Genomic DNA, 56,062 nt, shown 5'->3' with positions numbered 1-56,062 from the left:
ATGATGCGCGTACGCGGCGGCTGGCGCACCGTTTGAGCGTGGATGCGGCGGCTGCGCCGTGACTTGCGATGGGGCTGGCGGCACGCCGGCCCCGCTGTGTCGAGTTCCCCGTCCCCTCGGGCGCGGTTTCCGAGATTTCGGTAAACTCCCGGGATCATGTGCGCCACCCAGGTTTCTCCGTCTCCTCTAGCAGCCATCGAGCCGCCCACGCTGCGCTGGCTCGGCCGCGAACCCTACCAAGTCAGTTTCGACGCAATGCGCGCGTTCACCGAAGCGCGCACCGCCGACACACCCGACGAAATCTGGCTCGTCGAACATCATCCCGTCTTCACGCTCGGCCAGGCCGGCGATCCGGCCCACCTGCTTGCGGCCGACAGCAGCATTCCGCTCGTCAAGGTCGACCGAGGCGGGCAGATCACCTATCACGGGCCCGGCCAGGTGGTCGCGTATCTGCTGCTCGACCTACGCCGGCGCAAGCTGATGGTGCGCGAGCTGGTCACGCGGATCGAGCAGGCCGTGATCGACACCCTGGCGGCGTATAATCTCGCCGGAGAACGCAAGGCGGGCGCCCCCGGCATCTACGTGGCGCCCGGGCCCGAGGCCGGGCCGCATGCGGGCGCCAAGATCGCGGCGCTTGGCCTGAAAATCCGCAACGGTTGCAGCTATCACGGCGTGAGTCTGAACGTGAACATGGACCTGCAGCCGTTTCTCGCGATCAATCCATGCGGCTACGCGGGGCTCGAAACAGTCGACATGGCGACGCTCGGCGCCGCCGCCGGCTGGGACGACGTGGCCCGTACCCTCGCAGCAAGTCTCACCGCAAACCTCGACGGCAATCCCGCGGCCGTCGCCCAACCGCAGGCCGGTGCGCTCACCGCCTGACTGGATCGAACGAATGACTGACGTAACCGCGAATTCCGCAGCAGCCACCCCCGCGCCCGAAGGCGTGCCGGCCCCCGCCGCCTACGACGCTACCGCGAAGCAGAAAGCGCAAGCCAAGACCGCGCGCATCCCGATCAAGGTCGTCCCGATCGAAAAGCTGAAGAAACCGGACTGGATCCGCGTGAAGGCGGCCACCGGCAATTCGCGCTTCTACGAGATCAAACAGATCCTGCGCGAGCACAATCTGCACACGGTGTGTGAAGAGGCGAGCTGCCCGAACATCGGCGAATGTTTCGGCAAGGGCACCGCGACCTTCATGATCATGGGCGACAAGTGCACACGCCGCTGCCCGTTCTGCGACGTGGGCCACGGCCGTCCCGATCCGCTCGACGCCGACGAACCGGCCAACCTCGCGCGCACCATCGCCGCGCTGAAGCTGAAGTACGTGGTGATCACCAGCGTCGACCGTGACGATCTGCGCGACGGCGGTGCGGCGCACTTCGTCGAATGTATTCGTCAGACGCGCGAGCTGTCGCCGGAAACGCGCATCGAGATTCTGACGCCGGACTTTCGCGGCCGGCTCGACCGCGCGCTCGGCATCCTGAACGCGGCGCCGCCCGACGTGATGAATCACAACCTCGAAACGGTGCCGCGTCTGTATAAGGAAGCGCGTCCGGGTTCGGACTACGCGCATTCGCTGAAGCTGTTGAAGGACTTTAAGGCGCTGCATCCGCACGTCGCGACCAAGTCCGGCCTGATGGTCGGCCTCGGCGAAACCGAAGAGGAAATCCTGCAGGTGATGCGCGATCTGCGCGATCACGACGTCGACATGCTGACGATCGGCCAGTATCTGCAGCCGTCGGAGCACCATCTGCCGGTGCGCGCTTACGTGCATCCGGACACCTTCAAGATGTACGAGGAAGAGGCGTACAAGATGGGCTTCACGCACGCCGCGGTGGGTGCGATGGTTCGTTCGAGCTATCACGCCGACGTGCAGGCGCATGGAGCCGGCGTCGTCTGACGCGCTGGCGTCTCGCCGCTGTTGCGTCGCTTCACGCCCGCAAAAGCGAAAAAGCCCGCCGATGTGCGGGCTTTTTTTTTGAACCGTTCATCTATCAGTAAGGAAACGACACGTGGCAACTGGGATCGATCGCGGCACCTCCGCACAATGGCCTTATCCGCGGCTGATCGCGCACCGCTGCGGCGGCACGCTCGCGCCGGAAAATACGCTGGCCGGTTTCGACGCCTGCGTGCGCTACGGCTATCGCATGGTCGAATTCGACGCGAAGCTGTCCGCCGACAACGCACTGTTCCTGCTGCACGACGACACGCTCGATCGCACGACCAACGGCCACGGGCCTGCTGCCATGCACACGTGGCAGCAACTTGCCGCTCTGGATGCCGGCGCGTGGCGCGGCGCCGAGTTCGCCGGCACGCGGCTGCCGAAGCTGGCCGACGCGGCCGGGCGTTGCGCGCGCGACGGCATCGCCGCGAACATCGAGATCAAGCCGTGTCCGGGCCGCGAAGTCATCACCGGCACGCTGGTCGCGCAAGGCGCGCTCGAGCTTTGGCAAGGGCGGACGCCGCCGCTCCTGTCGTCGTTTTCGTTCGACGCGCTCGCCGCCGCGCGCGCGGCCGCGCCGTCACTGCCGCGCGGCATGCTGTTCGAGCAGGTGCCGGCGGACTGGCTGAGCATCGTGCGTGAGCTCGACTGCGTATCGCTGCACGCAAGTCACCGTTATCTGAGCGAGCCGCTGGTCGCGCAGATCCGCGCGGCCGGGCTGCGCGTGCTCGCCTACACGGTGAACGATCCGGCGCGCGCGCGGGTGCTGGAAGAATGGGGCGTAGACATGATTTGCACCGACCGGATCGATCTGTTGAGCTGAAGTCGCGCTCGCGAGCTTCAAACCCCTGCGGGTTTTCCCGCAACCGCGCGCGCCCACGATTCCGGATTCCCCGACAGCACTCGTCCGGATTTCCGGAATCCCGGACGGCACGCGCCGCGCCTTGCCCAAAAACCCATAAAAATCAAGGCTCTCAGTCTGAATTCAAACTGGCATCGAGCTTGCAATTTAAAACGCGTGGCCGCCACGGCCCGACAAAAAAGCAAGGAGACAACGATGTCCGATTTCCCTTCCCGGTATTTCTGAATTCGTCGTCTTTGCAGCGGCCCGCTATCGTGCGCGCACGTGACGATGTTTCGTTTGCGTGTCGCGCGTCGCGGCAACTCATTCGCTCATATCCCTCGCAGGAACCATCGTGAAGAAACCTATCCATAAAGTGCTGTACGTCCAGGTGATCGTGGCGATCATCATCGGCATCGTACTCGGACATTTCTACCCGAATCTCGCCACCGACATGAAGCCTCTCGGCGACGGCTTCATCAAGCTGATCAAGATGGTGATCGGACCGATCATCTTCTGTACGGTCGTCACGGGCATCGCCGGCATGGAAGATATGAAGAAGGTCGGACGCGTCGGCGGCAAGGCGCTGTTGTACTTCGAAATCGTCTCGACGTTCGCTCTGGTGCTCGGCCTCGCCGCCACGCACCTGCTGCGACCCGGCGCCGGCTTCAACGTCGACCCGGCCTCGCTCGATAGCCGCGCGGTCGCGTCGTATGCCGCGAAGGCGCACGGGCAGTCGACCGTCGACTTTTTCATGCACCTGATTCCGGACACGCTGTCGTCTGCGTTCGCACAGGGTGAGATCCTGCAGATCCTGCTGATCGCGCTGCTGTTCGGCGCCGTGCTCGCGACGGCCGGTGAGAAGGGCAAGCCCGTCACGAACTTCATCGAAGGGCTCTCGCACATCCTGTTCGGCATGGTGCGCATCATCACCAAGCTCGCCCCGATCGGCGCATTCGGCGCGATGGCCTTCACCATTGGCAAGTACGGCATCGGCTCGCTGCTGCCGATGCTCAAGCTGATCGGCACGTTCTATCTGACCTCGATCGTGTTCGTGGTGGTCGTGCTCGGCGCGATCGCACGCATGGTGGGCTTCAACATCCTGCGTTTCGTCGCGTACATCAAGGAAGAGATGCTGATCGTGCTCGGCACGAGCTCGTCCGAAGCCGCGCTGCCGCAACTGATGCAGAAGCTCGAAAATCTCGGCTGCTCCCGCTCGGTGGTGGGCCTCGTGGTGCCGACCGGCTACTCGTTCAACCTCGACGGCACCAACATCTACATGACGATGGCGGTGCTGTTCATCGCCCAGGCGACCAACACCGACCTCTCGTGGGGCCAGCAGCTGACGCTGCTCGCGGTGACGATGCTGACCTCGAAGGGCGCGAGCGGCGTGACCGGCGCGGGCTTCATCACGCTCGCGGCGACGCTGGCCGTGGTGCCGACGATTCCGCTGTCGGGCATGGTGCTGATCCTCGGCATCGACCGCTTCATGAGCGAGTGCCGCGCGCTGACGAACATCGTCGGCAACGGCGTTGCGACGGTCGTCGTGTCGGCCTGGGAAAAAGAGCTCGATCACAGCAGGCTGAACAAGGTGCTGCGCGGCGATGTGGCGGTCAAAGAGCCGGCCGGCGTTTGAGCCGCGCCTCGCCAACCCTGTCGTGACCAGCGCGGACGCCTAAGCATGAAACCGGCGTCCGCGCATCCTTCCGAGGCGTCTGTCGTCGCTCCGGTGTTCCCGGAGCTTGCGACGCTTACCTCTGGCGGCGATCCCTTGCCGCCCTATGCCACAATGTCCGATGCCCATCGATCGGACTTTGCCAACGTGACCCGCCGCCTGCTGATTCTCTTCGCGCTCGCAGCCGGGCTCGCGGCGGCATGCTGGCTCACCTACAGCCTTGCGTGGAAAAGCGGTATCGACACGCTGCGGCGCAACGCCGCCGTGCGCGCCGAGCGCACCGCGAGTGCGCTCAGGAGCACGCTCGAGCGTTACGAATCGCTGCCTTACCTGCTCGCCGAGCATCCAATCGTGCAGGACGTGCTGATCGATCCGACTCCCGCCAACGTCAAGCGCGCGAACCTCTATCTCGAAGACCTGAACCGCCACGCGCGCGCGACGGTCACCTACATCATTTCGCTCGACGGCTACTGCGTCGCCGCCAGCAACTGGCGCGGCCCGGGCAGCTTCGTCGGCGCGGGCTATCAGTTCCGGCCGTATTTCGTCGATGCGATGAATGGCGGCGTCGGCCGCTTCTTCGGCATCGGCACGATTTCGCAGGCGCCCGGCTACTACATCTCGCAACCGGTGCGGCGCGACGGCAAGATCGTCGGTGTCGCGGTCGTCAAGCTCGATCTCGAATGGTTTCAGGGTGTCGACGTGTCCGAGCCGCTCGTGGTCACCGACGATCATGGCGTGATCTTCCTGTCGTCGGTGCCGGCATGGAAGTACCACACGATCCGGCCGCTGCCGGGCCGGATTGCCGATTCGATCTATCAGGCGCGCCAGTACGCGCAGCAGCCGCTCGAGCCGCTGCCGGTGACGGTCGAGCGCATGCTCGAAGGCAATGCGCAGATCCTGCGCATCGGCGGCGGGCGCCTGGCGCCGCGCTACCTCGCGTCGCGGCACGCGATGGGCGAGCCGGACTGGCATCTGATCACGATGTCGCCGGTCGATCCCGTCGATGCCGACGCGCTCAAGGCGACCATCGTCACCGGCTTCGGCTATGTGTCGCTGGTGCTGCTCGCGTTCTACTGGCGCATGCGGCGCGCGCGTGTGCGCGAAGTGATGCGCAGCCGCGCGCTGCTGCAGAAGGCGTATGCGGAGCTGAACCAGCGCGTCGCCGAGCGCACCGCGGATCTGTCCGAGGCGAACCAGCAGTTGCACAAGGAAGTCGCCGAGCGCACCCGCGCCGAGCAGGAGCTGCGCGCCGCCCACGACGAACTGATCCAGGCGAGCAAGCTCGCCGCGCTCGGCCAGATGGCGGCCGGCATCACGCACGAGCTGAACCAGCCGCTCGCGGCACTGCGCAGTTTCTCCGACAACACGCGCGTGCTGCTCGAACGCGGCGATCAGGCATCGGCGCGCGAGAATCTCGAAGCGATCGCGGCGCTTACCGAGCGCATGGGCAAGATCACCAACCAGCTGAAGCTGTTCGTCGGCCGCGCGCGGCCGCGCAGCGCGCGCGCGTCGATCGTGCGGGCGCTGCGCAACGTCGTCGCGCTGCTGCAGAAGCGTCTGCAGGGCGTCGAGCTCGAATTCGTGCTGATCGATGCCGAGGTCGACACCGACGTTGGGCCCGCCGCGGCGGCAGGCGGCGCGCGCGCACCGCTGAATCTCGCCGACGATCATCCGGAGCTGGTCGCGAACTGCGACGATCTGCGGCTCGAACAGGTGCTGATCAACCTGCTCGGCAACGCGCTCGACGCAACTGCCGGCATGAACCCGCCGCGTATCACGGTCGAGGTCGAGGCAAGCGCCGCGAACCTGTCGATCGCGGTCGGCGACAACGGTCCGGGCATTCCCGACGACGTGTTGCCCCACCTGTTCGAACCGTTCTTCACCACCAAGGAAATGGGCCAGGGGCTCGGCCTCGGCCTCGCGATTTCGTCGTCGATCGCGCGTGATTGCGGCGGCTCGCTGGTCGCGCGCAACGCGCCGCAAGGCGGTGCATCATTCGTATTGACGCTGCGTCGCGCGCGCGTGCAGACCAGTCCTTCGCACGATCCGCTGACGGCGGGCTCCTGAATTCACACTGACGCATCACCCGGAACACGCAATGAACGACGGCCTGCAAGTGCTGTATATCGAAGACGACGAACTGGTGCGGCGCGCGAGCGTGCAGAGCCTGCAGCTGGCCGGCTTCGACGTGGTCGGCCATGCATCGGTCGAGGCGGCGGCGAAGCTGATCAGCGCGGACTTTTCCGGTGTGATCGTCAGCGATATCCGGCTGCCCGGCGCGAGCGGCCTCGATCTGCTCGCGCAGTGCCACGAGCGCGCGCCCGACGTTCCGGTGATTCTGGTCACTGGCCATGGCGATATCTCGATGGCCGTGCAGGCAATGCGCGACGGCGCCTACGACTTCATCGAAAAGCCGTTCGCATCCGAGCGGCTGATCGAAACGGTGCGGCGCGCAATGGAGCGCCGCAAGCTCGTGCTCGAAAACCTGGCGCTGCGCCGTGAGTTGGCTGGGCAGAACGCGGTCGCGCCGCGCATCATCGGCCGCAGTCCGGCGATCGAGCAGGTGCGGCGGCTGATCGCCAACGTCGCGCCGACCGATGCGTCCGTGCTGATCAACGGCGATACCGGTGCAGGCAAGGAGCTGATTGCACGCAGCCTGCACGAGCTGTCGCCGCGGCGCGACAAGCCGTTCATCGCGGTGAACTGCGGCGCGCTGCCCGAGCCGATGTTCGAATCGGAGATGTTCGGCTACGAGCCGGGCGCGTTCACCGGCGCGGCCAAGCGGCGGATTGGCAAGCTCGAACATGCGTCGGGCGGCACGTTGTTTCTTGACGAGATCGAGAGCATGCCGCTCGCGCTGCAGGTCAAGCTGCTGCGTGTGCTGCAGGACGGCGTGCTCGAGCGGCTCGGCTCAAACCAGCCGATTCGCGTCGATTGCCGTGTGATCGCGGCCGCGAAAGGCGATATGGCCGAGCATGTCGCGGACGGCTCGTTCCGGCGCGATCTGCTATACCGGCTCAACGTGGTGACGATCGCGCTGCCGCCTTTGAGCGAGCGCCGCGAGGACATCGTGCCGCTGTTCGAGCATTTCCTGCTCGATGCGGCGGTCCGTTATCAGCGGCCGGCGCCGATGCTCACCGATCGCCAGCGAGCGAGCCTGATGCAGCGCGACTGGCCGGGCAATGTGCGCGAGCTGCGCAATGCCGCCGACCGCTTCGTACTCGGCATCGCCGACGAACCGGTGCTGTCGTTCGACGAAGACGACGGCGCCACGCATCCGCTAAAGGAGCGTGTCGAGCAGTTCGAGCGCGCGATGATCGCCGAGGCGTTGGAACAGGCGGGCGGCGTGGTCGCTGTCGCGGCAGACCGGCTGCAGCTCGGCAAGGCGACGCTCTACGAGAAGCTCAAGCGATATGGCCTTGCGGCCAAAGGAGAGGGGGAGCGGTGAGGAGGGCGCCGCCGGCGAGAGATTGCGCCGGCGCGTTGCGGATCTGCGTGACCTGGTTTAGGCCGCGCCAGCTTTTAGCGCTTTCGCGAGCAACTGGTCGAGTTCCGCGAACTGCGGCTCGCCGACATAGCGCTTCAGGATCTTGCCGTCTTTATCGACGACGAAGGTGGTCGGCGTGAGCTGCACGTTGCCGAACTGCTTGGCGGCCGAGCCGTCGTCCATGGCGACCTTGAACGGCAGCTGACGCGTTTGCGTGTAGTTGGTCACGTACATCGGCGCGTCGTAGTTCATCGCCACCGCGACGAATTCGAGGCCCTGTCCCTTGAAGCGGTTATAGGTCTCGACCATCTGCGGCATTTCCTTCATGCAGGTGTCGCAACTCGTTGCCCAGAAATTGACCAGATAAACCTTGCCTTTCAGGTCCGCGGTCGTGAGCTTCTGTCCCGAAAGCAGCGTGAAGGTCGCATCGGGCACGCGCTGCTGTCCAGCAAACGCGAAGTAACCGGCGACGGCGAGCGCAATGGCCACGGCCACCGCGATCAGATAGCGAAGCGGGTTCGTGCGCCGGGCGGCGGTCGGTGAATTGGAACTCATGGACGGAACCTCGTGGTCGCGCGTGGCGCGGAACAATGGGTCGGTGCAATGGCGCTCCGGCCGGTGCTGAAGAGCTTTTCTATTGTAGCTGCAATGCGGCGGCTGCGCCGAAATGGCGGGAGCGCGCGGCTCGGCCGCGACGGGCCGGCAGCCGATCAGCGGATAATGGCGTTTTATGCTCCGCAAGCCCGATCTCTTCCGCCCCATGCTCCAAACCGTTCTTCGCGTCTGCCGCTCAGTTGCCCGCGTTTCGTGCCGTGTTCCGTTGATCAGCCGAATTTCCGCCCGTCTTGCGGACGTCGTCCAGCCGGCGGGCCATTTCCTCCGCGCTTTCACGCGACCCGGTCACGCCCGTACCGTGCTCGGCGCGGTGACGGCCGCGTTGACCCTCGGCGTCGCGCTCAGCGCCTGCTCGCCGACCTTCGACTGGCGCACCGTGATGAACAACGATAAGGGCTACACGGTCGACTTCCCGGCCAAGCCGGGCAACGACCAGCGCGCGGTGCAGATCGACGGCACACCCATGCAGATGGCGATGCAGACTGCCGAAGCGGGCAATGCGGTCTTCGCGGTCGGCACCGTGATGCTGCCCGACGATAGCGACGCGACGCAGCGCGCGGCACTCGATTTCCTGCGCTCGGGACTGGCGCGCAACGTCGGCGCGACGCCCGATGCGCACGCGGTGCAGATCCCGCTGGCGGCGGGCGGCAAGATTCCCGGGCAGGAAATGACGGTGAGTGGCGCCGCGGGCGCCAAACACGAAACGCGCACCGTGTATGCGCGGCTCGTCGCGCGCGGCCGGCACGTGTACCAGGCGGCGATCATCGCCGATCAACCGCTGCCGCAAGACCAGGTGGACCAGTTTTTTTCGTCGTTCCAGCTATATTGAGCGCGGTATTTTTGGCCGAACGGACGCGCCTCAGAACGCCAAATGCAGTGAAAGTTCCTTCGCAGGTTTGCGAGCTAATTACCGGTTTACGTTGAGCTTTTTGAGTTACGCGCACAACCTGTGGATAACTCTGTTGAGAAGTCGCCCTCAAAGGCCGCAAAAGCCCATCAGACGGGCCTTTCGCCAAAATCAACGAGCGTAGGGCGTTTTAAAAACATCAATGAAATCAACGGCTTCGCGAGATGCCTGTCTGCACGCTTTCGAGTTGTATCAAAATCTAACAGGATCGTGGGCGTGTGAATAAGTCAAGTCTTGACAGTAGATTTTTCTACTCATAACGAGCCAAAAGCGCGGCGGTATTGGATTGCCTCGGCGACCTCCGCCGTGCTCGGCATCGCCGCCCCGGCTAGATCCGCGACGGTGCGCGCGACCTTCAACACCCGGTAATACGCGCGCGCCGACCAGCCAAAGCGCTCGCCGGCTTCGCGTAACAGTGCCTCGCCCGCCGCGTCCGGGCGGCACACATCGTCGACTTCGCGCCCGTCCAGCTCGCGGTTGGTCTTGCCTTGCCGGGCCAGTTGCCGTTCGCGCGCAGCGCTCACGCGGTGTGCGATCGCCGCGCTTGCTTCGCCGCTGGTGGCGGCGCGGGCCGCGAGTTCGGTGGCGGTCAGTGCTGGAATTTCGAGCTGGATGTCGATGCGGTCGAGCAGCGGTCCCGACAATTTACGCAGATAGCGCGCCGCAACTTCGGGCGTACAGCGGCAGCGCCCGCCCGGGTCGCCGCGCCAGCCGCACGGGCAAGGATTCATTGCGGCGATCAGTTGGCAGGCGGCGGGGAAGTCCGCTTGCCAGGCGGCGCGCGAGATCGTGATGCGGCCGGCTTCGAGCGGCTCGCGCAGCGTTTCGAGCACCACGCGATCGAATTCGGGAAGCTCGTCGAGAAACAGCACGCCCAGATGTGCGAGCGTGATCTCGCCAGGCTGCGGCGGGTTGCGTCCGCCGACCAGCGCCGCCGCGCTCGACGAATGGTGCGGCGCGCGAAACGGCCGCTGCCGCCACTGCGACGGCTTGAAGCCGATGCGGCTCGCCGACAGCAGCGCGGCGGAAGCGAGCGCTTCATCGTCGGTCATGGGCGGCAGCAGGCCGGGCAGGCGCGCCGCGAGCATCGACTTGCCGGCGCCGGGCGGCCCGATCAACAGCACGTGATGGCCGCCGGCCGCCGCGACTTCGAGTGCGCGCCGAGCGGCGCGCTGGCCGATCACATCAGCCATGTCCGGCGCTGGAGCGGCGGCGTGCTCGTGGAGCTCGGGTGCGGCGACCGGGCTAAGACGCGCGTCCGGCGCGCCTGCGAGGTGCGCGCATAGCGACGGCAGATCGGCGGCGCCGTACACGTCGACCCCCGGCACCAGCGCCGCTTCGGCCGCGCTGGCGGCCGGCAGGTAAAGCTGTGGGGTGTGGAACGGCTGCGCGGTTATTTGATCGAGGAAGGCAGGCAACGCGGAACGCGTTTCAGATGATGCGTCGGCTTCTGCGCCGGCGGCGTCTGCGCTCGCCAGAGCGCCGCGCGCGGTACCGCATGCCATCGCGAACGCGCCGCGCATCGGCCGCAGCGCGCCGGTCAGCGACAACTCGCCGGCAAACTCGCGGTGGAGTAGCGATTCGGCTGGAATTTGCCCACTCGCGGCGAGGATGCCGAGTGCGATAGGCAGATCGAAACGACCGGATTCTTTCGGCAGGTCGGCGGGCGCGAGATTGACGGTGATGCGGCGGACCGGGAAGTCGAAACCGCAGTTCTGCAGCGCCGCTCGAACGCGCTCACGGCTCTCGCGCACTTCCAGGTCGGGCAGGCCGACGATCGAAAAGGACGGCAGTCCATTGGCGAGGTGAACCTCGACGGTCACTTCGGGCGCACGGCCAGCGGCCGGCGCGCGGCTGCGCACCACGGCAAGCGACATATTCCCTCCCGTCGGACAGCGCGCTCACTTCGCGCGCAAATCCCCTAAAACGCTGATGACGTCACGGCCCGCTTGCCGGTGATGTGCGGCACTGCGCAGCGCGAAGGCTGCTAGCAGCGCTTACGGCGTCTGCGTGAGCGGCAGCTTCTGTTCGAGCTCGGCGACGCGGCGCTCGAGTTCTTCGAGGCGCGCGCGCGTACGCACGAGCACTTGGGTCTGCGTATCGAATTCCTCGCGCGTGACCAGATCGAGCTTCGAGAAGCCCTGCGACAGCATTGCCTTGACGTTGCGTTCGACATCCTTGGCCGGCGAATTCTTGAACAGATCGCTGACGCGAGCCTGGAAGTCGTTAAAAACGTCGTTCGGTTGTTTCATCGTGTTCCCCTTGGTGCACAAAAATTGTGCATGTTTCATTGCGCCCGTCCTTCGTTGCGGCGAATGGGCGATCCTGGTGCGCGCGGCTCCTTCGCTGCCGCCGCCGCGTGAGCGCGTTTGGTGCGCGCCTCGCGTTCAGAACGTTCGAACACTCTAGCAACGATCCCCTCGCCGCGCCACCGCCGGCCGCGCCGCTGGCCGTTCGGACAAGGCCGTCTGGGCGCGCTGCGCCACCCGCGCGACGCGCAGTCTGACACAACATGGCATAGGAGTTGCTGTTACTGCCGCGCGCGCACTGCCAGGGCACTTTTACCGCAAGCGCAGGAGACCGCGGTCACGGATACGCAACGGGCAGCAACGGTTCAGCAACAACTAGCGAGGATTTCATGAAACTCATTACCGCAATCATCAAGCCGTTCAAGCTGGATGAAGCGCGCGAAGCCCTGTCGGCGATCGGCGTATCGGGCATCACGGTGACCGAAGTCAAAGGCTTCGGGAGGCAGAAGGGCCACACCGAACTGTATCGGGGTGCTGAATACGTGGTCGATTTTCTGCCGAAGGTGAAGATCGAAGCAGCGGTATCGGACGACATCGTGGACCAGGCGATCGAGGCGCTCGAGCGCGCCGCGCGAACCGGCAAGATCGGCGACGGCAAGATCTTCGTCACGCCGATCGAGCAGGTGATTCGGATCCGCACCGGCGAGATCGGCGCGGACGCACTGTAAAAGACCAGAGCAAAGCGACACGGATCGCGACAAGAGGAAAACCAAGATGCGCAAACTCATGATGTCCCTGCTGATTGCCGGCTCGCTGCTCGCGGTAGGCGTCGGCACCGCCCTGGCGGACGACGCGTCCGCTCCCGCGGCCGCCTCCGCCCCCGATACGACCGCGAGCGCGCCGGCACCGGACGCCTCCGCAGCAGCCGCTGCCCCGACAGCCTCGGCTCCCGCCGCCGATGCGTCCGCCGCGCCGGCCGCAAGCGCGCCGGCCGCCGCCGACGCGTCGGCCGCCGCTGCCGCCGCGCCGGCAGCGCCGACCGCCCCGTTCTCGGTCGATTCATCGAAGATCAACTCCGGCGACACCGCGTGGATGCTGACCTCCACCGCGCTGGTGCTGTTCATGACGATTCCGGGTCTCGCGCTGTTCTACGGCGGCATGGTCCGCAAGAAGAACGTGCTCGCGACGCTGATGCAAAGCTTCGCGATCACCTGTCTGGTGACGATCGCCTGGACCGTGGTGGGCTACAGCCTCGCGTTCACGCCGGGCAACTCGTTCATCGGCGGCTTCTCGCGGGTGTTCATGACGGGCATGAACTACATCAAGGGCGATAAGGCCACGACGCTGACCGTCAGCCACCTCGCGCCGACGATCCCCGAGACGGTCTACTTCGTCTATCAGATGACCTTCGCGATCATCACGCCGGCGCTGATCACCGGTGCGTTCGCGGACCGCATGAAGTTCTCGGCGATGCTGGTGTTCATGACGCTGTGGTCGATCCTCGTCTACTCGCCGATCGCGCACATGGTGTGGGAACCGAGCGGCTGGCTGGCTACCGCGGGCATCCTCGACTTCGCGGGCGGCACGGTGGTGCACATCAACGCGGGTATCGCGGGGCTGGTCTGCTGTCTGGTGCTCGGCAAGCGCGTCGGCTACGGCAAGGAGGCAATGGCGCCGCACAACCTGACGCTGACGCTGATCGGTGGCGCGATGCTGTGGGTCGGCTGGTTCGGTTTCAACGCGGGTTCGGCGGTAGCGGCCGACGGCCGTGCCGGCTTCGCGATGTTCGCGACGCAGGTGGCGACCGCCGCGGCGGCGCTCGCATGGATGTTCGCCGAATGGGCGGCCAAGGGTAAGCCGTCGGTGCTCGGTATCGTGTCGGGCGCGGTCGCGGGTCTGGTGGCGGTGACGCCGGCGTCGGGCTTCGTCGGCACGGTCGGTGCGCTGGTGATCGGCATTGTGGCGGGTGTGGTCTGCTTCTGGTCGGCCACGTGGCTCAAGCACAAGCTCGGCTACGACGATTCGCTCGACGCGTTCGGCGTGCACTGCATCGGCGGGATCATCGGTGCCCTGCTGACCGGCGTGTTCGCGGTCAAGGATATCGGCGGCTTCGACGGCAACGTGATCCTGCAGGCGAAGGGCGTGCTGACGACCCTGATCTACAGCGGCGTGGTGAGCTTCGTGCTGCTGAAGATCATCGACATGGTGATCGGCATCCGCGTGACCGAAGAGCAGGAGCGCGAAGGCCTCGACGTGAGCCTGCACGGCGAGAAAGTCGAATAACGAAGAACCTGTTCCGCCGCGGGCCCGCGCTCCCGGGCTCCTCAGTCAGGAAAAAGTTAAGCGCAGCAAAGAGTTCGCCCGCCTTCATGGCGGGCTTTTTTCTTGCTGATCGGGTTGCGAACGGTAATTTTCCGCGCCTATCATCGAGATAGGGAGAATGCATTCGAGTCTGCTTGCGAATGGAGAAACCGTCCCCAAATGGACAAAGCATTTGCTCTACAATCTTTTTTCTCCAGTCTGCGAGTGATCAATGGTTCCGCACCTAGTTACGGCGTTAAACGGCCCGCTGCTCGACCTCGAGCGGAAGATCCTCGACGCCACGCCCGCTATCGAACGCTGGTTCCGGCTTGAATGGCAGGAGCACACGCCGCCGTTCTATTGTTCCGTCGATCTGCGTAACGCGGGCTTCAAGCTCGCGCCGGTCGACACCAACCTGTTTCCCGGCGCCTTCAACAATCTGCCGCAGGAAGTGCTGCCGCTCGCGGTGCAGGCCGCGATGGCGTCGATCGAAAAGATCTGCCCGGACGCGAAGAATCTGCTCGTGATTCCGGAGCGCCACACGCGCAACGCGTTCTACCTCGAAAACGTCGCCCGGCTCGCGTCGATCATGCGCCAGGCGGGCCTGAACGTACGCTTCGGCACGCTCGACGAAACCATCAACGGCCCGGTCACGATCGCGCTGTCCGACGGCCAGAAGCTCGTGCTCGAACCGCTCGAGCGCTCGCAGCGGCGCCTGGGGCTGAAGAACTTCGACCCGTGCTCGATTCTGCTGAACAACGACCTGTCCGGCGGCATTCCGCCCGTGCTCGAAAATCTGCACGAGCAGTACCTGCTGCCGCCGCTTCACGCGGGCTGGGCAGTACGCCGCAAGTCGACGCATTTCTCGTGTTATGACGACGTCGCGAAGAAGTTCGCGAAGATGGTCGAGATCGATCCGTGGATGATCAATCCATACTTCGCGCACGTCGAGGGCGTCGACTTCCAGCAGCGCACCGGCGAGGAAGCGCTGGCCGATGCGATCGACGGCGTGCTGAAGAAGATCGCGCGCAAGTATCGTGAGTACGGCATCTCCGAAAAACCGTATGTCGTGATCAAGTCGGATGCGGGCACTTACGGCATGGGCGTGATGACCGTGCACGACGCGTCGGAAGTCGCCGCGCTGACGAAGCGCGAGCGCACGCGCATGGCCGCGACCAAAGACGGCCTCGAAGTGCACGACGTGATCGTGCAGGAAGGCGTGTATACGTTCGAGCGCATCGGCGAGGAAGTCGCCGAGCCGGTCGTCTACATGATCGACCGCTATGTGGTGGGCGGCTTCTATCGCGTGCACGGCAGCCGCGAGCGCGACCAGAACCTGAACGCGCCGGGCATGCACTTCGTGCCGCTCGGCTTCGAGCACACGGCGCTGCCCGATGCGCACGCGAAGCCCGGCGCGGCGCCGCCGAACCGCTTCTATATGTATGGCGTCGTGGCGCGGCTCGGGTTGCTGGCCGCATCGGTCGAACTCGAAAAGACCGATCCCGAAGCGATCCAGGTCTAAACCACCTCGCGCGGCAGGATGGCGGCATGCGTGCCGCCATCGCCGTCTTCAAAGACTATATTGACGAACAATGTCACGCCCGTCAGGGCGCACGGGGACTTTCATGGACATTCTTTTCATCGCCGATCCGCTCAGCCAATTCAAGATTTATAAAGACTCGACCTACGCGATGATGGCCGAAGCGGCGCGCCGCGGTCACACGGTGTACACCTGCGAGCCGAAGCATCTGGCGTGGACGGGCGGCGATGTCGAGGCGAACGTGCAGCGCATTGCGATCACCGGCGATACCGCCGATCTGCATCGTGACGTCTGGTTCGCCGCCGATGCCGCCGCGCCGCGAGCGCTTGCAAGCTTCGGCGCGGTCGTGATGCGCAAAGACCCGCCGTTCGACATGGAATACGTGACGTCGACGTGGCTGCTCGAGCTGGCCGAGCGTGGCGGCGCGCGCGTCTTCAACAAGCCGCAGGCCATTCGCGATCATTCGGAGAAGCTCGCGATCGGCGAGTTCGCGCAGTTCGTCGCGCCGACGCTGGTCACGCGCGACCCGGCGCGTCTGCGCGCGTTCCACGAACAGCACGGCGACGTGATCCTGAAGCCGCTCGACGGCATGGGCGGCATGGGCGTGTTCCGCGTGAAGGCGGACGGTATGAACCTCGGCTCGATCGTCGAAATGCTGAGCCACGACGGCGCACGCTCGGTGATGGCGCAGAAATTCATCCCCGAGATCAAGGAGGGTGATAAGCGCATCCTGCTGATCGGCGGCGAAGCGGTGCCGTACTCGCTCGCGCGCATTCCTCAGGGAAATGAGGTGCGCGGCAACCTGGCGGCCGGTGGACTGGGTGTCGCGCGGCCGCTCAGCGAGCAGGATCGCAAGATTGCCGATACGCTCGCACCGGTGCTGGCGGCGCGCGGCTTGCTGTTGGTCGGACTCGATGCGATCGGCGACTGGCTCACCGAAGTCAACGTCACGAGCCCGACGTGTTTCCGCGAGATCATGGATCAGACCGGCTTCGACGTCGCCGCGATGTTCGTCGGCGCGTTGGAGCGCGCGGTCGGCTGACGCGCCGACTCTAGCGGCCTTGATTGCCCGGCCGCACCCCCAATCTGGGTAGTAAATCCGCACCAGGCGCGCCGTCGGGATTGGCGCGAAAATGAGGCTGCTACAATGCCCGCTCGCCCGACGATGCATTCCCGCCCCCGGGACCCACGGCCGGTCCGGGGCGATGGCGAACCGGGCTTGAGTCCCGGTCCACGGTTTTGGGGCCGTTCTATTGCAGTAAGGCTGACATGGCAGGCATTCTGATCATTGCGCACGCTCCATTCGCCACCGCGTTGCGCGATTGCATTTCCCACATTTATGGCGGTTTGCCGGCGCGTATCGGCGTGATCGATGTGTCGCCGGATTGCGATCCCGCGCAGGTCGTCGCGTTCGCGAATTCGGAAGTCGCGCGGTTGAAGGAAGAGAACGGCGCGCTCGTGCTGACCGACATGTTCGGCGCGACGCCGGCCAACATCGCGGGCCGGCTCGCCACCGTGCCGGACGTGCGCGTGCTGTGCGGCGTCAATCTGCCGATGCTGGTGCGTGCGGTCTGCTATCGCGCGACGCCGCTCGACACGCTCGTCGACAAGGCGCTCGCCGGCGCGACCAAGGGCGTGCACGCGATCGGACCGGCGACGCCGGAACCGGTCGCGGCGGCAGCCTGCCCGGTCGATTGCCTGCCGGCGCTGCCGCCCGACGCGGCGCCCGCTGACTGTGTTCCCGCGTTGCCGGCGGATGCCGATCTGACGCAGAAGCCGGACGCGCCCGGCCTGTAACTCGGGCTGGTTCGTAGGCAGGCTTCGACGGATTCAAGCGGTATCGCAACGGCGCCTGGCGCATTGCAGCCGCTTTGCAGTTTCACTTTTCACCATTTCATTCACCCGCGCTTCGGACCATCACATGCTGCAACAAGAAACGACAATTGTGAACAAGCTGGGGCTGCACGCGCGCGCGTCGGCCAAGTTGACGCAACTCGCGGGCAACTACCAGGCGGAAATCTGGATGAGCCGCAATGGCCGCCGTATCAACGCGAAGAGCATCATGGGCGTGATGATGCTAGCCGCGGGTATTGGCAGTACCGTGCTGATCGAAACGGAAGGTACCGACGAACAGGAAGCGATGGACGCGCTGTTGAAACTGATCGCCGATAAATTTGGCGAAGGTCAATAACGCCGCGCGGTTTGCGTTCGCCAAACCCAAAAATGCCGCGGCTCAGTCCGCGGTTTTTTTTCGCCGCCGACATTTGAATATCGGAAGAGGCCCGCTGTTAATCGACATTAAGGGTTGTAGAAGCGGCGCGAAAGCCGCAGGGAAGAATGCGTGAGGCGACATGGGGCGGCATGCGCGCACGGCGACACGCGTTTTCAATGTTTAAACCATATATTTTTGCGCGATGCGTATAAAGCGAAGTTTGGTCGGGTATGAGGACACCTGACGGCGATAATTCGTGCTGCGCTGCACACACCGCCGACGTACTTCAAAAAGGCGCGGAATTTATAATGCCAGGTACAGTCTGAGAGCATTGCAGCGGTTAGCCGCGGCATTACACAACTAGAGGAGGTGCGCGTGTCATTCACGCTGCATGGAATTCCCGTGTCACGCGGTATCGCCATCGGGCGGGCCTATCTGATCGCCCCGGCAGCACTCGACGTAGACCACTATCTGATCGAACCCGCCCAGATCGAAGGGGAGGTCGGGCGCTTTCGCGCGGCCCAGCAACGCGTACATGAAGAACTCAACGTGCTGCGCGCCGATCTCGCCGCGGATGCCCCCAGTGAAGTGGGCGCGTTCATCGACGTTCACACGATGATTCTGAACGACGTGATGCTCGTTCAGGAAACCATCGACCTGATCCGCACGCGCCGCTACAACGTCGAGTGGGCGTTGACCGAACAGCTCGAAAGACTCTCGCGCCATTTCGACGACATCGAAGACGAATACCTGCGCGAACGCAAAGCCGACATCGAACAGGTCGTCGAGCGCGTGCTGAAGGCGCTCGCGGGTGCGCCGGGCATCGTCGACAACGTGCATGGCGCGTGCGATGAAATGATCGTCGTCGCGCACGACATCGCGCCGGCCGACATGATGCAGTTCAAGACGCAGACCTTCCAGGGCTTCGTCACCGATCTCGGCGGACGCACGTCGCATACCGCGATCGTCGCGCGCAGCCTCGGCATTCCGGCCGCGGTCGGCGTGCAGCATGCGAGCGCGCTGATCCGCCAGGACGATCTGATCATCGTCGACGGCGACCACGGCATCGTGATCGTCGACCCCGCGCCGATCGTGCTCGAGGAATACTCGTATCGGCAAAGCGAGAAGGAGCTCGAGCAGCGCAAGCTGCAACGGCTCAAGTTCTCGCCGACGCAAACGCTGTGCGGCACGCGCATCGAACTGTGCGCGAACATCGAGCTGCCGGACGATGCGCGCGCGGCAATCGAATCGGGCGCGACCGGCGTGGGTCTGTTTCGCACCGAGTTCCTGTTCATGAATCACAAGGACCGGATGGCCGAAGAGGAGGAGCAGTTCAGCGCGTATCGTCGCGCGGTCGAGCTGATGAACGGCTTGCCGGTCACGATCCGCACGATCGACGTCGGCGCCGACAAACCGCTCGATTCGATGGCCGGCGGCGACGGCTACGAGACCGCCGTGAATCCGGCGCTCGGTTTGCGCGCAATTCGCTGGAGCCTGTCCGAGCCGCAGATGTTCCTCACGCAGCTGCGCGCGATCCTGCGCGCGTCGGCGTTCGGCAAGGTGAAGATCCTGATCCCGATGCTCGCGCACGCGCAGGAAATCGACCAGACGCTCGATCTGATCCGCGAAGCCAAGCGCCAACTCGACGACGCGGGCATTGCTTACGATCCGAACGTGCAGGTCGGCGCGATGATCGAGATTCCGGCCGCCGCGATCGCGTTGCCGCTGTTTCTGAAGCGGCTCGATTTCCTGTCGATCGGCACCAACGATCTGATCCAGTACACGCTCGCGATCGATCGCGCGGACAACGCGGTCGCGCATCTGTACGACCCGCTGCATCCGGCCGTGCTGCATCTGATCGCGTTCACGCTGCGCGAAGCGAAGCGTGCGGGCGTACCGGTGTCGGTGTGCGGTGAGATGGCGGGCGATCCGGCGTTGACGCGTCTGTTGCTCGGCATGGGTCTGACCGAGTTTTCGATGCATCCGAGCCAACTGCTCGAGGTCAAGCAGGAGGTGCTGCGCTCGCATCTGAAGACGCTCGAAAAGCCCGTGGCCGACGTGCTGGCTTCGTTCGAGCCGGAAGAGGTGCAGGCGGCGCTCAAGCGGGTCGCGCTGGTGTGAATCCGACGCGCTCGCTCGCGCCCGTTGAACGAAAAACGCCGCATATGCGGCGTTTTTCTATTGCGGCGTCAATCGAGCGGGCAGCGGGGAACCCCCTCAAGAGCCGTGCACGTGGCCGCACACCGGGCAATCCGGCTGACGTCCGATGCGCATCGTGTTCCATTCCATCCGCAGAGAATCGAGCATCGTCAGGCGGCCCACGAGCGGCGTGCCGATTGCGCCGATCACCTTCAGCGCTTCGGCCGCCTGCATCGAACCGATGATGCCGACCGTCGGCGCGAACACGCCCATCGTCGAGCAGGCGACTTCCTCGAACGGCTGGTCTTCGGGAAACACGCACGCGTAGCATGGCGACGCTTCGTCGCGGAAATCGAAGGTGCTGATCTGGCCGTCGAAGCGCAGCGCCGCGCCCGACACGAGCGGCACGCGATGCTGGACGCACGCGCGGTTGATCGCGTGACGCGTCGCGAAGTTGTCGGTGCAATCGAGCACGACGCTCGCGTGCGGCACCTCGCGATCGAGCCATGCATCGTCGACGCGCTCGGCCACCGCGTTGATGACGACCTCGGGATTGATCTGCGCGAGCGTGTCGCGCCCGGACTCGACCTTGCTGCGCCCAACCGACGCGCTGACGTGCAGGATCTGGCGCTGCAGATTGGTCAGGTCGACGGTATCGGCATCGACGAGCGTCAGACGGCCGACGCCCGCCGCCGCGAGATACATTGCGGCCGGCGAACCGAGCCCGCCCGCGCCGACGATGATCGCGTGGGCATCGATAAAACGCTGCTGCGCCTCGATGCCGATTTCGTCGACGAGGATATGGCGGGAGTAGCGAAGGAGTTGATCGTCATTCATGGCGGGCGCGTGGGGTGTGTCGCAATGTCGCGGTGTCGCGCAACGAGAGGCTGGCCGAGGGGCCGCGGCGCGCATTCGTGGCTGTTATTTTAATCGCGCGGGAAGGGTGGCTGCTGCGGCTTGCCGTGAGACGCCGCCGGTTGAGCGGCGGCTTGTGCTGAAACTGCTGCGGCGTGTCTTCGCAGACTATCGTGCTGCGAAGACACGCGCGGGCTGGCTGCTTATTGGCCAGCTTATTTGCCGGCTTACTTGCCAGCAGGAGCCGGTGTCGAAGCCGGAGCCGGTCCCGATGCGCCCGGCACCGGTTGCGTCGGCTTCACCGCGACCGGCGCGGAGGCCGACGTGCCCGGCTTGTTCTGCGCGAGACGGCGTTCCATCAGCGACTTCGATTCCTGAACCGGCTTGCCTTCGAGCTTGCCGACCGCCTGTTGCAGCATGAAGTCGTCGTTCGAACCGAACTCGACCGGCTTGCGTTCGCGTTCCTTCTGACGCTGTTCCGGCGTCTTCTTGTCGTTCTGCTCTTCGAGCTGACGAAGCTGCTCCATGCGCTCCGACTCGCGTTGCTCGGCTTCCTTCTTCTCGTTCGGATCCTGCGTGTTCGCAAGGTGATTCGAGTAGTCGACTTCGCGGGTGACGAGCGCGTCGTCCGGATCACCGTCCGCGTATTGATCGACCGGAAGGTCGGGGCGGATGCCCTTGTTCTGGATCGAACGGCCGCTCGGCGTGTAGTAATACGCGGTGGTCAGGCGCAGCGCGGTGTCCGCCGTCATCGGGCGTACGGTCTGCACTGAACCCTTGCCGAACGTGGTCTTGCCCAGAATCAGCGCGCGGTGCTGATCCTGCAGCGCGCCCGCGACGATTTCCGATGCCGACGCCGAGTACGCGTTGGTCAGCACGATCATCGGCACGGTCTTGAAGATGGCCGGGACGTCTTTCAGCGGATCGCTGTCGAACGATTGCAGACGGTAGTTATCGTAGGTGTCACGATAGATCTGCTTCGAATCCGGAATCTGGCCGTTGGTCGACACCACCACCGAATTCGGCGGCAGGAATGCGCCCGCGACGCCGACCGCGCTTTGCAGCAGACCGCCGCCGTTGTTGCGCAGGTCGAGGATGAGGCCCTTCAGGTTCGGCTCCTGGCGCGCCAGATCCTGCAGCTTGGCCGCGAGGTCGGGCGTGGTGCGTTCCTGGAAGCTCGTGATGCGCACGTACGCGAAGCCCGGCGCAACGATCTTGCCCTTCACCGACTGCACCTTGATGAGTGCGCGCGTGACGGTCAGCGGGAACGTGCGGTCGTCGGTCTTGCGGAAGATGGTCAGCGTGACCTTGGTGCCCGGCTCGCCGCGCATCTGCTTGACCGCCTGGTCGAGCGTCATGCCGCGTACGGGCTTGTCGTTGATGCGCGTGATCAGGTCGCCCGGACGGATGCCGGCGCGGAACGCGGGCGTGTCTTCGATAGGCGAAATCACCTTGATCAGGCCGTCTTCCGACGAAATTTCGATGCCGAGGCCCGCGAAGCGGCCCTTGGTCTGCTCCTGCAGCTCTTCGTAATCGGTCTTGTCGAGGTACGACGAGTGCGGGTCGAGGCTCGACACCATGCCCTTGATCGCGGCGGTGAGGAGCTTCTTGTCGTCGACCGGTTCGACGTATTCGTGCTTGATCTGCCCGAACACTTCGGCGAAGAGCCTGAGCTGGTCTAGCGGCAGCGGGGCGACCGCGGCGCTAGCGGGTTGCTGGGCCGAGGCGGAGAATTGCAGGGTGGCAAGGACACCGGTAGCAAGGCCCGCGGCAATCAGGCCGATATTTTTCAGGTTCTTTCGCATAGAGTCTGTTGCGGTCGGAAGCGCGTGGCAGCGTCGATAAAGATTGGACGGACAAGTATAACTGCACACCCGCCTGGTCAGGGCGCGGTGCAGGCAATCGTGCTTCGACAGTACGGGAAGGTCCTGGTTCTGGCGGACCGGCCCGCGGATGATGGGCCGTACGATACGCCGCGCGGCGCAATACAGTATTTCCCGCCGGGCCGGTTGTCTCCGTGCGGCCCCGCGCCTTCCCGTGGCATGGGGTCGCGGCGGCAAACGCTCGATCAGCCCGCCTTGCCCTGGCTCGCGACCGCGGCTTGCGCCTTCGCGATCGCGTCCTGGTCGCCGAGATAGTAGTGCTTGATCGGCTTCAGATCCTCGTCGAGTTCATAGACGAGCGGCACACCGTTCGGGATGTTCAGGCCGACGATGTCGTTATCCGAGATGTTGTCGAGATACTTGACCAGCGCGCGGATCGAGTTGCCGTGCGCGGCGATCAGGATGCTGCGGCCCGACTTGATGGCCGGCGCAATCGACTCGTTCCACAGCGGCAGCACGCGCGCGACCGTGTCCTTCAGGCACTCGGTCAGCGGCAGTTGCTCGCGCGGCACCTTGGAGTAGCGCGGATCGGTGTACGGCGCGCGCTCGTCGGTCGGCTCGAGCGCGGGCGGCGGCGTGTCGTAGCTGCGACGCCAGACCAGCACCTGTTCGTCGCCGAACTTGGCGGCCGTTTCGGCCTTGTTCAGACCCGACAGCGCGCCGTAGTGGCGTTCGTTCAGGCGCCACGAATGCACGACGGGCAGGTACATCAGGTCCATCTTGTCCTGCACGTGCCACAGGGTGCGGATCGCGCGCTTGAGCACCGACGTGTAGGCGATGTCGAACGTGTACCCCGATTCCTTGAGCAGCACGCCCGCCTGCTGCGCCTCGAGGTTGCCCTGCTCGGTGAGGTCGACGTCGACCCAGCCGGTAAAGCGGTTTTCCTTGTTCCAGGTCGACTCGCCGTGGCGGATGAGAACGAGTTTGTGCATGTGAGTTGCCGGTCGGTAGTGAGGAAGCGGTCTCGCGCTGTGCGGCGCCTTCGGCGGCGCATCGCCATCGCGTCAAACGGTTATTTTATAATGCTCGGGTTGACCTTTTCGATTTCTCTCTTTCCGGCGGATCTTCCGTGAAGTTTTTCACCGAATACACAAACCTTGTCCTGATCGCAATCGTCCTTATCTCCGGTGGGTTGCTGCTGTGGCCGACCCTCAGTCGGCGTGGACGTGGCGGCCTGTCGGCCGCTGAAGCCACCCAACTGATCAACCGGCGCAACGCGGCGGTCATCGATCTGCGGTCGTCCGCCGATTACGCCAAGGGGCACCTGCCCTCGGCACGGCATTTCGAATTCGCGGAGTTGCAGGCGAAAGTTGCGCAACTCGCGAAGAACAAGAGCAACCCGGTGCTGCTGGTATGCCAGACCGGCCAGCAGTCGAACAAGGCTGCGCGTATCGTGCAGGAAGCGGGATACGCGGAAGTCCATGTTCTCGAGGGCGGCGTCGACGCCTGGCAGAAAGCCGGTATGCCGGTTGTGAAACAAGGAGCAGCCAAGTGAACAAAGTGATCATGTACAGCACCCAGGTGTGCCCGTATTGCCAGATGGCCGAGCGTCTTTTAAAGTCGCGCGGCGTCGAGCACGTTGAGAAAGTACTGATCGATAAAGACCCGGCCCGTCGTGAGGAGATGATGACCCGGACCGGTCGTCGCACGGTGCCGCAGGTGTTCATCGGCGAGACGCATGTCGGCGGCTATGATGACCTTTCCGCGCTCGATCGCGCGGGCGGTCTGACGCCGCTGCTCGAAGCAGCCTGAGATCGCGCGTTTCGCGCCGCGCGAGCGGGCGGACCACTCGATAAGCCGGCGCGTACGCGCTCCTCGTGGAGCCGGCGAGCCGGCGCAATAATCTGGCGGCCCATGCGTGCATCGGCCGCCGCCACGCATACCTATCAGGAATCACCATCATGTCCGACGAGAATAACCAGCCGTTCTTCAACATCCAGCGCATCTATCTGAAGGACATGTCGCTCGAGCAGCCGAATTCGCCGGCAATCTTCCTCGAGCAGGAAATGCCGTCGGTCGAAGTCGAAGTCGACGTGAAGGCCGAGCGCCTCGCAGAATCCGTGTTCGAAATCCTCGTGACGGGCACGGTTACGGCCAAGGTGTCGGACAAGGTCGCGTTCCTGATCGAAGCGAAACAGGCCGGCATTTTTGACATTCGCAACATTCCTGCCGAACAGATCGATCCGCTCGTTGGCATCGCCTGCCCGACCATCCTGTTCCCGTACCTGCGTTCGAACATCGCCGACGCGATCACCCGCGCCGGTTTCCCGCCGATCCACCTCGCCGAGATCAACTTCCAGGCGCTGTACGAGCAGCGTCTCGCGCAAATTAGCGCGGCCCAGCAGGGCGACGGCGCGGCGCAAAGCGGCGTCACGCATTAAGGCGCCGCAGGCAGTGCCGGCTATGAAGGTCGCCGTTCTCGGCGCTGGCGCCTGGGGCACCGCCCTCGCCGGCCATCTGGCCTTAAGGCACGACACGGTGTTGTGGGCGCGCGAGTCCGCGCTCATGGCCGAGCTTTCCACTTCGCATGAAAACGCCCGCTATCTCGCGGGCGTTGCGTTGCCGCGCGCGCTTCGCTACGAAGCGGATCTCGGCGCGGCGCTCGATCACGCGCTCGCCGACGCTGCGCTGTGCGTGGTCGCGACGCCGGTGGCTGGCCTGCGCGGTCTGTTGCGCGCGATGCGCGATGCCGGCAAGGTGCCCGCGCATATCGTGTGGCTGTGCAAGGGTTTCGAGGCGGATTCGCAGTTGTTGCCGCATCAGGCGGTCGCGGCGGAATTGCCCGAGCATGCGAGCAACGGCGTGTTGTCCGGGCCGAGCTTCGCGCGCGAAGTCGGGCAGGGACTGCCGGTTGCGTTGACGATTGCGAGTTCGTCGTCGGTGTGCCGCGAACGCACGGTCGCGGCGTTCCATCACGGCGCGATGCGCATCTATACCGGCGACGACGTCGTCGGCGTTGAAGTTGGGGGCGCGGTGAAAAACGTGCTCGCCATCGCGACGGGCATCGCCGATGGCCTCGGCCTCGGCCTCAATGCACGCGCGGCGCTGATCACCCGCGGACTCGCCGAAATGTCGCGTCTTGGCGTGACGCTTGGTGGGCGCGCGGAAACCTTTACCGGGCTGACCGGGCTCGGCGATCTGATTCTGACCGCGACCGGTGATCTATCGCGCAACCGCACCGTGGGCCTGCAGCTCGCCACCGGCCGCACGCTCGACGACATCCTCGGCGGCCTCGGTCATGTGGCCGAAGGCGTGCGCTGCGCGAAGGCGGTCCTTTCGATCGCGCACGCCCACGCAATCGAAATGCCGATCACCCAAGCGGTCTGCGCGGTGCTGTTCGACGGCGTGGCGCCGCGCGATGCGGTCAGCGCGCTGCTGCGGCGCGATTCGAAGGCCGAATAAAGTCTTTTCTTTCAGCCGTTTAGCGCATATTCGCGTTGAACGGCTGCCTCACCTGGCTGTCCACTTCGTTATCGAGACTCCGGTCAGCGAGGTTTCCATGCCCACCTTCAATCTCAGTCACGGCACGTGCACGCTCGAAGCGCGCGTGGTCGATATCACGACGCTCGCCGTCGATGCGATCGTCAATGCCGCGAATACTTCGCTGCTCGGCGGCGGCGGCGTGGATGGCGCGATTCATCGCGCGGCCGGCAAGGAGTTGCTGCGCGAATGCGAAACGCTCGGCGGCTGCGCGACCGGCGACGCCAAAATCACCGCCGGCTATCGGCTGCCCGCGAAGCATGTGATCCATGCGGTCGGTCCAGTGTGGCGCGGCGGCGCGCATGGCGAAGCCGACCTGCTCGCATCGTGCTATCAGCGCTCGCTCGAAGTCGCGCGCGAGAAGCAGTGCACGAGCATCGCGTTTCCCGCGATCAGTTGCGGCATCTACCGTTTCCCCGCCGACGATGCGGTCAGCATCGCGGTCGGAACCGTGCTCGACACATTGCCGCGCACACCCCACGTGAAGCACGTGACGTTCGCGTGCTTCGACGACGCGATGTTCGCGCGCTACGCGGTCGAGCTCGAACGCCGTCAGGCGCCGCCCTCGAAGCCGGCCTGACGCCACGCTTCGAACACCACGACCGCCACCGTATTCGACAGATTCAGACTGCGATTGCCAGGACGCATCGGCAGACGCACGCGCTGTTCGTTCGCAAAGCGCTCGAGCACCGTGTCGGGCAGGCCGCGCGTTTCGGCGCCGAACACGAACCAGTCGCCCGGTTGAAACGCGTGGTCGTGAAAGCGCCCCGAGCCGCGCGTGGTGAACGCGAACATGCGCGACGGGTCGGGTGTTTCTTTGACGATGAACGCGTCCCAATCGGCGTGCACGTCCATTTCCGCGTACTCGTGATAGTCGAGGCCGGCGCGCCGCATCTTGGTGTCGTCGAGAGGGAAGCCGAGCGGCTCGATCAGATGCAGCCGGGCGCCGGTATTCGCGCACAGGCGAATCACGTTGCCGGTGTTGGGCGGAATTTCGGGTTCTACGAGAACGACGTTGAACATAAGGGGACCACGTAAAAGCTAGTTTTTCGGAGTGCGCAGCGCGACGAAGTTCGTGACCCGCCGCGCGCCGGCGTCCTTCAGCGTGTGCGCGAGCGCTTCGAGCGTCGCGCCGCTCGTCATCACGTCGTCGACGATGCCGACGTGCAGGCCGCGCACCGGGCGCGCGACCCGAAACGCGCGGCCGACGTTGTGCCGACGCGCATCGAGATCGAGGCGCGATTGCGGCGCGGTGTTTTGCGTTCGTTCGAGCAGCGTCGCATCGCTGCGCACGCCGAGCGCCCGGGCGAGCGGCCGCGCGATCTGCCAGGCCTGGTTATAGCCGCGCTCGGCCAGCCGGCGACCGGCGAGCGGGACTGGTGCAATCACATCGGGCCGCTCGGCCGCGTCATGCCAGTTGTCCTGAGCAAGCCGCTCGAGACGTTGCGCGAAATCGCGAGCAAGCATCAGCCGGGCGCGGAATTTCAGGCCGACCGCGAGGGTATCCAGCGGCGCGCGATAGTCGGCGAGCGCGAAGCTGGCGTCGAACGGCGGCGGCTCGGCCGCGCAATCCGCGCAGCGATACCGCGCCCGAGCGACCCAGCGTGACGCCGGCAACGGCACCGCGCAAACGGTGCAGCGCAGGCGGTTCTCGTTCCAGTAGGCCGCGTCGCACCCGTCGCACAACGTCTTATGCGACATATTGCCGCATAACGCGCACAGGTTCGGCAGCGCGACGTTCAAAGCGCGCGGCCATGCCGAATGCAGACCGCGCGCAAAACGCGCGACCTGATTTCGACACGACGAAGAAAAAGACTGGAATCGCACGAGTGAGTGCCGCTGAATGCCGTTCACGCTGAATGGTGGGGAACGAACGAGTATACTTCGAGCTCACGCCAGCACGACACACATGTCCCCAACATCCGCTCAATCTGGCCGTCCGGCCTACGATTCACGGCGCCTCAGGCGTATTTTCGACCGTCGCGCCGCTTCTTTCGACGAGGTTGCATTCCTGCCGCGCGAGATCGCGCAGCGCATGCGCGAGCGTCTCGATTACATCAAGGTGGCGCCCTCGAGCGTGCTCGATGCCGGTTGCGGCGCGGGCGAAGACATCCCCGCATTGCGCACGCGCTTTCCCGAGGCGCCGGTGTTCGGCGCCGACCTGTCGCACGGCATGCTGCGCCGCGCGCTGCGTCACGATGCCGGCGACACCAGTTGGCGACGCTTTCTTCCCGCCTCGCTCGGCAAGGCGCTCGGCGCGCGTGGCCCGCGCTTCGCGCAAGCCGATTTCTCCGCGCTGCCATTCACGGCCGGCGCATTCGAATTCATCTGGTCCAACCTTGCGCTGCACTGGCATTCGCGGCCCGATCTGGTCTTTCCCGAATGGCAGCGGGTGTTGAAGGTCAACGGTCTGCTGATGTTCAGCACGCTCGGCCCCGACACGCTAAAGGAATTGCGCGGCGCCTACGCCGAGATCGAGGCCGCGCACGGCGTCGCGTCGCGCAAGCATGTGATCGACTTCGTCGACATGCATGATCTCGGCGACATGCTCGTCGAGGCCGGCTTCGAGATTCCAGTGATGGACCAGGAGACGCTGACGATCACCTACAAGTCGCCCGAGTCGCTGCTCGCGGACGTTCGCCGCTGGGGCGCATACCCGTTCGAGCGCGATGCGCATGACGGCGCGCTCGCGCGTCGGTTGTACGAAGCCCTGCTCGCCGCGCTCGAAGCGCGCCGGGGTGCCGACGGCACGATCGCGCTGACCTTCGAGGTGATCTACGGACACGCATGGAAAGCCGTGCCGCGCACCACGGCCGAAGGACATGGCATCGTGCGGCTCGAGGACATCGGACGAGGTCCGGGCAAGCGTGGGTAGCAGATTGCGGCGCGGTCATCAACTGCTTGCCGACGGTGCGGTTGACCTGTTGCAAAAGCGGTAAAGAGGACATCCGTTATGCCTGGGATTTGCCCTTCGAAAGAGCCGCAAAATGCCGGGCAAAATGGCGCGAAGGCTTGTCGCGCCGGGCTTGCGGGCCGATCGGGGCTTGCTTGTCGATGCTATGGATCGCGCCTATAATGCGTCAGTTTGTCGCCCGACGTTCCCACATTTGGGGTGGCAAGCCCGAGGCGCAGGGCTGCAAAATGAAGTGATGCGGTAGGGGTTGTCGCGGTCGCGAGTGATGCTGTAAACAGTGACACGAGCGGCGGCCGCGAAATGCATCCGGAAGTAAAAGAAGGCAGGCCGGACGCGACGATTCGCAGGAGGCAGCGATGGGCGCATCAGATCATCTGCTGGCGGATTCAGAGCCGGTCCTCAGGGACTGGACCATGAAGCGCAACTGTTCGATATCGCCGCGGCAGTTCGTCTGTCTGTACGTGTCGCTTGCGTTGTTCTCGTTGGCAATTGCATTCATGCTGGTTCTGGTCGGTGCCTGGCTGGTGTTGCCGTTCACCGGAATCGAGTTGCTGGCGGTAGGTATCGCGTTTGCAATATATGCGCGTCATGCTGTCGATTACGAGCGCATCCGGTTGTTTCCGAACCGGCTCGTGATCGAGCAGGTCAGCGCCGAGCAGATTACGCAGTTCGAATTCAATCCGCGCTGGGTGCGGATAGAGCCGGGCGCAACGCCGCGCGATCTGATCAAGCTGGTCTCGCGCGGGCAGACGATCATGATCGGGCAACATCTCGCGCAAAATCGGCGCGCGCAGTTCGCAGGCGAACTGCGTATGTGGCTGGCACGTTGTTAGATGGTGCCGGACGCGCGGCGTTCAAGGGGGCGCGACACGCTGCCAGCGGGGTCGAGGGGTTTGAATGGAAAATTTGGGTAAGGAAGCTATGAAAACAATCAAGCGAGCGCTCATGAGCGTGCTGGCGACGAGCGGACTGCTTTTCGCCGGTGCCGCCCTGGCAGTGGGCGATGCTCCGGGCGGCCCTGCCGTCAACGCGATCAATCTCCAGCCGCCTGCATCGCGAATCGCTCAGGAGCTGTTCGACCTCCACATGTTCATGCTGCTCCTTTGCACCGTGATTTTCGTCGGTGTATTCGGTGTGATGTTCTATTCGATCTTCGCGCACCGCAAATCGAAGGGCCACCAGGCAGCCAATTTCCACGAAAGCACCACCGTCGAAATCATCTGGACGATCGTGCCGTTCATCATCGTCGTGTTGATGGCGCTGCCCGCCACCAAGGCCGTCGTCGCGATGAAGGACACCTCGAACGCCGACCTCACGATCAAAGTCACCGGCTACCAGTGGAAGTGGGGCTACGACTACGTGAAGGGTCCGGGCGAGGGCATCGGTTTCCTGTCCACGCTCGCCACGCCGCGCGCGCAAACCGAAGGCCGCGAGCCGATCTCCACGCTGTATCTGCAGGAGGTCGACAACCCGCTCGTGGTGCCGGTCAACAAGAAAATCCGCATCATCACCACCGCCAACGACGTGGTCCACTCCTGGTACGTGCCGGCCTTCGGCGTGAAGCAGGACGCGATCCCCGGCTTCGTGCGCGACACGTGGTTCAAGGCTGACCGCACCGGCACGTTCCGCGGCTTTTGTACTGAGCTGTGCGGCAAGGAACACGCGTTCATGCCGGTCGTCGTCGAAGTTCTGTCTGACGACGACTACGCCAAGTGGGTCGACACTGAGAAGAAGAAAATGGCCGCCGGCCAGGACGATCCGAACAAGACCTACGCGATGGCCGAGCTGATGGAGCGCGGCGGCAAGGTCTACGCGGCGAACTGCGCAGTCTGCCACCAGCCGACCGGCAAGGGCGCGGGCGCATTCCCGGCGCTCGACGGCAGCAAGATCGCCAACGGTCCGATCGGTCAGCACGTGAGCCTCGTGCTGAAGGGCAAGAACGCGATGCCTTCGTGGGCGCCGACGCTGAACGACGTCGAAATCGCTTCGGTGATCACGTACGAACGTAACTCCTGGGGCAACCACACGGGCGACATCCTGCAGCCGAAGCAGGTCACCGACGCGCGCAACGGCAAGCTGCCCGAAGGCGGCAACCATCTGGCCGAAGCGGGTGCCGCGGCAAGCGGCGCGGCGGCGGCATCGGGTGCGGAAGCGGCTTCGGCGCCGGCTGAAGCGTCGGGCACTGACGCAGGCGCGACGGCTGCCAATAGCGCCGAGGCCACTCTGCCGGCGAGCGTCTACTTTGAGACCGGCAAGAGCACGCTGCCGGCCGACGCGAAAGCGGCGGTCGACGCGGCCGCGGCCTACGCGAAAGCGCATCCGGACGCGAAATTCACGCTGTCGGGCTTCACCGACGCAACCGGCTCCGCCGACGTCAACGCGAAGCTCGCGAAGAGTCGTGCCGAGGCCGTTCGCGACGCACTGAAAGCAGCCGGCATTGCCGAAGACCATATTATTTTGAAGAAGCCGGAGACGATCACCGGCGGCACCGACGCGAAGGAAGCCCGGCGCGTTCAGATCAGCCCGGCAGCCTGACGTGTTCATGGTCAGCACCGCAGAATTCGCTTTAGGAGATATTCATGTCTAGCCTCGGACACGATGTAGTCGCGGGCCACGAGCACGTGCACGGCGACCATGCCCACGAAACGCCGCACGGCTGGCGCCGTTGGCTGTTCGCCACCAACCACAAGGACATCGGTACGCTGTACCTGATCTTCTCGTTCACCATGTTCCTGTCCGGGGGCGTGATGGCGCTGATGATCCGTGCCGAACTGTTCGAGCCGGGCCTGCAGATCATGCGTCCTGAGTTCTTCAACCAGTTGACCACCATGCACGGGCTGATCATGGTGTTCGGCGCGATCATGCCGGCGTTCGTCGGCTTCGCGAACTGGATGGTGCCGCTGCAGATCGGCGCATCGGACATGGCTTTCGCGCGGATGAACAACTTCAGCTTCTGGCTGCTGCCGGTCGCGGCGGTCCTGCTGGTCGGCTCGTTCTTCTCGCCGGGCGGCGCGACCGCCGCGGGCTGGACGCTGTACGCACCGCTGTCCACGCAGATGGGCCCGGGCATGGATTTCGCGATTTTCGCGGTCCACCTGATGGGCGCGTCGTCGATCATGGGCGGTATCAACATCGTCGTGACGATCCTGAACATGCGCGCACCCGGCCTCACGCTGATGAAGATGCCGATGTTCGTCTGGACGTGGCTGATCACGGCGTACCTGCTGATCGCGGTGATGCCGGTTCTCGCGGGCGCGATCACGATGGTGCTGTTCGACCGTCACTTCGGCACGTCGTTCTTCAATGCGGCAGGCGGCGGCGACCCGGTCATGTACCAGCACATCTTCTGGTTCTTCGGCCACCCCGAGGTGTACATCATGATCTTGCCGGCGTTCGGGATCGTCTCGCAGGTGATTCCGGCGTTCTCGCGCAAGCCGCTGTTCGGCTATAGCTCGATGGTGTACGCAACCGCGTCGATCGCGATCCTGTCGTTCATGGTCTGGGCGCACCACATGTTCGTGACCGGCATGCCGGTGACGGGCCAGCTGTTCTTCATGTACGCGACGATGCTGATCGCGGTGCCGACCGGCGTGAAGGTGTTCAACTGGGTCGCGACGATGTGGCGCGGTGCGCTGTCGTTCGAAACGCCAATGCTGTTCGCGGTGGGCTTCCTGATCGTGTTCACGTTCGGTGGCCTGTCGGGTCTGATGCTCGCGATGGCACCACTCGACATCCAGTATCACGGCACTTATTTCGTGGTCGCGCACTTCCACTACGTGCTGGTGGCGGGGTCACTGTTCGCGCTGTTCTCCGGGTGGTACTACTGGGCACCGAAGTGGACCGGCTGGATGTACAACGAAACGCGCGGCAAGATCCACTTCTGGGCGTCGATGTTCTTCTTCAACCTCGCGTTCCTGCCGATGCACTTCGTCGGTCTCGCGGGCATGCCGCGTCGCTATGCGGACTACCCGGCACAGTTCACCGACTGGAACCAGGTGATCTCGATCGGCGCATTCGGCTTCGGTTTGTCGCAGGTCTACTTCCTGTTCGCGGTGGCGCTGCCGGCTTACCGTGGTGGCGGTGAGCTCGTCGAAGCGGGCGATAAGCCGTGGGACGGCGCAACGGGCCTCGAGTGGACCGTGCCGAGCCCGGCTCCGTTCCACACGTTCGAGCATCCGCCTACCGTCGAATAAGCGTCATCCGGCGAAGTGCCGGGTTCCGGCGGCGCGACACATGCCGCTACCGGGACTGGGCGCTTCGCGAGGCGGCTGCAGTCGGGCGGTCTCACCAGTCAAGAACCGTATTCAGAAAGTCGAGCATGACGCGCAATCCACAGGAAAGACGTACGCCGGAGCAGATTCTCACGGGCAACAGGCGCATAGGGTTGGTGATGTTCGCAATCGCCGCGGTGTTTTTCGCGAGCATCATTCTGAAGCAGTGCTGGTTCAGCTAACACCGCAGTCGCAGTCCGTATGCAGGTTTGTTGAGGATTCAGATGTCGACGCAACCGCCGGCCGAGGCCGACCGCTCTTTCAACCGTTCGATGCTGATCAAGCTGTTCGTCGTCGCTTTGATGATGTTCGGTTTCGGTTTCGCGCTGGTGCCGATGTATCGCGCGATCTGCCAGATCACGGGCGTGAACAACCTCGTGCAGCGCGACGTTTCGGCGCGCGAGGCGAAGAATACGCAGGTCGACATGAGCCGCACGATTTCGATCGAATTCGATGCGAACGCACGCGGCCTGTTGGGTTTCAAGCCGGAGCAGCGCAGTCTGGACGTGCATCCGGGGGAAGTGACGACCGTCATGTACGACGTCAGCAACGAGCAGTCGCGCACGATCCGTGCGCAGGCGATTCCGAGCTACGCGCCGAAGCAGGCGACCGAGTACTTCAGGAAGATCGAGTGTTTCTGTTTCACGCAGCAGACGTTGAACGCGAACGAAACGAAGCGGATGCCGGTGGTGTTCGTGGTCGACCCGAAGTTGCCGAAGGACGTGAAGACGATCACGCTGTCGTACACGTTTTTCGAGTTGAACACGCCGGCGGCGGCAAGCGCGGATGACGCGGCGCCGAAGGGGAATGCAGTGAACAACGCCGCAGCCACTCCCGCGAAGCCGGCCTGAAGCAGCTTGGACGGCGCGAGCCGCGGACGAACGAAGGAAGACGAAGCGAGATGAACGATAACGGCGGCAGTCCGCGCAAGAGCAGTTTCGGTCAGTCGATGCGCGCGGTGTTCTGGTCGTTTTTCGGCGTGCGCAAGCGCCGCGATCTCGAGGCGGACGCGACGCAGCTGAACCCGCTGCATGTGATCGTGGCGGCGCTGATCGGTGCGGCCGTTCTGATCGGGGTACTGATTCTGGTCGTGCGCCTCGTGGTCGGTTGAGGCAGTAGCAGGGCACAGCAGCACAGAAGAGCCCACGAATTAGAGAGAAGCGGTGCGGTATCGACGCGCCGCCGAAGATACAGCCGGAGATTCCGGAACAACTGGACTGAAGTGGAGAATCAAGAATGAGCGGTCAAAACGAGAGCCCGTACTATTTCGTACCGCATCCGTCGCGGCATCCGATCAGCGCCGCTACCGGGTTGCTGGTCATGCTCGGATCGCTTGCGGCCTGGATCAATGACCACACGTGGGCGCCGCTCGGCGTGCTCATCGGTCTGCTGTGGCTGCTCTTTACGCTGTGGCACTGGTTTGGCGACGCGATCGCCGAGTCGGAAGGCGGCATGTACGGCAAGAACGTCGACCGCTCGTACCGCTGGAGCATGAGCTGGTTCATCTTCTCCGAAGTGATGTTCTTCGGCGCATTCTTCGGCGCGCTGTTCTATGCTCGCGAAATCGCGATGCATCAGTTGGGCAGCCTCGACTACAAGCTGATCTGGCCGGACTTCACGGCGGTGTGGCCGAACAACGGCCCGGCCGAACTCGTGGGCACCTACAAGTCGATGCAGCCGTGGCCGGTGCCGACCATCAACACGGCGCTGCTGCTGTCGTCGGGTGCGACGCTGACGGTGTCGCACCACGCGCTGCGCGACAACCATCGTAAGAAGGCGATCGCGTGGCTCGCGGCGACCCTCGTGCTGGGCGTGTGCTTCCTGTTCCTGCAGGGTTTCGAATACTTCCATGCATACCACGAGCTGAACCTGACGCTGGCTTCGGGCATTTACGGTTCGACGTTCTTCCTGCTGACCGGCTTCCACGGCTTTCACGTGTTCCTCGGCGGCACGATGCTCGCCGTCGTGCTGGCGCGCCTGATTCGTGGCCACTTCACGCCGGAACATCACTTCGCGTTCGAAGGCGCGGCTTGGTACTGGCACTTCGTCGACGTCGTGTGGCTCGGTCTGTACGTCGTCGTGTACTGGCTGTAATGCAGTCAGACCCGCGCGCGCCGCACGTCGGCGCAGGCGCGGGACGTGCGCAACACCTGTCAGGCGGCGCGCACGAGCAGTATGCAAGGATGAATGCGGCGCCGCCCTCGACCTGTCAGGGCGGCGTTTTGTTTGGTGGCGGGAAAATTTTGCCGCCGACGCATTGCGCCGGCGACTTATCCGCGAGCGTCAGCGCCCGTACGGAATCCCGGTCGACTGAATCCAGCCCATCCAGTGTGCGAACAGGATGAACAGGAACAGCGAGATCGACAGGCCCACCCGCGTGGCGAGCGACCAGACCATCCGCTTGGTCTTGCCTTTGTCGTGCATCATGAAATACAGCGCCGACACCATGCTGGCGATGATCAGAGCAAAGGCGATGGGAACGATAATGTGCATGGAACCAACTGAAACCGGAAAGCGCAGTGGCAAGACACTCATTATCGCACCGCGCGCGGGCGTCTGCCGCAGGTTCCCGGCGGCCCTGCACGCGATGACGGAGTACCTGCAATGAAGTTTCGCCTGATTCCCGTGCTGCTGATCCTGCTGGTCGTCGTCGTGACGGTGCGGCTCGGTTTCTGGCAGCGCGATCGCGCGCATCAGAAGGAAGCGCTCGAGGCGCGCATCACGCAGTTCGAGAACGCGCCCGCGCTGCCCGTCAGCGCGACGCCGCTCGCGCTGAAAGACGTCGAGTTTCATCGCGTGAAGGCGCGCGGCAGTTTCGTCGCGGACAAGGTCGTGTACCTCGATAACCGTCCGTATAACGATCAGCCGGGCTTTTACGTCGTGATGCCTTTTAAACTCGCCGACGGCGGCTATGTACTCGTCAATCGCGGCTGGCTGCCGCGCAACCTGAGCAATCGCGAGACCATCGCGCCGTATACGACGCCGTCGGGCGAGGTCGAGATCGATGGGATTGCGCGAGCCGACGCGTCACGCGCGTTCGAGCTCGGCGAGGGCGGATCGGCCGCGCATCACCTGATCCGGCAGAATCTCGATGTCGCCGCGTACGCCGCGGAAACCGGATTGCCGCTGCAATCGTTCGTGATCCAGCAGATCGGCGACACTCACGACGGCCTGGTGCGCGACTGGCCCGCGCCGACCACCGGCGTCGAACGCAACTACGGCTACATGCTGCAGTGGTGGGGCATGGCCGCCGCTGCGCTCGCGTTCGGTCTCTATGCGGCGCGCCGCGCGGGCAAAAAAGAACACGCGCCGGGCGCGTGAAGAACGCACGGCACGGCTCGCCGCCGTTCAAACATTGAAAGAGGTTCTGTAGTGTCGACTCATACTCCCCGTTCGCCGGAAGTTGGCAAACCCGCTGACAAACCCACCGGCAAAGCCGCCGCGGCCAGGCCGATGCCCGGCCAACCGAACGGCCCGGGTTCGTGGCGGCGCGGCCGCTGGGTGCTGCTGCTCCTCGCGGTGATCTGCGCGGCGCCGATCGCGATCTCGTACTTCATGTACTACGTCATCAAGCCGACCGGCGGTAGCACGAACTACGGCACGCTGATCGACCCGCAACGGCCGATCCCCGACTCGCTCGTGGTGACCGGCGAGGACGGTAAGCCGCTGAAGCTCGCGTCGCTGCACGGCCGCTGGCTGATGATCTCGGTCGACAACAGCGCGTGCGACAAAGCTTGCGTGACAAAGCTGTACTTCATGCGACAAATCCGCGCAGCGCAGGGCCCGGAACGCGAGCGCGTCGTGGAGGTGTGGCTGCGCACCGATGCGGACAAGGTCGCCGATGTGATACAAACCGCCTACCCCGACACCGAGATGCTGATCGCCGATCCGGCGCAGGTTGCCGCGTGGCTGCCCGCCGACACCGGCACGCAGATCACCGACCACATTTACCTGGTCGATCCGAACGGCAATCTGATGATGCGTTTTCCGAAAGACGCGAACCCGAGCAAGATCAAGGGCGACCTGACCAAGCTGCTCAAGTGGTCGACCATCGGCTGAAGCCGCAACCTGGGTAAATGAGATGTTCGTATTGCAACTGGGCCTGATCGGCTTGTGTATCGCGTTGCTGCCGCTGTCCTACGTATGGGTCACGGCCGACGACAACAAATTCCGCAAGCTGGTCTGGCTCACCACCTTCCTGACGCTCGACCTCGTGATGTTCGGCGGCTTCACGCGCCTCACGGATTCGGGCCTCGGCTGCCCGGACTGGCCCGGCTGCTACGGCACGTCGTCGCCGTTCATCGCGCACGCGGCGATTTCCGCCGCCTACCAGGCGATGCCGAGCGGCCCCGTCAGCATGACGAAGGCGTGGATCGAAATGATCCACCGCTACTTCGCGATGGCGATCGGCGTGCTGATCATCGCGCAAACGGTCATCGCGTGGACGGCGCGCATCAAGCGTCGTCCGCTGCATGTGTCACCGTGGTGGCCGACTTCGCTGCTGCTCCTGATCGTCGTGCAGGGCGCCTTTGGCGCGTGGACCGTGACGATGAAGCTGCAGCCGATCATCGTGACCACGCATCTGCTGCTCGGCCTCGCGCTGCTCGGCACGCTCGGCTGGCTCGCGGCGCGCTTGACGCCGCTGCCCGCCTACGAGCCGGAGGCCGCGCGCTGGCGCGCGGCGGCGCTCGCGGGTCTTGGTCTGCTGGTACTGCAGATTGCGCTGGGCGGCTGGGTCAGCACGAACTACGCGGTGCTCGCGTGCACCGACTTCCCGACCTGCAACGGCCAATGGATTCCGCCGATGGACTTCGCGCACGGCTTTCATCTGTGGCGCGCGCTCGGCATGACCGGCGACGGCGACGTGATCACCCAGGATGCGCTGGTCGCGATTCACTGGACGCATCGCACGTTTGCGTTCGCCGTGATCGCGTATCTGGTGTGGTTCGCGGTGAAGATGCGCCGTTTCGAGTCGCTGCGGCGACCCGCCAACGGCGTGCTGCTGGTGGTGCTGATCCAGTTCATCACCGGCTTGTCGAACATCGTGCTGCAATGGCCGTTGCCGATCGCGGTCGCCCATAACGGCGGGGCCGCGATCCTGCTGCTATTGCTCGTTATGTTAAACTTTCGGATCGCTTATAGCCGTCCCGGCCGCGCTGCGATCCCTGCGCGCGAAGCCGCGCCAGCGTGACTCACATGGACAGCACAACACTCTCCCAATCGCCCGGCAGCCGGGTCTCCCAATATCTCGCACTGACCAAGCCGCGTGTTACGCAGCTCGCGGTATTCTGCGCGGTCATCGGCATGTTCCTGTCGACGCCGGGCATGGTGCCGTGGACCGTCCTGATCGGCGGCACCGTCGGCATCTGGCTGCTGGCCGGCGCCGCGTTCGCGATCAATTGCCTCGTCGAGCAGCAGATCGACGCGAAAATGCGCCGCACGTCGTGGCGTCCGTCGGCGCGCGGCGAAATCACTACCCCGCAAATCCTGCTGTTCTCGGCCGTGCTCGGCGGCCTCGGCATGTGGACGCTGTACACGTTCGCCAATCCGCTGACCATGTGGCTGACGCTCGCCACGTTCGTCGGCTATGCGGTCATCTATACGCTGCTGCTCAAGCCGGCCACGCCGCAGAACATCGTGATCGGCGGCGCGTCGGGCGCGATGCCGCCGGCGCTCGGCTGGGCAGCGGTCACGGGCCACGTGCCCGGCGACGCATGGATCCTCGTGCTGATCATCTTCGTATGGACGCCGCCGCATTTCTGGGCGCTCGCGCTGTATCGCCGCAAAGACTACGAAAACGCCGGCCTGCCGATGCTGCCGAACACGCACGGCGAAAAGTACACGCGCCTGCATATCCTGCTCTACACGGTCATTCTGTTCGCGGTCACGCTGATGCCGTTCATCTCCGGCATGAGCGGCGTCGTGTATCTCGCGGCGGCGGTGCTGCTTGGCGCCGTGTTTCTGGCGTATGCGTGGAAGATCTACCGGGAGTATTCGGACGAGCTCGCGCGCAAAACCTTCCGTTATTCGATCGTCTATCTGTCGCTGCTGTTCGCCGCGCTGCTGATCGACCACTATGCGCGCGTCGTAATCGGCGCGTAACACCATGCTCAACAACCGCTTTGCGCGCGTCGCGCGCGCCGCTGTGATCGCTTGCGCGCTCGGCGCGGCGTTGGGCAGCACACTGCTGATGACCGGTTGCGGCAAGCAGCCGCCGGCTTTTACGAATCTGGACATCACCGGCAACACACAATTCGCCAGCGATTTCTCATTGCCCGACACGTCCGGCAAGATTCGCACGCTTGCCGACTACAAAGGCAAGGTCGTCGTGCTGTTCTTCGGCTATACGCATTGCCCGGACGTCTGCCCGACGACGATGGCCGAGCTGTCACAGGCGTTGCAGCAACTCGGTCCGGAAGCCGCGAAGAGGGTGCAGGTGCTGTTCGTCACGCTCGACCCCGAGCGCGACACGCCGCAGTTGCTCGCGCAATACGTGCCGGCGTTCAATCCGAGCTTCGTGGGCTTGCGTCCTGCCAGCGAAGAGCAACTGGCGAAGCTCGCGAAAGACTTCCGCGTCTACTACGCGAAGGTACCGGGCAAGACGCCCGACAGCTACACGATGGACCACACGGCCGCGAGCTATGTGTTCGACACGGACGGCAAGCTGCGTCTGTTCGCGCGCGATGGTCAGGGCGCGACGCCGTGGGTGCACGACTTCAAGCTTCTGCTCGATTGACGCGCATCGCAGGCGGCTTTTTTATCGCGACGCCGCTCACGCGTCCCCGCATCGATCTCCTCTTCGCAACTCGCGCTCAAACCGGCGTCGGCAGATTCAGCCCCGGCGCGACACGCGTTGCCTTGAACTCCGTCACCTCGTAGCGCGCGAGCTGTTGCTCGGCGAACGGATCGCTCGCGAGAATGCGATCCAGCCTGTCGCGCTCTATACCCACCGCGATGATGATGCCGCCGTCGCGCGGCACTTTCGGGCCGGCCGCGACGAAGATGCCCGCGTCGAACTGCGTTGCGAGAAACGCGCGATGCGCGTCGAGCGCGTCGTCGATGCGATCGAGCGGGGCGGTGTAGATCAGGTTGATTAGATACATGGTCGTTCTCAGTGGCGGTTGAGTGGGCCGTGCGAGGCCACGGCTCCAGATTATCGGTTAGCTGCGGTTTTGCGTCGCGCTAGCCAGCGCGCTCGCGCTATGCATATCCATATGCGCTAAGGGTATTTTCCAACTTGCCGCTCGTATGAAACAATTTTGGGCTTGGCCGACGGCGCACCGGCACGAACCGGAGCGCCGCCCATTTTCATCCGACTCCGGCATCCATCGGAGCAATCGACTCAAAAAGTCGAACCGCAACAGCGAGAAACACATGCAGCGCAGAAATATCCTCAAAGCCCTCACCGCAGTCGTCGCCGGCGCGGCGATCCTCACCAGCTTCGGCGCGCACGCCGACGACAAGGTCATCAAGGTCGGCACGATCGGCGGTCCGGACGCGCAGATCTGGGAAGTCGTCACCAAGGTTGCGAAGCGCGAAGGCCTGAACGTAAAGGTCGTCGAGTTCAACGACTACATCCAGCCGAACGCCGCGCTCGACGCGGGCGACCTCGACGCCAACAGTTTCCAGCACCAGCCGTACCTCGATAGCCAGATCAAGCAACGCGGCTACAAGCTCGTCAACGCGGGCCTCACGTACATCTCGCCGCTCGGCGCGTACTCGAAGAAGCTGAAGTCGCTGAAGGACCTGCCGCAAGGCGCGAAGGTCGCGGTGCCGAACGATCCGTCGAACGAAAATCGCGCGTTGCTGTTGCTGCAGGCGCAAGGCCTGATCAAGCTGAAGGACGGCGCGGCCACGGGCGGCAACAACGCGACGCCGCTCGACGTCGTCGACAATCCGAAGAAGATCAAGTTCGTCGAGCTCGACGCCGCGCAACTGCCGCGTTCGCTCGCCGACGTCGATGCCGCCGTCATCAACACGAACTTCGCGCTGGCCGCCGGCCTGCAGCCGACCAAGGACGCGATCGCGCTCGAAGACATCCACAGCCCGTACGCGAACCTGATCGCCGTGCGCACGAAGGACAAGGCGCAGCCGTGGGTGAAGAAGCTGGTCGCCGCGTATCAGTCGGAAGACGTGCGCCAGTTCATCAAGACGCAGTTCAAGGGTTCGATGGTGCCGTCGTTCTAAGCGACGCGTTCGGCGCGATCATACGCGCAGTCGCATAGCATCGAGAAAAGCACGCGCCGCACAGGCGCGTGCTTTTTTATAGCTCCAACTCCCACCTTTCGATCATCAGATCGTGGCCGAAGCGGCGCTGCGTCGCGCTGTCGGCCAGCTTGAACCCAGCGCGCTCGCAAAGCCGCCGCGGCTCTGCCAATGCGTTCGCGGTGGTCAGCGTCAGCTTCGTGTAGCCCGCGCGCCGCGCGAAGCGCACGCATTCGCTGATCAGCTGCGTGCCGATGCCGAGTCGCCGCACGTCCGGTTCGACCCACAGCAGGCGTACGCCAGCGACCGTCGTCGAGACCCCGACGAGGCAAACCGAGCCGACCACCAGACCTTCCTGTTCGGCGATCCAGCACTTCTCGCGCAGTGGGTCGTTGCGCTGCGCGTACTCGGCGACGACGCGCGCGAGCAAGCCCTCGAACGTGTGATCCCAACCATACTGGGCGGCGAACCACTGCGCCTGCCGATGCACGAGCCAGCCGCATTCGCCGGCGCGCGGCTGACGCAGCACCACGAGCTCATGCTTCGGCTGGTCGCCGAGCAGCCGCTCAATCAGCTTCATCGCGGCGATCAACTGCTCCTGCGATAGCGCGCTGAGTTTGTCGAGCAGGCCGAGTGCTTCGTGGATGGCGGCGGCGTCGAGCGGCGCGTAGGTTGCGTGGCCGTGCTCGGTGAGCGCGATCAGCGACTGGCGCGCGTCGGTGTCGGACGGGCGGCGCGAGATCAGGTTGCGTCGCTCGAAACTGGTCAGCAAGCGGCTCAGATAGCCACTATCGAGTCCGAGCGCGCGCCCGAGCACCGATGCGGTCTGCGCACGGGCACGCGATAGCTCGTGCAGCACGCGCACTTCCGTCAGCGAGAACTCGCTTCGCGCCAGATGCTCGTGCAGGGCGCCGATGCACTGGGTATAGAAGCGATTGAAATGGCGGACGGCCTGAGCGCGCCGCAGCGCCTCGGAATCAGTCAAGGACGGCTCCCCGAAACTTTTTGTGGTCGGTACAGCGCACTATATCGGCACGACCCTTATTTACAAAGCCAGTCCATCGCAGCCACGCGCCAAGTGGTATTAAACAGGTATTGATCATTGAGCGTGTTTTGATACCACTAAAGGCCGTTCGCCGCTCGCTGGTATCGCCAGTTGGTCCGATCCGGGAAAGTCCTGGTCTGCGAATCCCTTTCTCATCAGCCCGCAAAACTGCCTCTGAGCCTTACCTCATAAGGCTTTCCGGTGGTATCGACCGGCATGGTACCAGTCCGTTGACTGGTATTGTGTTGGTTATATAATGGGCTCTCATTTTTCGAGGCCGTGCTGCTCGCGGCGTCCTTGGAGCCCCATGGAAACTCGCTGGTCCGCATTGATGCCTGACGTGCGCAACGTCACGCCGCTCTACCTGCAGCTCGCGCGCAACCTAGCGACGGCGATCCATTGTGGCGTCTGGTCGGCCGGCGAGGCTCTGCCTTCCGAGCGCACACTGTCCGACGCGATCGGCGTATCGCGCATCACCGCGCGCAAGGCGATCGAACTGCTGGTCGAGCAGGGGCTGATCCGGCGCTCGCGCGGCGCCGGTAGCTTTATCACGCCGCGCGTCGAAGACCCGCTGTCGCGTCTCACCGGCTTCACGAAGAAGATGCAGCAGCGCGGTTTTCGCCCGGATTCAGTCTGGCTCGAACGCGACGTGCGCGCTGCCAATCGCGACGAGCTGCTGCACCTCGGCCTGTCGCCGGGAGCGGCTGTCGCGAGCCTGCGGCGGCTGCGGCGTGCGGACGGCATCGTGATGGCGGTCGAGCATTCGGCGCTGCCGGTCGCGATCGTGCCCGATCCGCTCGTGATCGGCGACTCGCTGTACAGCTATCTCGAGCAACGCGGCGCGGCTGTGGTGCGCGCGCTGCAGCACTTCCGCGCGGTCAACGCGTCGAGCGAAATCGCCGCGCTGATGGACATCGAACCGCGCACCGCACTGCTGGTCATTACCCGTATCGGCTACAGCGCGGATCAGCGCGCGATCGAGCTGACCGACACCTATTGCCGCGACGACTACTATGACTTCGTCGCTGAATTGCGCACCTGAATTGCGAGGGCCGCATAGGCCGCAGGTCCGGCGAACGCATTTTTGCCGCATACGCATCACGCACAGAGAGACTCATGCTGACCGGAAACATACTCACCACCGAAGGGTGGATCCACGGCACGCTCGAATACGAAAACGGCCGCATCACGGCGCTGTCAGGCGAGCGGGTCGATCCGTCGACGAACGACGCGCCGTACATCCTGCCCGGCTTCATCGATCTGCACGTGCATGGCGGCGGCGGCGCCGACGTGATGGAAGCCGGCGACGCGATCGAAACGATCACGCGCACGCATGCTCGCTACGGCACCACGAGCCTGCTCGCCACGACGATGACCGCGCCCCGCGACGAACTGATGAACGTCGTCGCCGGGCTCGGCACCGTCACGCGGGTGCGCACGCCGGGCTGTGCGCGTGTGCTCGGCGTGCATCTGGAAGGACCGTATATCAACCCCGGCAAGCTCGGCGCGCAGCCCGACGCGGCGGTATCGGCGGTGTTGGACGAGGTGCTCAAGTATCTGTCGATCGCGCCGATCCGCGTCGTCACGCTGGCGCCCGAGATCGCCGGCCACATGGAGATCATCTCCGAGATGGCGGCGCGCGGCGTGCGCGTGCAGCTCGGCCATTCGCTCGGCACCTACGACGACGCGGTCGCCGCGCTCAAGCACGGCGCGTGCGGCTTCACGCATCTGTTCAACGCGATGTCGCCGTTGCATCACCGCAACCCTGGCCTCGTCGGCGCAGCGCTCGCGCACGCCGAGTACGCCGAAATCATTCCCGACCTGCTGCACGTGCATCCGGGTGCGATCCGCACCGCGCTGCGTGCAATACCGCGCCTGTATGTGGTGACGGACAGCACGTCGGCGACCGGCATGCCCGACGGCGAGTACCGCCTCGGCAGCCAGCACGTGACCAAGTGTCTCGGCGGCGTACGTTTGGCCGACGGCACGCTCGCGGGCAGCACGCTGACGATGGATCAGGCGCTGCGCAATCTTGTCTCGATCGGCCTGCCGATCGCCGATGTATCCCACCGTTTGTCGCGCTACGCCGCCGACTATCTCGGCATCGAAGACCGCGGCCGCATCGCGCGCGGTGCGTGGGCCGACGTGGTCGTCTTCGACCGCGAGCTGGCGCTTAGCGCAACCTACGTCGAAGGAGAAGCCATTGTCGAATATGCTTAAAGAAGCGCTCGCGTCCGCCGCAACGGTCGCCGAGCAGCTCAAGGACACCTCGCGCGTCGCGGCGCTCGCCGCGAAGCTCGCGCAACAGCCGCGCCACGTCGCGCTGACCGTCGCGCGCGGCAGCTCCGACCACGCCGCCAGTTACTTTGCATCGCTGACGATGAGCCGCCTGGGCGTGCCGGTCGCGTCGCTACCGATGTCGGTCGCGACGCTGCAGCAGGCGCCGCTGCAGGTGCGCGATCAGCTTGCGCTCGCGTTTTCGCAATCGGGCAAGAGCCCCGACCTCGTCGGCACGATGAACGCGTTGCGTGCAGCCGGCGCGCTGACGGTCGCCGCCGTCAACGCACCGAGCTCACCGCTGGCCGACGCCTGCGAGTGGCATCTGCCGCTCGTCGCCGGTCCCGAACTGAGCGTCGCGGCGACCAAGAGCTACATCGCGATGCTGTCGATCTCCGCGCAGCTGGTCGCACATTGGCAGAACGACGCCGAGTTGCTCGCTGGACTAAATACGCTGCCCGACGCGCTGGAACGCGCGGGCCGGCTCGACTGGTCGATGGCCGTCAACGAGTTGCGCGGCATCGAGCGGATGATCGTGATCGGCCGCGGCCTTGGCCTCGCGATCGCGCAGGAGGCCGCGCTGAAGCTGAAGGAAACTTCCGGCATCCAGGCCGAAGCGTTTTCGAGCGCGGAAGTGCGTCATGGTCCGATGGAACTGATCGATCGCGACTATCCGCTGCTCGTGTTCGCACCGCGCGGGCCAGAGCAGGCGGGTCTGCTGCAACTCGCGCACGACATGCGCGCGCGCGGCGCGCGCGTGCTGCTCGCGGCACCCGACGACGTCGCGGACGCTTCGCTGCCGCTCGTCGCTACCGCACACGCGGCGCTCGATCCGATCGCCGCCATCCTGTCCTTTTACGTGATGGCCGCGGATCTTGCCGCCGCGCGCGGGCGCAATCCGGACGCGCCACGCCATCTGAATAAAGTCACCGAAACTCACTGACGAGAACGACGATGCGACGTGTCGAGAAGTCCAACCTGATGAGCCATTCCGAAGATCACATTGTTTTGCTTGCACCGCTGACCGGCCCGGTCGTGCCGCTCGCGAAGGTGCCGGACCCGGTGTTTGCGGGCGGCATGTTCGGCGACGGCATCGGCGTCGATCCGCTCGAGGGGCGGCTCGTCGCGCCGTGCGACGGCGTCGTCACGCATCTCGCGCGCACCGGCCACGCGGTGACGCTCGAGAGCGCCGAAGGCGCGCAGATTCTGCTGCATATCGGTATCGACACGGTCGGGATGAACGGCAAGGGCTTTGCGCCGATGGTCGCGCAGGGCGCAAAGGTGCGCGCCGGTGACGTGCTGATCGAGTTCGATCAGGATCAGGTCGCGCTGAATGCGCCGAGCCTCGTGTCGGTGATCGCGGTTGCGAATTCGGAAGCGTTCGAAATCATCGAGCGGGCGCCGGACGGTCACGTCAAGGCAGGCGAAACGCCGCTGCTGGTGCTGCGCGCGCGCGAAGGCGTCAGCCATGACGCGGTGCGCGACGCGTGCGCCGCGCAGGTGATGGACGAAGCGCGCCGGCAGATCACGCTGACGCACGCGGGCGGTCTGCATGCGCGGCCCGCGGCGCGTGCGCGCGAAGCGGCGCGCGGCTTCGACGCGCGCGTCGAAGTGCGCTACGACGGACGCAAGGCGCCGATCGAAAGCGTCGTGGGTCTGCTCGGACTCGGTGCCGGCGAAGGCGCGAGCGTCGAGTTGCTCGGCGTCGGTCCGCAGGCGCAGGCGGCGGTCGATGCGATCGCCGATGAACTGACGCGCGAAGCGCACGGTGAGGTGGAACAGAAACCCGCGCGGCCGGCGACAGCACCGGCGAGCGTGGTTGCCACGCCCGCCGCGGGCGAGCCGCTCGCGCCGAATACGCTCGCTGGCGTATGCGCGGCGCCGGGCGTCGCGGTCGGCAAGCTGGTGCGCTGGGACGACGCGGACGTCGATCCGCCGGAGCAGGCGAGCGGCACGTCGGCGGCGGAGAGCCGTCTGCTCGACAAGGCGATCGCGACCGTCGACGCCGATCTCGACACGATCGTGCGCGATGCGTCGCAACGCGGCTCGGTCGGCGAGGCGGGGATTTTCGCGGTGCATCGCGTGCTGCTCGAAGATCCGACGCTGCTCGACGCCGCGCGCGATCTGATCAGCCTCGGCAAGAGCGCGGGTTTTGCATGGCGCGAGGCGATCCGCGCGCAAATAGACATCCTGAGTAATGTCGAAGACGCCCTGCTCGCCGAGCGGGCCGCCGATCTGCGCGACATTGAAAAGCGCGTGCAGCGCGCGCTCGGCTACACGAGCAGCGCGGCCCGCACGCTGCCGGACGAGGCAGTGCTCGCGGCCGACGAATTCACGCCGTCGGATCTGTCGTCGCTCGATCGCACGCGTGTGACCGCGCTCGTGATGGCGCGCGGCGGCGCGACCTCGCACGCGGCGATTCTCGCGCGTCAGGCGGGCATCCCGGCGCTGGTCGCGGTCGGCGACGCGTTGCATGCGATTCCCGATGGCACGCAGGTGGTGGTGAACGCGAGCACCGGTCGGCTCGAATTCGCGCCGACCGAACTCGACGTCGAACGCGCCCGGTGCGAACGCAGCCGCCTCGCCGACGTGCGCGAAGCGAATCGCCGCACGTCGCAACAGGCAGCGGCGACCTCCGACGGCCGCGCGATCGAAGTGGCCGCCAACATCGCCACACTCGACGACGCGAACGCCGCGGTCGACAACGGCGCCGACTCGGTCGGCCTGCTGCGCACCGAGCTGCTGTTCATCCACCGCCCGGCCGCGCCGAGCGCGGACGAGCATCGCCACAGCTATCAGGCGATCGTCGATGCGCTGCGCGGCCGCACCGCGATCATCCGCACGCTCGATGTCGGCGCGGACAAGGAAGTCGACTATCTGACGCTGCCGCCCGAGCCGAACCCCGCGCTCGGCCTGCGCGGCGTGCGCCTCGCGCAGGTGCGCCCCGATCTGCTCGACGAGCAGCTGCGTGGCCTGCTCGCGGTGCGTCCGATCGGCGCCGTGCGCATCCTGCTGCCGATGATCACCGACGCGGGCGAACTGCTCCGCATCCGCAAGCGTATCGACGAACTCGCACGCGAAGCGGGCAGCACCGAGCTGGTCGAAGTGGGTGTGATGATCGAAGTGCCGTCGGCTGCATTGCTCGCCGATCAGCTCGCACAGCACGCCGATTTCCTGTCGATCGGCACCAACGACCTGACCCAATACACGCTCGCGATGGACCGCTGCCAGCCCGATCTCGCGGCGCAGGCGGACGGCCTGCATCCGGCGGTGCTGCGGCTGATCGCGGCGACCGTCGAAGGTGCAGCGAAGCACGGCAAATGGGTCGGCGTGTGCGGCGCGCTCGCCGGCGACCCGCTCGCGATGCCGCTGCTGGTGGGCCTGGGTGTGACCGAGCTATCGGTCGACCCGGTCTCGGTGCCCGGCATCAAGGCACGCGTGCGTACGCTCGACTATCAGTTGTGCCGTCAGCGTGCCCGCGATGCGCTCGCGCTCGACTCGGCGCAGGCGGTTCGAGCCGCAAGCCGCGCGACGTGGCCGCTCGATTGACAGATTAATCAATTGGAGAACCCGCACGCCGTGCGTCCGGCAGTACGGCTGCCTTCACGCGCGGCGCGCTTCTCCGCATCGCTGCACTACTCACCGAAGAACGTACCCCCGAGACAAAACTGGAGATACCGATGGATGCAAATCCGTTTCTGAAGATACAGCGCCTGGGACGCGCGCTGATGCTGCCGATCGCGGTGCTACCGGTCGCCGGCCTGCTGCTGCGGCTCGGCCAGCCCGACGTGTTCAACATCAAGATGATCGCCGATGCGGGCGGCGCGATCTTCGACAACCTGCCGCTGTTGTTCGCGATCGGCGTGGCGGTCGGCTTCGCGAAGGACAATAACGGCGTCGCGGGTCTGGCTGGCGCGATCGGCTATCTGGTGCAGATCGCGGTGATGAAGGACATCAACGACAAGCTCAACATGGGCGTGCTGTCGGGGATCATCGCGGGGATCGTCGCGGGGCTGCTGTACAACCGCTACAAGGACATCAAGCTGCCCGACTACCTGGCGTTCTTCGGCGGCAAACGCTTCGTGCCGATCGTGACAGGGGTGGTCTGCGTGGTGCTAGGGATCATATTCGGCCACGTGTGGGCACCGGTGCAGAGCGCGATCGACCTGGCCGGCCACTGGCTCACGACGGCCGGCGCGCTCGGCGCCTTCGTGTTCGGTGTGCTGAACCGCTTGCTGCTCGTCACGGGCCTGCATCACATCCTGAACTCGCTGACGTGGTTCGTGTTCGGCAGCTTCACGCCGGCCGGTGGCGCGGCGGTCACGGGCGACCTGCACCGCTTCTTCGCCGGCGACCCGACCGCGGGCACCTTCATGACCGGCTTCTTCCCGGTGATGATGTTCGGCCTGCCGGCCGCGTGTCTGGCGATGTTCCACGAGGTGCCGAAGGAGCGTCGCGCAGTGGCCGGCGGCCTTCTGTTTTCGATGGCGCTCACGTCGTTCCTGACCGGTGTGACCGAGCCGATCGAGTTCAGCTTCATGTTCCTCGCGCCGGTGCTGTATGCGATCCACGCGCTGCTGACGGGGCTGTCGCTCGCGATCTGCTCGGCGCTCGGCATTCACCTCGGCTTCACGTTCTCGGCGGGCTTCATCGACTACGTGCTGAACTTCGGTCTGTCGACGAAGGGCTGGTGGGCGATTCCGCTCGGCCTCGTGTACTCGGTCGTGTACTACGGTCTGTTCCGCTTCTTCATCCGCAAGTTCAACATGGCGACGCCGGGTCGTGAGCCCGCCGCTGCGGAAGAGCAGGTCGAGTCGTTCGCGGCGGGTGGTTTCGTCGCGCCGGCGGCCAGTGCGGCCGTGCCGCGTGCGCAGCGTTATATCGCGGCGCTCGGCGGGGCGGCGAACCTGTCGGTCGTGGATGCATGCACGACGCGTCTGCGTCTGTCGGTCGTCGATGCGGACAAGGTCTCCGAAAGCGAACTGAAGTCGATTGGCGCGCGTGGCGTGCTCAAGCGCGGCGCGAACAACGTGCAGGTGATCATCGGACCGGAAGCGGACATCATCGCCGATGAGATGCGTACGGCGATCGCGCAGGGGCAGGGCGACGCAGTGAAGGTGGCTGCTGCTGTAGCGGCGCCGGCTGCTGCCGCGCCGGTCGCGCGAAACGTTGGGCACACCGATGGCGCGCAAGGCGGTCCGCTCGACCCCGATCCGCTGCGCTGGCTCGCCGTGTTCGGCGGCGCGGGCAACGTGGTATCGCTCGATGCGGTGGCGGCGACGCGTCTGCGCGTGGTGGTGCGCGATCCGTCGGCGGTCGATCGTCAGCGTCTCGCGACGCTCGATACGGCATGGGTGTCGACCGACACGTTCCATATCGTCGTCGGCGAGGCCGCGCAGCGCTATGCGCAGAAGCTGGCCGAGCGCCTGTCGTCGCAAGGCGGTGGGGCGGGCGCGGCGCCGGTGCCGGCTTGATCGGTTGATGGCTGTCGGCGATTGTTGAGATAAGAAAGCGGCACCTTTTCCCAAGGTGCCGCTTTCGCGTTTACGACCAAAGCGTGCCGCCTAGCGAGTCACCTGTTTTGCCGAGCGCGCCAACTCGCGCGATTCGAGCCACATCACATTGACGACACCGAACGCCAGTGCGACGCCAACGCCGAGAATCCAGCTGAAATACCACATCACGAACTCCTGTTTTCCTGTTGGAGCATGGTGCCGCTCAATACATCGAATGGTGGTTTTCCTTGATCGCCGCGGCGGTCACCTTGCCGCGCATCACGCGATACACCCAGCCGGTATAGAGCAGGATGATCGGCAGGAACAGGATCACCGCGAACAGCATGATCTCGAGCGTCATCTGGCTCGACGTCGAATCCCACATGGTCAGGCTGCTGCGGCCGTCGAGTGATGAAGGCATGATGAATGGGAACATCGCGAAGCCCGCGGTCAGGATCACGCCAACGACCATCAGCGACGTCGACAGAAACGCCGTCGCCTCGAAGCGCGAGCGCGCGAGCAGCACCGCGAGCACCCCGCCGACGAGACCCGCGAGCGGCGCGATCGCCGTCCACGGATAGAGCGCGTAGTTGTTCAGCCACAAACCCGGCGCGCCGATCACGGTCTTCATCAACGGATTGGAGACCGCGTCGAGCGGCGGCATGTCGACGATCTGATAGCCGCCGATCATCGTCGCGACGAGCGCGCCCGCGACGAGAAACAGCACCAGCGTGCACAGCGCCGCGAGCCGCAGCGCCTTCGACGCGCGCTCGTGAACCTCGCCATCGGTCTTCCACTTGACGAACGCCGCGCCGTGCGCGGCCAGCATCGACACGCTGACGAGACCCGTCAGCAGCGCGAACGGATTGAGCAGGCCGAAGAAGCTGCCGTGATAGGTGACGCGCAGATCGGTGTCGAACGAGAACGGCACGCCTTGCAGCAGATTGCCGAACGCGATGCCGAACACCAGCGCCGGCACGAAGCCACCGATGAAGAGGCCCCAGTCCCACGCGTTGCGCCAGCGCGGATCCTCGCGCTTGCCGCGATAGTCGAAGCCGACCGGGCGGAAGAACAGCGCGAACAGCACCAGCAGCATCGCGAAGTAGAAGCCCGAGAACGATGCCGCATAGGCGAGCGGCCACGCCGCGAACATCGCGCCGCCTGCGGTCACGAACCAGACCTGGTTGCCTTCCCACGTCGCGCCGACCGTGTTCACGACGATGCGGCGCTCGGAGTCCGTTTTGGCGATGAACGGCAGCAGGATCGCCGCGCCCATGTCGAAGCCGTCGGTGAGCGCGAAGCCGATCAGCAGTACACCGATCAATACCCACCAGATCAGTTTGAGGGCTGCGTAGTCCATATGGCTTATTCCTCTGAGGCGGTGTGGCGGCGCGTCACGCGGCCGTGTTCGACAGCGGCTGCGACACCTGCTGCTCGATCTCGTGGTGATAGCGGCCCGTATGCAGCGACGAAGGGCCGAGCCGTGCGTACTTGAACATCAGCATGATCTCGATGACGAACAGCCCCGTGTAGAACAGCACGAAGCCGGCGATGCTCAGATACAGATCGCGCGGCGTCAGCGTCGATGCGGCCAGGTTGGTCGGCAGAATGCCCGCGATGCTCCACGGCTGGCGGCCCATTTCCGCGACGATCCAGCCGAGTTCGGCGGCAAGCCACGGCAGCGGAATCGCGATGACCGCCCAGCGCAGGAACCAGCGACGCTTTTCGAGCAGCAGCGTGCGCTGCGCGCAGAACCAGAACGCGAGCACGAAGGTCGCGAGGAACAGCAGGCCCAGGCCGACCATCATGCGGAACGAGAAAAACAGCGGCAACACTGGCGGAATCGTGCTCTTTGCCGCGGCCGCGATCTGCTCTGGCGTCGCATCAGTGACGTTCGGCGTGAAGCGCTTGAGCAGCAGGCCGTATCCGAGATCGTCCTTGTACTTGTCGAACGCGGCGTGCGCTTCGTCGCTCGAGTCGCCGCCTTTCAACTTCTGCAGCGCCGAGAAGGCGAGCATGCCGTTCTTGATGCGCCCCTCGTTTTCGGCGATCAGGTCGCGCAGGCCGACCACGGGTTCGCTCAGCGAGCGCGTCGCGATGATGCCGAGCGCGTACGGCACGCGGATCGCGTAGTCGGTGCGCTGCTCCTTTTGGTTGGGAATACCGAATACCGTGAACGGCGCGGGCGCGGGCGCGGTCTCCCATTCGGACTCGATCGCGGCGAGCTTGACCTGCTGCACTTCACCTGTGCGATAGCCGGATTCGTCGCCGAGCACGATCACGCACAGCGCCGACGCGAGGCCGAAACCGGCGGCGATCGCGAACGAGCGCAGCGCGAATTCGGTGTCGCGGCGCTTCAACAGATACCACGACGACACACCGAGGACGAACATCGCCGCGGTCACGTAACCGGCCGACACCGTGTGCACGAACTTCACCTGTGCGACCGGGTTGAAAATCACCGCGCCGATGCTGTCGAGCTCCATGCGCATCGTCTGGTAGTTGAACTTCGCGCCGACCGGATTGTTCATCCAGCCGTTGGCAACCAGAATCCACAGCGCCGACAGGTTCGATCCGAGCGCGACACAGAACGTGACGATCAGATGCTGCACTTTCGACAATCTGTTCCAGCCGAAGAAGAACAGACCGACGAACGTCGATTCGAGGAAGAACGCCATCAGTCCTTCGACGGCGAGCGGCACGCCGAAAATGTCGCCGACGTAATGGGAGTAATAGGCCCAGTTGGTGCCGAACTGAAACTCGAGCGTGAGGCCGGTCGCGACGCCCATTGCAAAGTTGATGCCGAACAGCTTGCCCCAGAACTGCGTCATGTCCTTGTAGATCTGCTTGCCGGTCATCACGTAGACCGACTCCATGATGACGAGCAACCAGGCGAGGCCGAGCGTGAGCGGCACGAACAGAAAGTGATAAAGCGCCGTGATGGCGAACTGGAGCCGCGACAGTTCTACGACTTCGCTAACGGGCATGTTGATCACCTCCGGACGGATGCGGGGCGGGCACCGACAGCAGCGCCTGCGTGACCTGCTGAGGCGGCAGCATCATGTGCTCCGCCTGCGGATGACTGAAGAATGTGAACTTGAGCGCCAGCAGTAGAGCGAACTTGATGGCGAGGATGATGGCAATATCGCGCGCCAGCGTGGGACCGCGCACCCACCTGGTGAACCCGCCGCACAAGCGCGACCGGACAGTGCTGCTGCGATTGAGGGCTAGGGTCATGATCGGTCGAAAGACGACTTCACGCCGGAGAGTCCGGCCGGATCCAGACCGCCCTTGCCGTCAGGCAGTCTGGCGAATGCATGCCGATTGTAGGAGGGGGAACCTCGCGCGCTTAGAGTTAGCCATGCGGCATCAGGTCGCGAAACTTGCCGCGTCTGTGCAGTATTGCTACCGGACTTGCGATACGTCAAGAAAGGCTTACCGGCCTCGTCAGGCCGGCTTGGGGATAGGCCGACGCGAATGCGCGCCGGCCGGGGGGCGCACGAATGGGCGAAAGGAATGAAAAAGCCCCGCCGTCTTGCGAGGGCGGGGCTCGAGCGCGATGGCCGCTAAATAGTACGCGACCGGCTGCCGTGCGTCGCTTTTACCGATCTCTTGGGCAGGACACATTCGACGCGCGCATGGCTTCGACGCATTTACGCGTATTCGGTCAGCGCGCCGCGCATCTTCTTCATCGCGCTGGCTTCGATCTGCCGGATACGCTCGGCCGACACGCCGAACTCGTCGGCCAGCTCGTGCAGCGTGGAGCCGCCCGAGCCGTCGTCGGCCACCTTCAGCCAGCGCGCTTCGATGATGCGGCGGCTGCGCGGATCGAGCGCGTCGAGCGCGCTTGCGATGCCGTCGCTTTGCAGCCGGTCGCGCTGACGCGAAGCCAGCACGGCGGTCGGCTCGCTATGCGAGTCGGCCAGGTAGGCGATCGGCGCGTACGACTCTTCACCGTCTTCGACCTGACCTTCGAGCGCGATATCGCCGCCCGACAGACGCGTTTCCATCTCCGCGACCTCTTCGCGCTTCACGTTCAGTTCCTTCGCGAGACCTTCGATCTCGTCCGGCGTGAACGCGCCGAGGCCCTGCTTGTGGCTGCGCAGGTTGAAGAACAGCTTGCGCTGCGCCTTGGTCGTGGCGACCTTCACCATGCGCCAGTTGCGCAGGATGTATTCGTGGATCTCTGCCTTGATCCAGTGCATCGCGTACGACACGAGGCGTACGTTTTGCTCGGGATCGAAGCGCTTGACCGCTTTCATCAGGCCGATGTTGCCTTCCTGGATCAGGTCGGCGTGCGGCAACCCGTAACCCAGGTAGTTACGCGCGATCGACACGACGAGTCGCAGGTGCGACAGCACGAGGCGGCGTGCGGCCTCCAGATTGTCGTGTTCGCGCAATTCGGTGGCGAACTGGCGTTCTTCCGCCGGCGTCAGCATTGGAATCCGGTTGACCGCCTGAATGTAGGCGTCGATGTTGCCCAGTTGACCGGACAGCAGCGAGGAATGCGAGAGCGCCAGTGCACCTGCCGGAGCGGCCTTAGCCGACGACGGGCTCAAAGTACTCGGAAGGGTCATTGCATGGCTCACGTGTGAAGCTCCTTTGGAATCAGACAATAGCGTACTCAGTAAACGACTCCAGCGATGGATGTTAGCACTCAGATCTGCCGAGTGCTAATACTTAGAGGTCGCAGGGGTATCCAAGTTCCCGAAAATCCTATTGGATCTTGACTTCTGATAGCCATCATACGCTCTATTTGCGCTGTGTGTTGAGCCTGTACAAATTACCGTTCGAGGCGGCTGCAGACTCATGATCGACTGACGTCGTCCGGTTTCAGGGAGAATAATTGCTGTTCGGGCGCATTAACTGGAACATACTTGCCCCGGAATCCATGCTTGGAATAAAGGGGGCGCTCGCTTAATAGTCATCAGTATGGGGGCCGAATGAACAAGAAGAATCTTGTGGTCCGTAGACTTACTCTAAAAAGTGCGTTGGCCGTTCTGCTGCTGGGTGCGGCGGGCGCGTCCCAGGCTGACCGGTTCGGCGTGCAAGTGGCCGCCGGCGTCGGTGATCGTCTCGTCAAGAGGCTCGATCTCGGCGCGGTCTGGGACCCGAACCTCACCTGGTGGCAGATCGGCGACTGGCATTTCGCGCTGATCGGCGAGGCGCACGTCGCGTGGTGGCACACCAATGAAGGAAACGTTCACGACAACATCGGCGAGATCGGCGTGATGCCGGTGATCCGCTTCGTCAAGTCGTCGGGTTCAGTGCGGCCATTCATCGAGGTGGTGCCGGTGTCGGATTGCTGACCAGTCCGCGCATTTCTTCCGACTTCACGTTGGGCACCGCGTTCCAGTTCACCGAGATGGCGGGCGTTGGGCTGCAGTTCGGCGCTCATCAGCAGTATGCCGCCGGCTACCGCTTCCAGCATGTTTCCAATGGCGGTATCAAAGAGCCGAATCCTGGTATAAATTTCAGCCAGCTATATTTGCAATATCACTTCTGACCGTGGCCCCTTGTGGCTCGCGGTGTTCGAGGGGCTCTGCAATGGCGGCAAAGATGATCGAAGCGATTCGCGGGCTCGAGCGAGAGCGATTTCGCGCGATGGTCGACGGCGACGGGCAGTCGCTCGACACGCTGCTCGCGGACAACGTGAGCTACGTCCATACGAACGGCAAACGCGAGACGAAGCGACAGTTCATCGACGGGATCACCGCGGGGCGCCG

The 56,062-nt window shown here is 64.6% G+C and carries 56 protein-coding genes and 1 pseudogene (2 of these 57 only partly in view); 41 read left to right on the top strand and 16 right to left on the bottom strand.

The features are described 5' to 3' along the window. The 7 genes from ACLFKU_RS03925 to ACLFKU_RS03895 all read left to right on the top strand — a co-directional run. A protein-coding gene (locus tag ACLFKU_RS03925; protein WP_013088248.1) for a DUF2917 domain-containing protein crosses the window boundary here: on the top strand, positions 1-36 show its final stretch. Its footprint begins 291 nt before the window's first position; 36 of the gene's 327 nt are visible here — the last part of the coding sequence; the start codon falls outside the window, past its left edge; its stop codon occupies positions 34-36. A gap of 120 nt (positions 37-156) precedes the next feature. Beyond that, positions 157-882, top strand: coding sequence for a lipoyl(octanoyl) transferase LipB (gene lipB, locus ACLFKU_RS03920; RefSeq protein WP_410848219.1), 726 nt, complete (start codon positions 157-159; stop codon positions 880-882). Between the two features lie 13 nt (positions 883-895). After that, positions 896-1,903: a lipoyl synthase gene (gene lipA, locus ACLFKU_RS03915; protein ID WP_410848218.1), complete on the top strand. Its 1,008-nt coding sequence runs from the start codon at positions 896-898 to the stop codon at positions 1,901-1,903. A 112-nt stretch (positions 1,904-2,015) separates the two neighbouring features. Next, positions 2,016-2,768 (top strand): glycerophosphodiester phosphodiesterase, encoded by a 753-nt coding sequence (gene ugpQ / locus ACLFKU_RS03910; protein WP_410848217.1) that lies wholly within the window; start codon positions 2,016-2,018, stop codon positions 2,766-2,768. 373 nt (positions 2,769-3,141) lie between these two features. After that, a complete protein-coding gene (locus tag ACLFKU_RS03905) occupies positions 3,142-4,422 on the top strand; it encodes a dicarboxylate/amino acid:cation symporter (protein ID WP_368583351.1) in 1,281 nt (426 codons plus the stop codon). 45 nt (positions 4,423-4,467) lie between these two features. Then, positions 4,468-6,528 carry an ATP-binding protein gene (locus ACLFKU_RS03900; RefSeq protein WP_368624066.1) on the top strand — a complete coding sequence of 687 codons (2,061 nt, stop codon included), beginning with the start codon at positions 4,468-4,470 and terminating at the stop codon, positions 6,526-6,528. 31 nt (positions 6,529-6,559) lie between these two features. Next, positions 6,560-7,909 carry a sigma-54-dependent transcriptional regulator gene (locus tag ACLFKU_RS03895; RefSeq protein WP_410848216.1) on the top strand — a complete coding sequence of 450 codons (1,350 nt, stop codon included), beginning with the start codon at positions 6,560-6,562 and terminating at the stop codon, positions 7,907-7,909. Between the two features lie 57 nt (positions 7,910-7,966). Here the strand turns inward: ACLFKU_RS03895 and ACLFKU_RS03890 are convergent, their stop codons facing one another. Beyond that, positions 7,967-8,503 carry a TlpA disulfide reductase family protein gene (locus tag ACLFKU_RS03890; protein ID WP_410848215.1) on the bottom strand — a complete coding sequence of 179 codons (537 nt, stop codon included), beginning with the start codon at positions 8,501-8,503 and terminating at the stop codon, positions 7,967-7,969. Positions 8,504-8,708: 205 nt separating this feature from the next. On the opposite strand from ACLFKU_RS03890, the gene ACLFKU_RS03885 reads away from it, so the two are divergent. Further along, complete coding sequence (locus ACLFKU_RS03885) at positions 8,709-9,392, top strand: hypothetical protein (protein ID WP_368587205.1); 684 nt, start codon at positions 8,709-8,711, stop codon at positions 9,390-9,392. A gap of 332 nt (positions 9,393-9,724) precedes the next feature. Here ACLFKU_RS03885 and ACLFKU_RS03880 read toward each other — a convergent pair whose 3' ends face one another. After that, positions 9,725-11,347 carry a YifB family Mg chelatase-like AAA ATPase gene (locus tag ACLFKU_RS03880; protein ID WP_410848214.1) on the bottom strand — a complete coding sequence of 541 codons (1,623 nt, stop codon included), beginning with the start codon at positions 11,345-11,347 and terminating at the stop codon, positions 9,725-9,727. Positions 11,348-11,467: 120 nt separating this feature from the next. Continuing rightward, complete coding sequence (locus ACLFKU_RS03875; RefSeq protein ID WP_026228952.1) at positions 11,468-11,722, bottom strand: accessory factor UbiK family protein; 255 nt, start codon at positions 11,720-11,722, stop codon at positions 11,468-11,470. 386 nt (positions 11,723-12,108) lie between these two features. On the opposite strand from ACLFKU_RS03875, the gene ACLFKU_RS03870 reads away from it, so the two are divergent. The 7 genes from ACLFKU_RS03870 (at position 12,109) to ptsP (ACLFKU_RS03840) (ending at position 19,893) form a co-directional block, all read left to right on the top strand. Further along, on the top strand, positions 12,109-12,447 hold the full coding sequence (locus tag ACLFKU_RS03870; protein ID WP_410848213.1) for a P-II family nitrogen regulator: 339 nt from the start codon (positions 12,109-12,111) through the stop codon (positions 12,445-12,447). Positions 12,448-12,493: 46 nt separating this feature from the next. Next, entirely contained in the window at positions 12,494-14,002 is a 1,509-nt protein-coding gene (locus ACLFKU_RS03865; RefSeq protein ID WP_410848212.1) for an ammonium transporter, read from the top strand. A 250-nt stretch (positions 14,003-14,252) separates the two neighbouring features. Beyond that, the gene (gene gshA, locus ACLFKU_RS03860) at positions 14,253-15,542 is read left to right on the top strand and encodes a glutamate--cysteine ligase (protein ID WP_018434736.1); all 1,290 of its coding nucleotides are present in this window, start codon (positions 14,253-14,255) and stop codon (positions 15,540-15,542) included. Positions 15,543-15,645: 103 nt separating this feature from the next. Next, complete coding sequence (gene gshB / locus ACLFKU_RS03855) at positions 15,646-16,602, top strand: glutathione synthase (protein ID WP_410848211.1); 957 nt, start codon at positions 15,646-15,648, stop codon at positions 16,600-16,602. A 227-nt stretch (positions 16,603-16,829) separates the two neighbouring features. Continuing rightward, the gene (locus tag ACLFKU_RS03850) at positions 16,830-17,357 is read left to right on the top strand and encodes a PTS sugar transporter subunit IIA (protein ID WP_410848210.1); all 528 of its coding nucleotides are present in this window, start codon (positions 16,830-16,832) and stop codon (positions 17,355-17,357) included. A 124-nt stretch (positions 17,358-17,481) separates the two neighbouring features. Next, positions 17,482-17,751 carry an HPr family phosphocarrier protein gene (locus ACLFKU_RS03845; protein ID WP_013088266.1) on the top strand — a complete coding sequence of 90 codons (270 nt, stop codon included), beginning with the start codon at positions 17,482-17,484 and terminating at the stop codon, positions 17,749-17,751. 396 nt (positions 17,752-18,147) lie between these two features. Continuing rightward, positions 18,148-19,893, top strand: a complete 1,746-nt coding sequence (gene ptsP, locus ACLFKU_RS03840; RefSeq protein ID WP_368587209.1) for a phosphoenolpyruvate--protein phosphotransferase — start codon at positions 18,148-18,150, stop codon at positions 19,891-19,893. Between the two features lie 96 nt (positions 19,894-19,989). On the opposite strand, the gene ACLFKU_RS03835 is transcribed toward ptsP (ACLFKU_RS03840), so the two are convergent. The 3 genes from ACLFKU_RS03835 to gpmA all read right to left on the bottom strand — a co-directional run bounded on the left by ACLFKU_RS03835 (position 19,990) and on the right by gpmA (position 23,581). Continuing rightward, the gene (locus ACLFKU_RS03835; RefSeq protein ID WP_368587210.1) at positions 19,990-20,748 is read right to left on the bottom strand and encodes a HesA/MoeB/ThiF family protein; all 759 of its coding nucleotides are present in this window, start codon (positions 20,746-20,748) and stop codon (positions 19,990-19,992) included. A gap of 245 nt (positions 20,749-20,993) precedes the next feature. After that, a complete protein-coding gene (locus ACLFKU_RS03830; RefSeq protein ID WP_368587211.1) occupies positions 20,994-22,571 on the bottom strand; it encodes a S41 family peptidase in 1,578 nt (525 codons plus the stop codon). Between the two features lie 263 nt (positions 22,572-22,834). Continuing rightward, positions 22,835-23,581 (bottom strand): 2,3-diphosphoglycerate-dependent phosphoglycerate mutase, encoded by a 747-nt coding sequence (gene gpmA / locus ACLFKU_RS03825; RefSeq protein WP_410848209.1) that lies wholly within the window; start codon positions 23,579-23,581, stop codon positions 22,835-22,837. Positions 23,582-23,718: 137 nt separating this feature from the next. Here gpmA and ACLFKU_RS03820 point away from each other — a divergent pair, with 137 nt between their 5' ends. The 5 genes from ACLFKU_RS03820 to ACLFKU_RS03800 all read left to right on the top strand — a co-directional run bounded on the left by ACLFKU_RS03820 (position 23,719) and on the right by ACLFKU_RS03800 (position 26,709). Further along, on the top strand, positions 23,719-24,144 hold the full coding sequence (locus ACLFKU_RS03820) for a rhodanese-like domain-containing protein (RefSeq protein WP_410848208.1): 426 nt from the start codon (positions 23,719-23,721) through the stop codon (positions 24,142-24,144). Continuing rightward, entirely contained in the window at positions 24,141-24,401 is a 261-nt protein-coding gene (gene grxC, locus ACLFKU_RS03815; RefSeq protein ID WP_013088272.1) for a glutaredoxin 3, read from the top strand. The genes ACLFKU_RS03820 and grxC overlap by 4 nt, the downstream gene beginning before the upstream one ends. Before the next feature lie 149 nt (positions 24,402-24,550). Next, positions 24,551-25,030 (top strand): protein-export chaperone SecB, encoded by a 480-nt coding sequence (secB, locus tag ACLFKU_RS03810; RefSeq protein ID WP_410848207.1) that lies wholly within the window; start codon positions 24,551-24,553, stop codon positions 25,028-25,030. A 22-nt stretch (positions 25,031-25,052) separates the two neighbouring features. After that, positions 25,053-26,051 carry an NAD(P)H-dependent glycerol-3-phosphate dehydrogenase gene (locus ACLFKU_RS03805; protein ID WP_410848206.1) on the top strand — a complete coding sequence of 333 codons (999 nt, stop codon included), beginning with the start codon at positions 25,053-25,055 and terminating at the stop codon, positions 26,049-26,051. 97 nt (positions 26,052-26,148) lie between these two features. Continuing rightward, entirely contained in the window at positions 26,149-26,709 is a 561-nt protein-coding gene (locus ACLFKU_RS03800) for an O-acetyl-ADP-ribose deacetylase (RefSeq protein ID WP_410848205.1), read from the top strand. Here the strand turns inward: ACLFKU_RS03800 and trmL are convergent. Together trmL and ACLFKU_RS03790 are read right to left on the bottom strand one after the other, a co-directional pair. Next, positions 26,682-27,152 carry a tRNA (uridine(34)/cytosine(34)/5-carboxymethylaminomethyluridine(34)-2'-O)-methyltransferase TrmL gene (gene trmL / locus ACLFKU_RS03795; protein WP_410848204.1) on the bottom strand — a complete coding sequence of 157 codons (471 nt, stop codon included), beginning with the start codon at positions 27,150-27,152 and terminating at the stop codon, positions 26,682-26,684. The two genes, ACLFKU_RS03800 and trmL, sit on opposite strands and share 28 nt — an antisense overlap. An 18-nt stretch (positions 27,153-27,170) precedes the next feature. Beyond that, a complete protein-coding gene (locus ACLFKU_RS03790) occupies positions 27,171-27,956 on the bottom strand; it encodes a phosphoribosyltransferase family protein (RefSeq protein ID WP_410848203.1) in 786 nt (261 codons plus the stop codon). An 82-nt stretch (positions 27,957-28,038) separates the two neighbouring features. Here ACLFKU_RS03790 and ACLFKU_RS03785 point away from each other — a divergent pair, with 82 nt between their 5' ends. From ACLFKU_RS03785 to ACLFKU_RS03750, 8 genes are all read left to right on the top strand, one after another. Beyond that, positions 28,039-29,004 (top strand): methyltransferase domain-containing protein, encoded by a 966-nt coding sequence (locus ACLFKU_RS03785; protein ID WP_410848202.1) that lies wholly within the window; start codon positions 28,039-28,041, stop codon positions 29,002-29,004. Between the two features lie 395 nt (positions 29,005-29,399). Next, positions 29,400-29,876 carry a DUF2244 domain-containing protein gene (locus ACLFKU_RS03780; RefSeq protein ID WP_368587219.1) on the top strand — a complete coding sequence of 159 codons (477 nt, stop codon included), beginning with the start codon at positions 29,400-29,402 and terminating at the stop codon, positions 29,874-29,876. Between the two features lie 64 nt (positions 29,877-29,940). Beyond that, positions 29,941-31,578 (top strand): cytochrome c oxidase subunit II, encoded by a 1,638-nt coding sequence (coxB, locus tag ACLFKU_RS03775; protein WP_410848201.1) that lies wholly within the window; start codon positions 29,941-29,943, stop codon positions 31,576-31,578. Between the two features lie 44 nt (positions 31,579-31,622). Then, positions 31,623-33,236, top strand: a complete 1,614-nt coding sequence (gene ctaD / locus ACLFKU_RS03770; RefSeq protein ID WP_410848200.1) for a cytochrome c oxidase subunit I — start codon at positions 31,623-31,625, stop codon at positions 33,234-33,236. 125 nt (positions 33,237-33,361) lie between these two features. Continuing rightward, positions 33,362-33,496 (top strand): cytochrome oxidase small assembly protein, encoded by a 135-nt coding sequence (locus ACLFKU_RS03765; protein WP_368587222.1) that lies wholly within the window; start codon positions 33,362-33,364, stop codon positions 33,494-33,496. Positions 33,497-33,538: 42 nt separating this feature from the next. Next, complete coding sequence (locus ACLFKU_RS03760; protein WP_410848199.1) at positions 33,539-34,165, top strand: cytochrome c oxidase assembly protein; 627 nt, start codon at positions 33,539-33,541, stop codon at positions 34,163-34,165. Between the two features lie 50 nt (positions 34,166-34,215). Further along, entirely contained in the window at positions 34,216-34,425 is a 210-nt protein-coding gene (locus ACLFKU_RS03755) for a DUF2970 domain-containing protein (RefSeq protein WP_018419310.1), read from the top strand. 125 nt (positions 34,426-34,550) lie between these two features. Beyond that, a complete protein-coding gene (locus ACLFKU_RS03750) occupies positions 34,551-35,408 on the top strand; it encodes a cytochrome c oxidase subunit 3 (RefSeq protein ID WP_176109649.1) in 858 nt (285 codons plus the stop codon). A gap of 189 nt (positions 35,409-35,597) precedes the next feature. On the opposite strand, the gene ACLFKU_RS03745 is transcribed toward ACLFKU_RS03750, so the two are convergent. Beyond that, on the bottom strand, positions 35,598-35,807 hold the full coding sequence (locus ACLFKU_RS03745) for a twin transmembrane helix small protein (protein WP_008921867.1): 210 nt from the start codon (positions 35,805-35,807) through the stop codon (positions 35,598-35,600). Positions 35,808-35,918: 111 nt separating this feature from the next. Between ACLFKU_RS03745 and ACLFKU_RS03740 the strand changes: the two genes are divergently transcribed. From ACLFKU_RS03740 to ACLFKU_RS03720, 5 genes are read left to right on the top strand one after another with little or no spacing between them, the layout of a single operon-like run. Then, the gene (locus ACLFKU_RS03740) at positions 35,919-36,635 is read left to right on the top strand and encodes an SURF1 family protein (RefSeq protein WP_410848198.1); all 717 of its coding nucleotides are present in this window, start codon (positions 35,919-35,921) and stop codon (positions 36,633-36,635) included. A 51-nt stretch (positions 36,636-36,686) separates the two neighbouring features. Continuing rightward, complete coding sequence (locus tag ACLFKU_RS03735; protein WP_410848197.1) at positions 36,687-37,373, top strand: SCO family protein; 687 nt, start codon at positions 36,687-36,689, stop codon at positions 37,371-37,373. 22 nt (positions 37,374-37,395) lie between these two features. Next, positions 37,396-38,505, top strand: a complete 1,110-nt coding sequence (locus ACLFKU_RS03730) for a COX15/CtaA family protein (protein ID WP_410848196.1) — start codon at positions 37,396-37,398, stop codon at positions 38,503-38,505. A gap of 5 nt (positions 38,506-38,510) precedes the next feature. Then, a complete protein-coding gene (gene cyoE / locus ACLFKU_RS03725) occupies positions 38,511-39,416 on the top strand; it encodes a heme o synthase (protein WP_176136911.1) in 906 nt (301 codons plus the stop codon). Positions 39,417-39,420: 4 nt separating this feature from the next. Then, entirely contained in the window at positions 39,421-40,050 is a 630-nt protein-coding gene (locus ACLFKU_RS03720) for an SCO family protein (RefSeq protein WP_410848195.1), read from the top strand. Positions 40,051-40,126: 76 nt separating this feature from the next. Here ACLFKU_RS03720 and ACLFKU_RS03715 read toward each other — a convergent pair whose 3' ends face one another. Continuing rightward, positions 40,127-40,417: a YciI family protein gene (locus ACLFKU_RS03715; protein ID WP_368587228.1), complete on the bottom strand. Its 291-nt coding sequence runs from the start codon at positions 40,415-40,417 to the stop codon at positions 40,127-40,129. A 271-nt stretch (positions 40,418-40,688) separates the two neighbouring features. On the opposite strand from ACLFKU_RS03715, the gene ACLFKU_RS03710 reads away from it, so the two are divergent. Next, the gene (locus tag ACLFKU_RS03710) at positions 40,689-41,501 is read left to right on the top strand and encodes a MetQ/NlpA family ABC transporter substrate-binding protein (protein WP_410848194.1); all 813 of its coding nucleotides are present in this window, start codon (positions 40,689-40,691) and stop codon (positions 41,499-41,501) included. 76 nt (positions 41,502-41,577) lie between these two features. Here the strand turns inward: ACLFKU_RS03710 and ACLFKU_RS03705 are convergent, their stop codons facing one another. Further along, on the bottom strand, positions 41,578-42,504 hold the full coding sequence (locus tag ACLFKU_RS03705; RefSeq protein ID WP_410848193.1) for a GNAT family N-acetyltransferase: 927 nt from the start codon (positions 42,502-42,504) through the stop codon (positions 41,578-41,580). A gap of 367 nt (positions 42,505-42,871) precedes the next feature. Between ACLFKU_RS03705 and ACLFKU_RS03700 the strand changes: the two genes are divergently transcribed. The 5 genes from ACLFKU_RS03700 to nagE all read left to right on the top strand — a co-directional run bounded on the left by ACLFKU_RS03700 (position 42,872) and on the right by nagE (position 50,315). Beyond that, a complete protein-coding gene (locus ACLFKU_RS03700) occupies positions 42,872-43,606 on the top strand; it encodes a GntR family transcriptional regulator (RefSeq protein ID WP_013088293.1) in 735 nt (244 codons plus the stop codon). Between the two features lie 74 nt (positions 43,607-43,680). Further along, positions 43,681-44,784 (top strand): N-acetylglucosamine-6-phosphate deacetylase, encoded by a 1,104-nt coding sequence (nagA, locus tag ACLFKU_RS03695; protein WP_410848192.1) that lies wholly within the window; start codon positions 43,681-43,683, stop codon positions 44,782-44,784. Further along, the gene (locus ACLFKU_RS03690; RefSeq protein ID WP_410848191.1) at positions 44,768-45,784 is read left to right on the top strand and encodes an SIS domain-containing protein; all 1,017 of its coding nucleotides are present in this window, start codon (positions 44,768-44,770) and stop codon (positions 45,782-45,784) included. Before nagA ends, ACLFKU_RS03690 begins: the two co-directional genes overlap by 17 nt. Positions 45,785-45,822: 38 nt before the next feature. Further along, the gene (gene ptsP, locus ACLFKU_RS03685) at positions 45,823-48,390 is read left to right on the top strand and encodes a phosphoenolpyruvate--protein phosphotransferase (RefSeq protein ID WP_410848190.1); all 2,568 of its coding nucleotides are present in this window, start codon (positions 45,823-45,825) and stop codon (positions 48,388-48,390) included. Between the two features lie 131 nt (positions 48,391-48,521). Further along, the gene (gene nagE, locus ACLFKU_RS03680; protein ID WP_410848189.1) at positions 48,522-50,315 is read left to right on the top strand and encodes an N-acetylglucosamine-specific PTS transporter subunit IIBC; all 1,794 of its coding nucleotides are present in this window, start codon (positions 48,522-48,524) and stop codon (positions 50,313-50,315) included. 90 nt (positions 50,316-50,405) lie between these two features. Here the strand turns inward: nagE and cydX are convergent, their stop codons facing one another. The 5 genes from cydX to rpoH form a co-directional block, all read right to left on the bottom strand. Further along, positions 50,406-50,522: a cytochrome bd-I oxidase subunit CydX gene (cydX, locus tag ACLFKU_RS03675; protein WP_368584405.1), complete on the bottom strand. Its 117-nt coding sequence runs from the start codon at positions 50,520-50,522 to the stop codon at positions 50,406-50,408. A gap of 37 nt (positions 50,523-50,559) precedes the next feature. Next, a complete protein-coding gene (gene cydB / locus ACLFKU_RS03670) occupies positions 50,560-51,696 on the bottom strand; it encodes a cytochrome d ubiquinol oxidase subunit II (RefSeq protein ID WP_368584406.1) in 1,137 nt (378 codons plus the stop codon). Positions 51,697-51,730: 34 nt separating this feature from the next. After that, positions 51,731-53,323, bottom strand: coding sequence for a cytochrome ubiquinol oxidase subunit I (locus ACLFKU_RS03665; RefSeq protein ID WP_368584407.1), 1,593 nt, complete (start codon positions 53,321-53,323; stop codon positions 51,731-51,733). Continuing rightward, a complete protein-coding gene (gene cydP, locus ACLFKU_RS03660; protein ID WP_368584408.1) occupies positions 53,313-53,573 on the bottom strand; it encodes a cytochrome oxidase putative small subunit CydP in 261 nt (86 codons plus the stop codon). The genes ACLFKU_RS03665 and cydP overlap by 11 nt, the downstream gene beginning before the upstream one ends. Before the next feature lie 416 nt (positions 53,574-53,989). Beyond that, entirely contained in the window at positions 53,990-54,925 is a 936-nt protein-coding gene (rpoH, locus tag ACLFKU_RS03655) for an RNA polymerase sigma factor RpoH (RefSeq protein ID WP_368584409.1), read from the bottom strand. A 354-nt stretch (positions 54,926-55,279) separates the two neighbouring features. Here rpoH and ACLFKU_RS03650 point away from each other — a divergent pair. Next, a pseudogene (locus ACLFKU_RS03650) lies at positions 55,280-55,842 on the top strand (acyloxyacyl hydrolase). Between the two features lie 41 nt (positions 55,843-55,883). Then, positions 55,884-56,062, top strand: the start of a protein-coding gene (locus ACLFKU_RS03645) for a nuclear transport factor 2 family protein (RefSeq protein ID WP_013088304.1). The gene runs 205 nt beyond the window's last position; the window shows 179 of its 384 coding nt (coding positions 1-179); it begins with the start codon at positions 55,884-55,886; the stop codon falls past the right edge of the window.

It is taken from the genome of Paraburkholderia sp. EG304 (assembly GCF_046543485.1).
GTDB lineage: Bacteria > Pseudomonadota > Gammaproteobacteria > Burkholderiales > Burkholderiaceae > Paraburkholderia > Paraburkholderia youngii.
This window is presented reverse-complemented; position numbering and strand designations above follow the sequence as displayed.

Coding starts and splice junctions, on each gene's coding strand:
- lipB (WP_410848219.1), top strand. CDS start 157: ATGTGCGCCACCCAGGTTTCTCCGTCTCCTCTAGCAGCCATCGAGCCG.
- lipA (WP_410848218.1), top strand. CDS start 896: ATGACTGACGTAACCGCGAATTCCGCAGCAGCCACCCCCGCGCCCGAA.
- ACLFKU_RS03900 (WP_368624066.1), top strand. CDS start 4,468: ATGAAACCGGCGTCCGCGCATCCTTCCGAGGCGTCTGTCGTCGCTCCG.
- ACLFKU_RS03895 (WP_410848216.1), top strand. CDS start 6,560: ATGAACGACGGCCTGCAAGTGCTGTATATCGAAGACGACGAACTGGTG.
- ACLFKU_RS03890 (WP_410848215.1), bottom strand. CDS start 8,503: ATGAGTTCCAATTCACCGACCGCCGCCCGGCGCACGAACCCGCTTCGC.
- ACLFKU_RS03885 (WP_368587205.1), top strand. CDS start 8,709: ATGCTCCAAACCGTTCTTCGCGTCTGCCGCTCAGTTGCCCGCGTTTCG.
- ACLFKU_RS03880 (WP_410848214.1), bottom strand. CDS start 11,347: ATGTCGCTTGCCGTGGTGCGCAGCCGCGCGCCGGCCGCTGGCCGTGCG.
- ACLFKU_RS03875 (WP_026228952.1), bottom strand. CDS start 11,722: ATGAAACAACCGAACGACGTTTTTAACGACTTCCAGGCTCGCGTCAGC.
- ACLFKU_RS03870 (WP_410848213.1), top strand. CDS start 12,109: ATGAAACTCATTACCGCAATCATCAAGCCGTTCAAGCTGGATGAAGCG.
- ACLFKU_RS03865 (WP_410848212.1), top strand. CDS start 12,494: ATGCGCAAACTCATGATGTCCCTGCTGATTGCCGGCTCGCTGCTCGCG.
- gshA (WP_018434736.1), top strand. CDS start 14,253: ATGGTTCCGCACCTAGTTACGGCGTTAAACGGCCCGCTGCTCGACCTC.
- gshB (WP_410848211.1), top strand. CDS start 15,646: ATGGACATTCTTTTCATCGCCGATCCGCTCAGCCAATTCAAGATTTAT.
- ACLFKU_RS03850 (WP_410848210.1), top strand. CDS start 16,830: ATGGCAGGCATTCTGATCATTGCGCACGCTCCATTCGCCACCGCGTTG.
- ACLFKU_RS03845 (WP_013088266.1), top strand. CDS start 17,482: ATGCTGCAACAAGAAACGACAATTGTGAACAAGCTGGGGCTGCACGCG.
- ACLFKU_RS03835 (WP_368587210.1), bottom strand. CDS start 20,748: ATGAATGACGATCAACTCCTTCGCTACTCCCGCCATATCCTCGTCGAC.
- ACLFKU_RS03830 (WP_368587211.1), bottom strand. CDS start 22,571: ATGCGAAAGAACCTGAAAAATATCGGCCTGATTGCCGCGGGCCTTGCT.
- gpmA (WP_410848209.1), bottom strand. CDS start 23,581: ATGCACAAACTCGTTCTCATCCGCCACGGCGAGTCGACCTGGAACAAG.
- secB (WP_410848207.1), top strand. CDS start 24,551: ATGTCCGACGAGAATAACCAGCCGTTCTTCAACATCCAGCGCATCTAT.
- ACLFKU_RS03805 (WP_410848206.1), top strand. CDS start 25,053: ATGAAGGTCGCCGTTCTCGGCGCTGGCGCCTGGGGCACCGCCCTCGCC.
- ACLFKU_RS03800 (WP_410848205.1), top strand. CDS start 26,149: ATGCCCACCTTCAATCTCAGTCACGGCACGTGCACGCTCGAAGCGCGC.
- trmL (WP_410848204.1), bottom strand. CDS start 27,152: ATGTTCAACGTCGTTCTCGTAGAACCCGAAATTCCGCCCAACACCGGC.
- ACLFKU_RS03785 (WP_410848202.1), top strand. CDS start 28,039: ATGTCCCCAACATCCGCTCAATCTGGCCGTCCGGCCTACGATTCACGG.
- ACLFKU_RS03780 (WP_368587219.1), top strand. CDS start 29,400: ATGGGCGCATCAGATCATCTGCTGGCGGATTCAGAGCCGGTCCTCAGG.
- coxB (WP_410848201.1), top strand. CDS start 29,941: ATGGAAAATTTGGGTAAGGAAGCTATGAAAACAATCAAGCGAGCGCTC.
- ctaD (WP_410848200.1), top strand. CDS start 31,623: ATGTCTAGCCTCGGACACGATGTAGTCGCGGGCCACGAGCACGTGCAC.
- ACLFKU_RS03765 (WP_368587222.1), top strand. CDS start 33,362: ATGACGCGCAATCCACAGGAAAGACGTACGCCGGAGCAGATTCTCACG.
- ACLFKU_RS03760 (WP_410848199.1), top strand. CDS start 33,539: ATGTCGACGCAACCGCCGGCCGAGGCCGACCGCTCTTTCAACCGTTCG.
- ACLFKU_RS03755 (WP_018419310.1), top strand. CDS start 34,216: ATGAACGATAACGGCGGCAGTCCGCGCAAGAGCAGTTTCGGTCAGTCG.
- ACLFKU_RS03750 (WP_176109649.1), top strand. CDS start 34,551: ATGAGCGGTCAAAACGAGAGCCCGTACTATTTCGTACCGCATCCGTCG.
- ACLFKU_RS03745 (WP_008921867.1), bottom strand. CDS start 35,807: ATGCACATTATCGTTCCCATCGCCTTTGCTCTGATCATCGCCAGCATG.
- ACLFKU_RS03740 (WP_410848198.1), top strand. CDS start 35,919: ATGAAGTTTCGCCTGATTCCCGTGCTGCTGATCCTGCTGGTCGTCGTC.
- ACLFKU_RS03730 (WP_410848196.1), top strand. CDS start 37,396: ATGTTCGTATTGCAACTGGGCCTGATCGGCTTGTGTATCGCGTTGCTG.
- cyoE (WP_176136911.1), top strand. CDS start 38,511: ATGGACAGCACAACACTCTCCCAATCGCCCGGCAGCCGGGTCTCCCAA.
- ACLFKU_RS03720 (WP_410848195.1), top strand. CDS start 39,421: ATGCTCAACAACCGCTTTGCGCGCGTCGCGCGCGCCGCTGTGATCGCT.
- ACLFKU_RS03715 (WP_368587228.1), bottom strand. CDS start 40,417: ATGTATCTAATCAACCTGATCTACACCGCCCCGCTCGATCGCATCGAC.
- ACLFKU_RS03710 (WP_410848194.1), top strand. CDS start 40,689: ATGCAGCGCAGAAATATCCTCAAAGCCCTCACCGCAGTCGTCGCCGGC.
- ACLFKU_RS03700 (WP_013088293.1), top strand. CDS start 42,872: ATGGAAACTCGCTGGTCCGCATTGATGCCTGACGTGCGCAACGTCACG.
- nagA (WP_410848192.1), top strand. CDS start 43,681: ATGCTGACCGGAAACATACTCACCACCGAAGGGTGGATCCACGGCACG.
- ptsP (WP_410848190.1), top strand. CDS start 45,823: ATGAGCCATTCCGAAGATCACATTGTTTTGCTTGCACCGCTGACCGGC.
- nagE (WP_410848189.1), top strand. CDS start 48,522: ATGGATGCAAATCCGTTTCTGAAGATACAGCGCCTGGGACGCGCGCTG.
- cydX (WP_368584405.1), bottom strand. CDS start 50,522: ATGTGGTATTTCAGCTGGATTCTCGGCGTTGGCGTCGCACTGGCGTTC.
- cydB (WP_368584406.1), bottom strand. CDS start 51,696: ATGGACTACGCAGCCCTCAAACTGATCTGGTGGGTATTGATCGGTGTA.
- ACLFKU_RS03665 (WP_368584407.1), bottom strand. CDS start 53,323: ATGCCCGTTAGCGAAGTCGTAGAACTGTCGCGGCTCCAGTTCGCCATC.
- cydP (WP_368584408.1), bottom strand. CDS start 53,573: ATGACCCTAGCCCTCAATCGCAGCAGCACTGTCCGGTCGCGCTTGTGC.